This window comes from Lonepinella sp. BR2271 (genome assembly GCF_051851515.1).
Lineage (GTDB): Bacteria > Pseudomonadota > Gammaproteobacteria > Enterobacterales > Pasteurellaceae > Lonepinella.
The window spans coordinates 1-57,284 of sequence record NZ_JBPDVF010000007.1 but is presented as its reverse complement, the minus strand read 5'-3'; the positions used below and the strand labels follow the sequence as shown (position 1 = coordinate 57,284).

The window sequence follows — 57,284 nt, the reverse complement described above, 5'->3', positions numbered from 1 at the left end:
TGCTACGGCGCCGGCATTAATGTATGTCGGTTTATTAATGTTAAGCAATGTGAGCAAATTAGACTTTAACGATTTTGTCGGCGCCATGAGCGGTTTAATTTGTGCGGTCTTTATTGTGTTAACCGCTAATATCGTGACAGGCATTATGCTCGGTTTTGCCGCTTTAGTGATTGGACGTGTAGTGTCTGGTGAATTCAAAAAATTGAATGTCGGCACGGTATTAATCAGCTTGGCTTTAGTGGCATTTTATGCGTGCGGTTGGGCGATTTAATCTGGTGTTAAACGCAAGCCAATAAATGTATAACCAAAAAGTGCGGTGTTTTTTGCGAAGAAATTTCATCAAAAAACACCGCACTTTTTTAACAAAATATTATTTCAGTAAAAAGTCTTTTATTTGCTGTGCTAATCCATCAAACATCTCATAACGTTTGCGATACATAGAGCGTTTTTTACTGGCAATATCTTCTAATGGTTTGCGTTCAATTTGAACAGGTAATTGCCAATAGTGATTTTGATATTGTGCCTGATTTTCTTGCCAAAATTCATCATAATTAAATTGCATATATTTAGAATCATTCCAACGGTATTTGGCCTCATATTTATGTGGAATGCCCTTTAATTCACAGCCTAATTGTTGGGCGACGATTTTAAACACATTCACCAACATAAACATAGGACGTACACCATGTAAGGCTTTTGTGGCATTGCGTACCGCTAATTGCGCTTGTTCATAATTGGGGCCTTGAATGGAGGCAATTAATAATGTATTGGGCGATAAAAAGGTAAATGAGGCGTCGTAAATCCGATTTTTTTGTTGATCAACAATGTTAATAGAGAAAAATCCCTCTAATGGATCGACCCGATTGAGATTGAAATATAAATCTAATTCATCCGTTAATTTGGCCAACAATAGATTTTCTTTTTCTAGCAATAAAGGTATTTTATCCGCAGGCAAAAACTGCTCGGCTAAGGTGAAATTTTGCATAATGGCGTTTAAGCGTGCAGTGCCATTAAAGCGCTTATCACAAAATTTATTTAATAAGGTATTAATTCGATACACATCCTTTTGGAAAATGGGCTGCCATAGTGAATGGGTCTCTAAGTAGTCTGATAAAGATTGGAGCTGTTTTCTATAAATTACCAAGCGCATTTGATAGCGGATATATTCTCTCAAGAGTTTTAACCGGCGTTTCTCAATGGGAAACATTTTTTTGAATGTGATTAATGAGGTTAAATTAAACATAATAAACAGGATGAAATTAATTAAGTGGCAAGATTATAGGGATAATGGCTTGATATAGCAATAAAAAAGACGATTTATTATTTCTTGGATAGCGACTAAAGCGCATAAAATTACTCACAATCCTTTTTAGGATGGTTCGGTTTTTTTCCGTTACAAGCAACGTTCAACATTCCTGTCGGCATTTTGTGCAACGCACTTTTTATGCTCTTTATGCCAATTTTTTATTCTGCAGGTTTTGCATCCTCAACGGGCGCAGGCGCTTCACGAGGGGGAAGATCGGCGGGTTTTACTGAAGATGCACAGAAATTTTGCCCTTTATCCGCCCAAACAGGGATATTACGCACAGGGCTGTAACAGTTCCAACTGCCGTAACTGTTAATGCCGACCCATTGGATATCGTCGATTTTTTTTAATTTCAAAGGAGTGACTTCCGCACGGTGTAAGTAGTTTTTATAAATTTCTAAGGCACCACTGGCGCCGGTTAATCCCGTTTCGCCATTATCATCACGGCCGAGCCAAATAGTCGCCACGTTTTCGCCGTCAATACCCACATACCACGTATCTCGAGCGTCATTGGTGGTCCCTGTTTTACCGGCCAAATGTAAATTGGCGAAATCATTTTGTAAACTACGTGCCGTTCCTCGTTCCACCACTTGTTGCATTGCGTACAGCGTTTGCATAGCGCTTTGTTCGGGCACCACTTGCTCAGGTTCGGTTTGATGTTGATAAATCACTTCACCTTGACGGTCGGTAATGGCGCTAATGGTGCTTAACGGAATTTTTCCGCCGTTATTGGCGATCACTTGATAAGACTTGGTGACGTCATAAGGCGAAATACTGTATGAACCTAATAACATGGCAGGCACTTTCGGAATGCTGACCTTATCCCACCCCATGGCTTGTTGGGTTTCAATCACTTTGCTTAAACCGACTTTCATGCCGATATTCACCGTTGGAATATTTAAAGAACGGGTTAACGCATCCACTAACATCACCGAGCCGCTATATTTGCGGTCATAGTTTTTCGGCTGCCAAGGTTGGCTGCCTTTGATATGAATGGTGATAGGTTGGTTATTAATCGGTGTATTTAATCTGAACTTCTCGGGGTCAGAAAGTGCGGTTAAATAAATCGACGGTTTGACTAACGAGCCAATTTGGCGTTTAGCCATAAAGGCACGGTTAAAGCCAGCGTATTCCGTTTGTAAACCGCCCACCACGGCACGAATTTCGCCTTGTTTATAGTCGGCAACCACCATAGCCGATTGTAAATTCGGATTTTTGGTTTGTAATTGTAATTTACGAGTGGCGTCAACCACCGCTTGCTCGGCGTAGGCTTGTTGTTTGATATCAAGGGTGGTGAAAATGCGGGCGCCCAATAAACTGGCGGATTTGTTTTCCCCTAGATTTTGGCGTAATTCCGCTTGTAAGGTTTGGATAAAGGCCGGATAAGGGCGAGCAATGGAGCCTTTTTCTTGCACTCCTAATGGCCGTTGGCTTAACAGATCAAACAATTCTTTGTCGATCATTTTATGTTCCAACATTAAGCCTAACACTACATTTCGGCGTTCTTTGGCATAAGTTGGGTTGCGCCAAGGATTATAAAGAGAGGGGCCTTTTACCATGCCCACTAACAACGCAATTTGATCTAAACTGATTTCTCGCACAGGGTGGCCAAAAAAGAAATGACTGGCTAACTCAAAACCATGAATTTGCGTATCGCCATTTTGCCCGAGATAAATTTCATTTAGATAGGTCTCTAAAATCCGATTTTTGTCGTAGCGTAAATCTAAAATAATTGCCATTAAGGCTTCGTTAATTTTACGGGTAATCGAGCGTTCGTTACTGAGAAAGAGGTTTTTCACCAACTGTTGGGTTAAGGTGCTACCACCTTGTACAGTTTGTCCCGCTTTGATATTGGTGATCATCGCACGAGCGATACCGATAGGACTCACGCCTTGATGTTCATAAAAACGGCGATCTTCGGTTAAAATGAGGGTATCAATCAAAAAGCGCGGGTAATTTTGTAAAGGAATTGCCAAACGTTCTTCTTTATCCGATTGCAACATGGCAACTAATTTCGGCGCTAAACGAAATTCATCAATGGTGGTACGATTAATCAGATCCTCAATCACGGTTAATTTTTCATCGCTAAAACGTAAGCGGAAAACCCGTTGCGCCTCCATTTTATCAGGGAATGGAAAGGCCCGACGTAATAACACAATGGTATCATTTTCAATTTTGAAATCTCCAGGGGCCGCCACAAAGGTGGTTTGGCGATAATCATTGTTGAGCAATAATTGCGTGACATCATTTAGGGTCAGGTTGTCTTGTAATCGTACACTTTCAATACGACTATAGACCTCAGCCGGTAAACGCCAAATTTGGCCGTCCATTTTGGAGCGGATTTGCCAATCTAAATAGGCTCCATAGAATACCACCAATGCCCCTAAACTTAACGTCGCTTTGGCCAAAAATAAGGCGCATTTATGCCGTTGGCTAAAGGAACGTTTTGCCGGCGTTGGTTCTGTCGCAGGTTTTTTTTCTTGTTCGGTTGACATTATTTACCTAATAAATCCTAAACTTATTTTGCCAATAAACGCATTTTAACATTTATTTGTTTTAATTGTGTTCTTTTTTAAGTAACGATAATAAAAACAGAAAACTGGAGGCAATCACGACAGACGGCCCTGATGCCGTGTTATATAATGCAGAAAGGGTTAACCCCAAACTGACGGCCAGCATACTGATGACCGCCGCAATGATAGCCATACTTTCTGGGGTACGAGCAAAACGTCTGGCGGTGGCGGCGGGAATAATCAATAATGACGTAATAATCAATGCACCAACAAAGGTCATGCTTAACGCAATAGTCATTGCGGTTAAAATCATTAAAATAAACCGCATTTTTTTCACATTAACCCCTTCAACCTGAGCCAGTTCGGGGCTGACCGTGATTGAAATCAGTGGTCGCCAGAAACAGAGTAACAGGCTAAATACCACCAAAACTCCCACACCGATATAAATCAGATCGTCAAGGTTGACCGCCAGTAAATCACCAAATAAATACCCCATTAAATCTACACGCACATTTTGCAATAATTGCACGGTAATCACACCGAGAGAAAGACAACTATGTGCAATAATACCGAGCAACGTATCCACCGAAAATTGGGTGTTATGTTCTAACCAAACCATGGCAATGGCCAAAATTAGCGTCAGAATTAAAATGGCAATGTAGGGGTTAATTTGGAAGAAAATCCCTAATGCCACACCAAGCAGGGCAGAATGCGCAAGGGTATCACCAAAATAGGCCATTTTCCGCCATACCACAAATGCCCCTAAAGGTGCGGTGATAAATGACAACAAAATACCCGCTAGCCAAGCGGGGAAAATAATTTCAAACATAGCTTTCCTTAATTTTTATGTTCTGCACAAGCCTGATTGTCCTGACAACAAACATCACCGTGAATATTGTGTTGGTGGTTGTGATGATGCGTATAAACGGCAATATTTTTAGCAAATTGATCGCCAAAAAAGTGAATAAATTTGGGATCGTTAGACACCACTTCAGGCGTACCCGCACAACAAATATGTTGGTTAACACATAGCACTTCGTTGGTATCCGCCATCACAATATGTAAATCATGAGAAACCATGAGAATAGCACAATTTAATTTTTCACGAGTTTGTTTAATCAACTGATACAGTTCGACTTGGCCGTTAATATCAACACCCTGAGTCGGTTCATCTAGTACTAACAGATTAGGTTTATTCAGAATCGCACGAGCAATCAACACTCGTTGCATTTCGCCGCCAGACAGCTTTTGCATACTATTTTTAATTAAATGCGAAATGGACAGCAAGGCCAAGGCTTGTTGTACTTCATGCTTGCTGATACCTTTTTTCAAGGACAAAAATTTTTCTACCGTCATGGGCAAGCTCGGATCCAAATGGATTTTTTGTGGCACATAGCCAATACGTAAACTCTTGCTATACACCACATTACCACTGGTCGGCGTTAATAATTTCAGTAACACCTTTAATAACGTGGATTTTCCCCCACCGTTTGGCCCGACAATCGTGATCACCGAATTGGGGTAAATCTGTAAATTAATGTTTTGCAACGCCACTTTTTGGTTGAACATCACATTAATGTTGTTTAAGGTGACCAACGGCCGTTGGGGGACATGAATTGATTTAATTTGCATATTACAATCTCGCTTTCCAATAGCCTAACCATTCTTTTAATAATTGCATATTAGCATTGATTGCCCCCGCTTGCGGGATAAAGTGCATATAATTGACTTCATAGCTGTCTGGCGTAATACCATTGCCAACGCTAGCCGGTAACACGGTAAACCCTGCTTTTTCAAATAATAATTTAGCACGTTGCATATGCCATTGATTAGTGACTAAAATAATTTTAGATATATGTTCCCGTTCCAGTATTTCACGGCTATATTGAGCATTTTCAATAGTATTTAATGCCCGTTCTTCTAACCATTTGGGTTGCACGCCAAAAAAAGTAAAAAACTCTTGTGCCATCACTTTGGCTTCCGAATTACCATTTGGACTGGCGCCAGTGACTAAAATCGGCAGTTCGGTTTCTTTATGTAAATAGGTAGCATATCGCATCCGTTCCAACACAAGCCCCGGCACGGTTAAACTATTATACAATTCTTTGCTATCACGTAATCCACCGCCTAACACCACAATGGCTTGGGCTTGGCGATAATCCTCAATGCTGAGATTATCTTCCACCACTAAGCTGTCGCTGAGTTTTTGTGCAGTATAGGTTAAACTAACCGTATAAAGTATCCCAATGGCGAAAAATGCACTGAAAAACGCCATTTTTTTACAACGGCATAACCAACAAATGCTAGCCAACAGGGCAAGCAGAATCACATTGGCAGGGGGGAGTATTAATGCACTAATTAATTTGGTGAGTTCAAACATAATCAAATTCCAATTAAAACTGCGGTTATTATTCCTGAAAATTTCAACAGGCGGACATATTAGTCCGCCTTTTGTATTTACCTATTCGTTTGCTGATTTAGGCTAAAAACGTTTTCAAATCAAGATAGTTTTCTAATTTCTTCCACTGGCAAATTCACTATCTTCGCCACTATTTGCGGATCCATATTGAAAGCCAGCATATTTTTAGCTGTTTCGTAAATGCCTTCTAGTTTTCCTCGTTCTAATCCCTGCTGTAACCCCTCAATTTTCGCAGACTCTAACAAAGAATATTCATCCCATTTGCGTTTTAAGCTGACGTTGTACATATCTCGTTCTCCTTTGCTTAGTTGGACGTATTCGGCGATTTTGAATACTTTTTCAAATACGGGTTTGCTGAGGAATTCGGGGAGTTTGTCTAGTTTGGAAATGTTTCTTAATACAAACAGCCATTTGTCCAAATCGCCCTGTAATTCGGTTTCTGTTTTATTGAAGTTCAATAATTCAATATAAGTAAACCCCAAATCTTCATAAAATACCGTTCCTGTATTTCTATCACATAATGCAATGTCGTGCAAATATTGTTCGGTTTGATGGGTTAATCGGAAACCGTCCATTAGCACAATCACATAGACTTCGCTGATGTTATAGTTCCAAAAACGCCGTTCGCCTTTGGGGGCTTGGTCGGCAATCAGTTTACTGCCATAGTATAACATACGTTTCTTCAAATTCACTTGCGAACTGCATTGCATTTCGATAATAAATTGTTCACCGTTTTCAGCGGTGCAAGTGAGGTCAAAAATCACCGCACCTTGTTCAATGCTGTCGCCTTGGTGTTCGTTTGGGTTGTAGATTAAATCTTGAATCACTTTGCGATCTTTGAAAATTTCGTTTAAAAATGCAATGAGTAAATCTTTGTTGACTTCTGTGCCGAAAATGCGTTTAAAACCGTAGTCGGTGGTGAGATCTATGTAGCGAGTGGGTTTGAGGTTCATTTGGGTTCTCCTGTTGTTTTGGCGGAATATAGAAGAAAAGTAATTTAAACGCCACAATGGCATATCAAATTTGGAATCAAGATCACAAAAGTGGGGTGAAAGAGGTTCCCGACATGAGGTTTTTTCGATAATAAATTTGGGTAGATGTGCAGTTTTTGTCTTTGAACAGTGGAGTGCGGTGGAAAAAATTAAACTTTTCCAATCATTGTATACCCCTTTTCCCAATATGTTATAACTAAGTGTTGATGATTTTAGGATTTGTTTACAAAATATCCTAAAATAACAATAATCCAGCAAAACTAAGATAAAAAATAACCTATGAGCCAGAATTTTAATCTTCAGCAATTTATTGCCCAAATCCCTAAATTAGCCAATGAAACTGATCTTGAACAGGTGTTTAATGTTATGAATGTGGTGGCCAATATGCCTTTGTCTATTGACCTGAAAAAACATTTATTAAGCCAAATGGAAACCAAATTAAAAGACAATCCAAATTTCCAAAAAATAGCAGAAACTCACCAACTCCAATTAAAACAACTTCAGCAAATATTGGCTGGAAATAATGTACAGGTTACAGCAGAAAAAAAAGAAGAAAATAAAAAACAAAAGCAAAAAAATCAAGCCAGTCAGCAATTTAATTTGCAACAGTTGAATATATTGAAAGGATTTGAGTTAGTTCAATATGTGATCAATACCATAGAAACTCAAGCACAATGGGATCAAGTTTCTGTGCCTAAAAAAATTGAAATAGTTAAGGAATTCTTTGATCCAAATAATATTAAAAAAATCACAACAACAGAAAAAGGCACTAATCAGGCTGGATTAATAGCAATACAAGGATTAAAGGATGATTCACAGGAAGTTATCAATCAAACTGTGGAAAGTTTCCAAAATGTACCTAGTGAAATTCAAACTAAAATTATTAATCAAATTGATGGTAGCAATAAAGATTTTATAAGAAGTTATAAGAAATTTTTTGGAAGAGAGCCAAGACCAGAAGAGATTGAAACTTATAAAACTTGCCTCAAGTTTATTGCCAAGCATAAAGAAAATATAGAAAAAGAATTAGGTATAGAAATCCAATTTGATAAAAAAGGCTTGTTTCTTCCTAAGCCTAATACTGAAGAAAATAGAATAAAATTTAAAGCCAGTTTAGATAATTTATCACAAAAAGAACCAGATCCTATCTTAAAAAATGCTTTGGAAAATGCCTCTTCAGGATTAATGATGGAGTCTATTAGAGATACCATCAAAAAAAATCATATTTCTCCAAAACTTTTTGGTCTTGGTGTTTTTAAGCATAGTACAGTGAATGAGGCTTTTACCAAGTTAAAAGATCAAATGGGAGAAATAGCTAAAGTTTATGAAAAATTTAATTCTCACTCCAAATGGGATATAGTCAATTTTGTTAAGTTAAGCCATAAATCTCATATAGTTAAATTAATGCAAGCCCAAGTCAGTTTATATTTATCAGGGGCTAATAAAAATGTGGTGAATAATCCTTTGTTATAAATAATTAATATGGAGTCATTTCAATGTATTTTTGCATAATTTCTAACATTCTATGTTTTTCTGAAGAACCTGTTTTAAACAGATTTTGATTTTCAGGACTTACTTTAAATTTATCAAATAGAGAAATTATATTTTTGTCAATTTCTTCTAAACAAGACAAAATAGTAGGATTATACCATTTTTTATTTAAAATTTTTTCTACATAATCCCCTCTAATTTTTAGTACTTGTTCAAGTTGAGAATAAGTTAAATTATTTAGTTTTTTGTCAAGTTCATCAGTAAAACTAATAAAATTTCTTTCAAATTCATCAATACCAACTAATTCATTATAATTTAAAGGTTTAATAAGATCCTTATATGTATAAGTTTTACCTCTGAAATTTGTCTTAATATTCTTCATTTCTTGAGTAACTTTACCATATTTAAATAACTTATCTCCATCAGGTGTGCAATAAGAATCTTTAGGTATATATAAATCTTGGCAACCATAAGCAAAAACATTTTGAGAAATTAAAAATAAAGAACCTACTAAAATTGTTTTGAGAAGTTTCATAAATTACTCCTTTTTATTATTTATTGTTTTGTATTATTAATAATTTGGATGTTATCGTAGATTAAAATAAATGGAAGATATTTTTTTAATTATTTACAAAAAAATTTGAAAATTAATTTAAAAATACATACCTTGTAAATATAATCAGGGAAAACACCCAAATCATCAACACTAAGTTATAACAGTTTGTTATTTTTCTAGTTTTTGAACCCAAGTATCAGCCCACCAAACATAGATCATACTGATTACAAGATCAAGAAATGTAGTACCGAGAAATATATAATGTGAATTTTGTAAACTATCTTTGAATAGATGATATATCCAATAATTTTCACCGATATAAATAAAAATCATAAATAATATGGTTAAGGTTTTATGCCAAATTTTGTCTTTTGTGTTTATAATGAATTTGGATATACTGCATAAAATTAGCACCGAAAAGAGTTGTAAAAAATGAACAAATAGTAAAATGGCAGCATCACTAGTATCTCCAGTGTATTGCAGATAAAGCAAGTAGGATAGTGGCGGAAGTAACGTTACAAATAATACCCCCCAAAGTTTACAGCGGTTAAGTGTGTTTTTTTCTATTGTCATAAAAATTCCTTTGTTTTTGAAGAAAATTATAGATTTGGTATCTCATAGCCTACAAAAATACTATTCAACCGTGAAATTTTTTGCATTTTATCATTGTTTTTTTTTTGCACAAGTTGCGATTGAAATATATACAAAATGAATTAATGAAGTGATAAGTGGTCGGGGTGAAATGCCCTGCACTCACGTGCAGGGTTAAGCATGGTAACGATGCTCCGCATCTTCTCCTATCTAGCCACAAGAAAATTCCCCACATTAAAACACTGTCAAACAGTTTGAAAAATGCTATGATATGCGTTTGTGAACTGACTTTTCGCTGTGGAATCTGATTGACGAATGAATGAAATCTTACAATCCTTAAAACAACATTTACAACAAATTGACCGTTTAATTATTGATAAAAATGATGTGCTATATTTTGACTATCCGCTACATTTGAATGTGGGAGATTTATTGATTTATGCAGGTACCGAGCAATTTTTCAAAGATTATCATATTCATATTCGTTTAAGACGTTGTTTGCAAGCCTTTGATCTTCATGAAGTGAAAAAATATATTCAACCGAATACCACGATTTTGTGTCATGGCGGTGGAAATTTTGGGGATTTGTATCCGCTCATTCAACAAATGCGAGAAGAAATTGTGCGTGAATTTCCGCATAATCGGATCATTTTATTGCCTCAAACCGCTCATTTTTCCAGCGAGCAAGCCATGTTAACCTCGGCAACCGCATTTTCTGCACATCCTGATTTACATTTATTTGCCCGTGACAGTAAAAGCATGGTATTAATGCAACAGCATTTTTCTCAGCATAGCTATTTATCGCCAGATATGGCGCATCAACTGTACGGAATTTTGCCACAAAAAGACCGCACTTCCGGTGATTTAGCGCCTACAAAAAGTGCGGTGAAAAATACCCTTTATTTTTTGCGTAAAGATATTGAAAAAAGCCATATTGAAACGGACATTCAAGCACAATTAGCGAGTGGTTCGCATATCAAAGATTGGGAAGATCTTCTGTCGGCACAGGATCACCAATTCGAACTTTGGTGTAGCCGTTTGGCGAAAATGGCTAACAAATTTAAATTAACGTTTTTAAAGAATAAACTCAATGTCTTATGGTATCAGCGTACATTGCAGATTATTGCTCGTTGCCAAGACATCTTTTTGAGCTATGATGACGTGATTACCAGCCGATTACATGGACATATTTTTTCTTGTTTATTGGGTATTCCAAATCAAGTGTGTGATAATTCCTATGGTAAAAATTCAGGTTATTATCAGCAATGGACAAAAGACATAGATTACACAACGCTCTATGAAAAATAATCATTTTATTAAGCTCATTGCGATTACTTTATTAAGCATGGGGTTGACTTTAGTCAGCTCTTTTATCTTAGCTCGCTTGTTATCGGTACAAGATCGCGGTTTACATCAGTTATTTGTAACATCAGTTTCCTATGTGACTACGTTTGCCACTGGGGGCGTCGGTTTTGCGTTTGCTTTGAGTATGCGGAATAACCAATATACACATTGGAAAGGTTATTTTCTGTTATTTTTAGCCTTAGCTGTATTGGTCGCCAATATCGCCGTGTTTTTCTTTAATGTGACGGATTATTACGGCTTATTTATGCTGAATGTGCTATTAACTGCCGTGTTAACCATTACGCTAGAAAAAAGTAAAATTGATCCTAAGATGATCGTTTATCGTCGTTTAACCTTACAACAACCGATTTTATTGGTGTTGGTGTATGGCGTGACTTATCTGTTATTTCAGGAGCAACCACTGCAAATTGCCCTGTATTTATTAACCTTATACAGTGCCATTCAGGCTATTTTTTGTCTTATTTATTTATATCAAATTGATAAAGATTTTACCCAACGTAATCAAGTAGTTTCCATTGATCGCAAATTTTTCTTCACCACTTGGTTTAAGCAAAATGTATTGCAAACCTTTGGGGCGACCACTGCCAGTTTAGATAAATTTTTGGTGGTGTATTTTCTTGGCCATTATACGTTAGGTCTTTACACGGTGTGTATTGCCTTTGATAGTTTAATGACCAAATTTATTAATATGTTGGCGGATTATTATTATTCGGGCTTATTAAATAAATTAAATCGAATTAAATCCGTGTTAGTCGTGATTGCGTTAATTAGCGTTGGAGCATTAATTCTGGTGCCGTTGTTAGCTAAACCAGTGATTGCGTTTTTCTTCAGTGCTAAATATATTGAAGTCGCACCGGTGTTAATTTGGTTTATTGTGAATGCGATTATTGCTGGTCTATCTTGGGTGTTATCACAAAATATGTTGCTATTTGGTAAACAGATTTTATTGTTTGTGCGACAATTAATTGCTATTGTGGTATTTGTGGTTTTATTTTATTTATTACGTGATCTTCAATTATATGGTTTGGCTTATGCCCTTATCGGAGCCAGTTTAACTCGTTTATTGATTTCGTTAATTTATTATTTTAAATATCCGATCACCGATATGTCGGTGACTAGCACAACTGAACAAAAAAGTGCGGTGTAAAATGCGAAAATTTTTAATTTCTTTAGAAAAAGACATACAACGTAGGGAATTATTTTTCTCTCAACCAGATACAGCAGATTTTAACGTATTTAATGCCATTAATACCATGAATTTGTCACCATCAGAATTAGAAAGCCGTTTTGATTTTAATGGGTTTAAACAAGCCTACGGACGAGCAGTGACTAAAGGTGAAATTGGTTGTACTTTAAGCCATTTAGCGATTTATCAAAAAATTGTAGATGATGAAACTGTTCAAGCAAATGACTATGCTTTAGTCTGTGAAGATGATGCGTTGTTGGCAGAAAATTTTCAGCAAAATTTGACCGCACTTTTAACTGAAAACTTCACCGCCGATATTATTCTAGTCGGACAATCAAAAATCCCAACCTTTGATGATATTGAGTTGAAGATTAATTATCCAACCACATTGCGTTTTCTGCAAAAGAAGATAGCGACAACGGGTTATCGTTATGCTTATCCTTATAAAAATTATTTTGCAGGCACGGTGGCTTATTTAATAAAAAAATCGGCTTGTCAAAAGTTCTTAGATTACATTGAACAACAGCAAAAGATCTTCTGGTTGGCAGATGATTTTATTTGGTTTGAGAAACAATTAGGCTTAGATATTATCGTGATTCGTCCGTTAATGGTGATTGAAAACCCCAAATTAGCCAGTAATTTAGCCGATTTACGTGCCGCCTTAAAACATAGTTGGTGGCAAAAATGGCTGAAATTTCCAGCCAAAAAGCTATTAGCGATTAAGAGAAATTTATAATGTCAGCATTATTTAATTTATTTTATCTTTATGATCCTTGGGCTTTTCATTTTATCCGAATGAGTCTAGTCGCTGGTGTTATTGCGGTGTTATGGTTGGGTTATAAATGGTATAAAAAACAAATTAACCAAGTGATTATTCCAGCAGACAGTTTATTCGTTTGTGCTGCTTTAGTGCTTGTTTCCGTGATCCCGATTTTGATTAATGGTACAGCAGAGTTTGGTGTACTGAGTATGTATATTAAACTGTTGGTGATATTTATATTGGGGATTGCAATTTATAATTTATTTTATCTGCAACAAGAAAAAAGCCTATTTATTCGAGATATTAAAATAGGAATAGTGGCACAGTCTATTATGGGTGTTTTAGCACTAACGGGTATTCCGTTTTTAGTCAGCATTGCATTAGGTACAAATGCCAGTGCCATTTTACCGCAGTTTACAGGATCGGAGCAGGAATATCGTTTATACAACATAACATCATCCGCCTTTTTCCAATTAAGTGCCTTTTACTTAATGCTTTTGCATTTTTTATTAGCTTATGCCGAGAAGCACGCTAAATTGCAAGGGATTTATGTGTTTTTAATGTTATGTATCGGATTGATTTCAGGCAGAACATTTTTATTACTCTCCGTTTTCAGCTTAGTCCTTTATTTTAAACGAGATTATATTTTGCCGATAATATTGTTCGGTGTATTAATTTTTGTTTTAGCCATAAATTATCAATCAAGCCTTTATATTGAACATGCTTTAGAACCCTTGATTAATTTGATTTATGGGACAGATCGTCCAGCGTCTAAATTTATTGGTATTTCTACTGGGTTATCTTCTTCCACCGATACCTTAATGCAAAAACATTTATTTATGCCAAGTTTAAAACAACTGATGATAGGTGACGGCTTATATTATAATCTGAACGGCAAAGGTTATTACGGCGGATCGGACTCTGGCTTTATTCGTCAGGCATTATATGGTGGTATCGGTTATATTGCAGTTTGTTTTGTGGTGACAGCTTATTTTGTGAAACGGATTGCGGATAACTGGTTTAATGGCAGTTGGAAATTTATTTTATCTAGCTTGTTATTGTTGAGTTTATTAAATGTCAAAGCCGATACCTACGCTTACCCTGGGATTATGTTTATCTTTTTAATGTTTATTTCGTTGTTCGGTGGGCAAGGTAAACAAATTGTGAGAAAAAATCATGTTTAGTATTATCATACCTTCCTATAATCGTAATCTGGAAGTTAATCGTTTATTGGTGAGTTTGGAACAACAAACCGCAAAGAATTTTGAGGTCATTGTGGTTGATGATTGTTCGCCAAATCCGTTAAAAATTGACCGCACTTTTAGCTTTGAGGTTAAACTTATTCGTAATGAACAAAATGCTGGACCCGCTCAAAGTCGTAATAATGGTGCCAAAATGGCAACAGGCGAGTGGTTATTATTTTTAGATGATGATGATCGTTTTGATGAGCGAAAATGTCAAATGATTGCCGAAACCATTGAGCAAAATTCAACGCTGAACTTTATTTATCATCCTGCCAAATGTGAAATGGTGAATGAAAAATTTAGTTATGTTACCAAGCCGATTAATGAACAAGAGATTTCATTAGAAAGAATTTTATTGGTCAATAAAATCGGAGGTATGCCAATGATTGCGATTAAAAAAGACTTCTTTTGGCAGTTAGGTGGATTATCCACGGCGTTAAAATCTTTAGAAGATTATGAATTTGTGTTAAAAGCCGTAAGTTCAGCAGATTTTCGTCCGAAGTATGTTGATCTGCCGTTAAGTATTTGTCAATTTCATACGCAAAGATCCAGTGTATCGACGAATACAGTCAATACCGAGAAAGCCATTGAGATTATCGGACGACAATATGTCAAAACCGAACAGCAAGCGAAAAATTTTGCGATCAATTCGCTATATATGTTGTCTTATCCATATGCCATGAATTTATCCCGTAAAGCCGGTTATTATTATTTTAAAATCTTTGGTTTAAGCCATAACGTGAAACATTTGATGATTGCGATTATCAGTACAATATCGCCTCAATTAGCGATAAATTTAAAACGCTATATTTAAACGGAACAAGCAATGAAATTTTCAGTATTAATGTCCTTATATATTAAGGAAAAACCCGAATATTTACGGGCATGTTTACAAAGTTTAGTGACGCAAACACGTCCGGCGGATGAAATTCTGTTAGTGTTAGACGGTGCCATTACGCCAGCATTGCAAGCGGTGATTGATGAATTTACCGCCATTTTACCGCTTAAATTGCTCCCCTTAGCCCAAAATGTTGGGTTAGGTAAAGCCTTAAATCAAGGGATTCAAGCGGCCAGTCATGATTGGATTTTCCGCATGGATACGGACGATATTTGCTATCCTGACCGCTTTGAAAAACAAGTGGATTTTATTGAACAACATCCTGAAGTGGTGATTTTAGGTGGCCAAATTGCTGAATTCGGTGCAAACATTGAAGATATTGTAAGCTATCGAAAAGTGCCGACCACAGCCTCCGATATTGTGACATTTACCCAAAAACGTTGCCCGTTTAACCACATGACCGTGGCTTACCAACGCCAAGCCGTATTAAAAGCAGGCGGCTATCAAGGATTGCAAGAAGATTATTATTTGTGGATCAATCTGGTAGCACAGAATCCTACGCAAGTGGCTAATTTATCTGATATTTTGGTTTATGCGCGTGTCGGCAATGGTATGGTGGGTCGTCGTCGTGGCTTGTCGCAAGCCAAATTTGAATGGCAACTTTACCGATTGAAATCGCAAGTAAAACTACAACATCCCGTTACTGGATTTGGCGTATTTTTCACCAGAATGTTACCTCGTTTATTACCCAAAGCATTACTTGAAAAGTTATATCAATTTATTCGTAAATAGGAAAGTAAAATTCATGAAAACCTTATTAAAAATCACCGCACTTTGTGCTTGTTTAGCTGTTGCAAGCTGTTCCTCCAATAAGACGGGCAACACGTCGGTGTCTGCTTTAGGGAATGATGCCACTTACAGCAAAGCACGTACATTAGATAATTTTAATGATTACGTGCAATTTCTCAAACAAAAAGCAGCAGGACAAGGCGTATCTGCGAAAACCTTGAATGCACAAAATAATATTCGTTATATTGAAAGTGCGGTGCGTTTAGATCAAAAACAAGCAGGCAATGCGGCACGTCGTAAAAATCAGCCACCAGCTCCACCGAATCCAAATGGCGCGACAAATTATATTAACAAACACCTTACGCAAGCCAAAGTAAATAAAGCCGAAAATAATTATTGGGATGTGCGTACATCCCTGCAAAAAGCCAGCCAAAAATATGGCGTACAGCAAGAATTTATTTTAGCCTTATGGGGCATGGAAAGTAGTTTTGGTTACTATCAAGGTAATTTTGATGTACTTTCCGTATTAGCGACCTTAGCGTTTGATGGCCGCCGTGAAAAATTATTTAGCCAAGAATTTATCAATGCGATGAAAATGCTGGATCAAGGGCATTTAAATCGAGCTCAAATGCTTGGTTCATGGGCTGGAGCAATGGGACAAACCCAATTTATGCCGACCTCTTATTTAAACTATGCTGCAGACGGTGACAGCGATGGGCGTAAAGATATTTGGAAAAATGAATATGATGTGTTTGCCTCTATTGCCAACTATTTGCACACCGTAGGGTGGAATGACCGCTTACCTTGGGGCGTGGAAGTACAGCTTACTCAACCGGTTGATTTAGCCTTATCGGGAACAGAAAAAGGTAAAGCACGCTCGCTGAAAGATTGGCAAGCCCGAGGTATTATGCTAAAAAACAGTGCAGAGGCACAAAAACTCAACGCTTTATCTTCTGCGAATTTGTGGTTAGTGCAACCCGATAAACAAGTGGGACGTGCATTCTTAGTGTCGAATAATTTCCGCACGATTTTAGATTGGAACCGATCTAATTATTATGCTTTGAGTGTGGGAATGTTTGCGGACAGAATTAAAGCTACCGTAGGTTTGTAATGTAGGTTTGTCACAATTTATTTTAATCAAAAGAGGAAACAAAAATGGCTGCAGAAAATGCAACGGAAACTGCACAGTTAGATGTGATTGGCGAAACAGGAAAAATCCTGAAAGAAGTGTCGAATATGGATTTAGGCACTTTATTAAACGACTGGATTATTCCTTATGGTACCAAAATTTTATTGGCGATTGTCATCTTTTATGTGGGGAAAATCATCACACGAGTGGTGAGTAATTTATTAGGACGAGCCGCCTTAGCCTCGACCAAAGATGAAATGTTACAAAGTTTTGTGCGTTCCATCAGTTATTTCTTATTGCTTTTAATCACGGTGATTGCCTCACTTTCCCAGTTAGGCATTAATACTAGCTCGCTAGTGGCATTAATTGGTGCGGCGGGTTTAGCCATTGGTTTATCCTTACAAAATTCCTTGCAGAATTTTGCAGCGGGCGTGATGTTGCTGATCTTCAAACCTTTTAATAAAGGTGATTTTATTGAAACGTCTGGCACCACGGGAACGGTTCATCAAATGGGTTTATTAATGTTGGAGCTTAGAACAGGTGACAATAAAACCGTATTAGTGCCAAACGGCAAAGTGTTTGCCGATAGCATTACTAACTATTCTTTGAATGAGACTCGCCGTGTGGATTTAACCTTTGATATTTCTTATGAGTCCAATATTAAACAAGCGAAAGATATTGTGGCTGCCATTTTTGCGAAAAATGACATGGTGTTAAAAACCCCTGAACCCGTGATTGCTGTGGGTTCCTTAGAGGCGAGTAGTGTACAATTAATTGCACGTGGTTGGGTGAAAAATTCAGATTATTGGAAAGTCTATTGGGCCATGTTAGAGGACGTGAAAGTGGCTTATGACGAGGCGGGCATTTCCATTCCTTATGATCAAATGGATTTGCATATTGTGAATAATAGTGCCAACGAAACTGAAAAATAAGTTGTTAAAATGATAGACATAGCCCCAATGCGTCGAGCGTATTGGGGCGTTTTTATAGATTAATAGCGATGAATCTTATCAAAAACTGCGGTCAATTTCTCCGCACTTTTTATGCCTTTGGCACTTTCTACGCCTGAATTTAAATCTAGCCCTAAACAGCCTTGTTGTAAGGCAAGATCGATATTTTCTGGACTAATTCCACCTGCTAGCATAATACGATTTTTCAATTCAGCAGGAATTTTTGACCAGTCAAAGGGTTTGCCTGTACCGCCTTGTTGATTGCCTATTTGACTATCAAGAACATAGCGATTGACCGCTGAAATTTCATCAATTTGCACCGCAGTTTGGTTTTCAATATCTACCGAAACCGCTTGCCAGATTTGAATATTTTCAGGTAATTGTTGACGAAGTGCGGTGATAAATTCGGCATTTTCTGAACCGTGTAATTGCACCGCAAAAAGTTGTAGTTGGCTGGCAATTTTCACGATAAAATCAATTTCTTGATTTTGGAAAACACCGACAAAACGCAATGGGGCAGTGGTGACTAATTCTTGTGCTTGTCTAAGACTGACTTGGCGTGGCGACTTTTCCGCAAAGATTAAACCGCCGTATAAGGCACCTTGGCTATAAACTGCTTGCACATCTTGCGGACGGGTTAAACCGCAGACTTTATTTTCGCCGAAAATCACCGAACGTACGGCGTTATTTAAATCGTGACTTCCCATTAAACTGCTGCCAATCAAAAAGCCGTGAGATACGGATTTTAGCTGTTGCACTTGAGCGTGCGTGTAAATTCCTGATTCACTGATAATGCGAGTATCGGCTGGAATCTGATGTTGATATTTTTCCACCAAGTATTTTACCCGATTTAAATCCACCGTGAGATCGTGCAAATTACGGTTATTTACCCCGATAATTTTTGCTCCTAAGCTCAACGCTCGTTCAAATTCCACTTCGTTACTGGTTTCGGTTAATACACCCATGCTAAGCTGATGAGCAAGGTGAGATAATTTTTGGTAGGTTTCATCATCTACCACGGAAAGCATCAATAAAATCGCATCCGCTTGATGGAATCGGGCGAGATAAACTTGATATTCATCGACCATAAAATCTTTGCATAATACAGGCTGGCTGACGATATTTCGCACTTGCTGAATATAAGCAAAATCCCCTTGGAAATATTTTTCATCTGTCAGTACGGAAACAGCGGTCGCATAATGTTTATACACATGAGCAATCTCTGCCAAATTAAATTCGGCACGAATTAAGCCTTTAGACGGCGAGGCTTTTTTACATTCTAAAATAAAAGCAGGTTGTTGATAATTGCCTTGTGTCTTTGATGACATTAGGGCCTGATAAAAACTGCGGTCAGAATGGGTGATTTTTTGTTGAAATTCACTTAGCGGAAATTCGGTTTTTTTCTGTTTTACCCAGTCCAATTTATCGAGTACGATTTTTTGGAGAATGGTTGGGGCGGTTGGGTTGATATTCATTTTGTTTACTCGTGGTTTTACCCTCACCCTAGCCCTCTCCCAAGGGGAGAGGGGATGTTCAGAGGGATAATTCAAAATTTAATTTATTGCATTTCAATACCCTATATAATTCCCTCTCCCTCTGGGAGAGGGCTAGGGTGAGGGTAAAATAATCTTAATATTTCGTCAATGTCAGTAATGTTTCATAAGGTTTACCGCTAGTTATCACGCCAAGCACCTGTTCCGCATTGGCTTTTAAATCTTGATGACCAAACACTTTCATTAACATTGCTACGTTCATTACCACGGCTTGAACGTGTTCGGCTTTGCCTTTGCCTTGTAAAAGTGCGGTGAGAAATTGTGCATTTTCTGCGGGTTCACCCCCACGTAAACTGTCTAATGGTTGTGGTTCAAAACCGAAATCATAAGGGGTTACGCTGTAATAAGTAATCTCGCCGTGACGTACTTCTGCCACATCGGTTTTGCCGTGAATCGCCACTTCATCTAAACCAGAACCATGTACCACAATGGTATTTTTACCGCCTAAACGGACTACCGTTTCCGCATAAGGTTGAATTAAATCTGGCGAATACACCCCTAATAATTGATGCGTTGGGCGAGCAGGGTTGCACAGTGGACCAAGAATGTTAAACAATGTGCGAGTTTTCAAGGCTTGGCGAACTGGAGCGGCATATTTAAAACCTTGATGATATTGTTGCGCCCATAAAAAGCAGATATTGGTTTCATCTAACGCCTTGCGTGCGGTTTCAGCACGCATTCCGATATTTACCCCTAATGCACTCAGTACATCACTCGCCCCCGTTTTGCTCGATACACTACGATTGCCGTGTTTGGCAACTTTAAAGCCAAGACTGGCAGCCACAATGGCAGAGGCAGTGGAAATATTAATGGTGTTGGCACCATCTCCACCTGTTCCAACAATATCGGCAAAATCATAATGTGGGGTAGGGAAATGTTGAGCATTTGCCACCACAGCATTGACCGCACCACTGATTTCTTCTGGTGTTTCACCACGTAATTTTAAGGCAATTAATGCCCCTGCTAATTGTTCATTGGCTAATTCGCCGTGCATAACAGCGTTAAATAGTTGTTCTGCTTGTTTTTGGTTTAATGGTTGTTTTTCAAAGAGTTGGGATAATAGTTGTTCAATTTGCATAATACTTTCCTTAACGATAAATACTGTAAGCTAAGTCGTTGGCTTCATCGCCTGTCATACCACGGAAACCCCAGCAATGTGGCGGTTGTTCTTTAATGGTGATTTCCACATCAATGGCATTAATATCCGCCCGTTGTTCCAATTCACAGAACAGCATTTTTATTAGCCGTTTTTTGGTATCTTCGGAACGCCCTTGCATTAGATTAATTTCAACCACAATAAAATCGTCTGTTCGCCCCTCGGGACAGAAAAAATCTTCTCGTTCTAAGCCGATAAAACGTAAAGTATGTTTACGTGGGGGAATATCCAGTTGCATATTTAAGCAATCGTAAATTGCCTGCATAATCTGCTGTTTTCGTGGTGCAAGCGTGTGTTTTAAACCATAAACAATAATCATAATTTCCTCTTATCGGTTAACTAACCAATGAATTGAATTTTCTAATAATTTTCCACCTTGAACAGTTAAAATACTTTCAGGGTGAAATTGAAAGGCACAAATTGGCAAGGTGCGGTGACGAATTGCCATAATAATATGGTTATATTCTGCATTGACGATTAATTCATCGGGTAATTCGGTTCCCATTAGGGAATGATAGCGAGCCACGGGCATCGGATTAGGTAAATCCTTAAACATGGCTTGTTCATCATGGTTGATTTTTGACACTTTGCCGTGTAACACTTCGCCTGCATGAACCACCTTGCCACCGAAAGATTCAATTAAGGCTTGATGTCCTAAACAAATCCCAATAATCGGCACTTGATTTTTGACTTTCTCAATTAAGGCAAGCATATTACCTGCCTCAGCAGGTGTACCAGGTCCGGGAGAGAGTGCCAAAATACTGTCAGGTTCAAGGCAGATTTTGGTTAAAAAATCCAGCTCGCAGTCGTTGCGATAGACTTTTACGTTATGCCCCAGCGTGCGGAATTGATCCACCAGATTGTAAGTAAAGGAATCAAAATTGTCTAAAAATACGATAGTTGCCATAATTTGTTCCTTATGCGAGTTGGTTAGTTTGAATAATGGTATTTAACACCGCACGAGCTTTATGACGAGTTTCGTCCGCTTCCATTTGTGGATCGGAGTCCAATACTTCGCCACAGCCTGCTTGCACGTGTGCTATGCCATTTTGTACAAAGGCGGAACGAATCACAATGCAAGTGTCGAAATTTCCGTCTGAACCTAAATAGCCCACTGCACCGCCATAGCTATGGCGTTTTTCTTGCTCAAATTGATAAATTAACTGCATGGCTTTAATTTTCGGTGCACCTGTTAGCGTTCCCATATTCATACATGCTTGATAAGCGTGTAAGGCATCTAATTCAGAGCGAAGTTTACCCACTACACGAGAAACCAAGTGCATAATATGTGAATAGCGATCGACCTGCATTAAATCACACACTTGACGTGTACCGCTTTCGCAGACTCGAGCAATATCGTTACGGGCTAAATCTACCAACATCAAATGTTCGGCTAATTCTTTATGATCTAATCGCATTTCTAATTCTAAACGAGCATCAAGTTCAGGATCGATCTGACCATTGGCATCAAATCCCCGTGGGCGAGATCCTGCAATCGGGTAAATTTCCAACTGGCGATTTTCCGCTGAATATTTTAATGCACTTTCAGGTGATGCACCGAATAGGGTAAATTCATCATCTTGCATAAAGAACATATAGGGGCTTGGATTGTTCAATTTTAACTGACGATAGGTTGCCAGCGTATTGGGACAAGGCAAAGAAAAACGGCGAGATGGCACGATTTGGAATACATCACCGTCATAAATATGTTGTTTAAGTGCGGTGATAATTTGTTTAAATTTGTCATCATCGTGATTAATTTGTACCTGCGTATCCGCTTTTTGAATGGCGGGTAACGGTTTCAAATTCTGTAAATCTTGCGAAATTTTCACCGCACTTTGTTGCAAATCCACTAATGCTTTGGAATTAAAACAGAAAGTTTGTAATGTCGCCTGTTGAGTTGGGTGATCAAAACGCAGTAAATTTTCTGCTAGATAAAAGACATAATCGGGGCAAGTTAAACCATCATCTTGTAATTGAATACCGTCCATCGGAATAAAATTTGCCACTAAATCATAGGCAAATAATCCGCCTAAAAAAATAGGCGTTTGACTATGAGAATACAGCGTAGCAATTTGACGAAGTCCGTCAAACACGGTGGCAGATTGTAATTTACTGTCTTCATCAAGATTTTGATCGAGTGCCGCAAATTCTGCTTGCAGGGTAGTTTGATTAAGTTTTGTGAGTGTAGCTAAACCCTGTAACTTTTCTTCAAGGTGAATTAAAACGGTGTTTCCATTATCCGTTAATGCTTTAAATGTGACAATTTGTCCTGTGCAAGAAATTTTTACTGCCGCATTGATCAGTAACAAACTTTTTAAACTATTTTTGCTCGAAATCTCCGCACTTTCAAGCAGTAAACTATTCGTATTGGGTGGACAAAGGGTGGTTAGCACTTGGGTGAGATCAAGATGATAATCTACTTGTTTATTCAATACCTGAATATAAGGTTGAAACATAAAATATCCTTATTAAAATTCTTTTGTACTATTAAACTAGTACAAAAGAATTTTGTCAAGGGGAATTATTATTTTTTCTTGAATAACCCGAAAATAGGGCGGAAAAAGTGCGGTGTTTTTTGCCTGATTTTGTAAAAAACGTTATCATAGTCGGCTTGAAATAAGAAGAATAACAAAAAAGGTAAACGCAAATGTTTGCATTAGAAATAAAAGGCTTAACCAAGGCGTATAAAAATGGCGTGAAAGCGTTACAGGGGATTGACTTAACCGTTGAACGTGGTGATTTTTATGCGTTGCTTGGACATAATGGGGCAGGGAAATCGACCACTATCGGCATTATTAGCTCGTTGGTGAATAAAACCAGTGGCACGGTCAAGGTGTTTGGCTATGATTTAGATCAACAGCTGAATCAAGTGAAACAATGTATTGGGTTAGTGCCACAGGAATTTAATTTTAACCAGTTTGAGAACGTGATTGATATTTTAATTAATCAAGCGGGTTATTATGGGATTACTCGTGCAGATGCCTTACAACGTGCGGAAATCTGGTTAAAACGCTTGGATTTATGGGATAAGCGTCATCAGCAGGCGAGAAGATTATCAGGGGGGATGAAACGCCGCTTGATGATTGCTCGAGCTTTAATGCACCAACCTAAATTATTGATTTTAGATGAACCCACCGCAGGCGTGGATATTGAATTACGCCGTAGTCTATGGACGTTTTTGGCAGAAATTAATCAGCAAGGTACCACCATTATTTTAACCACCCATTATTTAGAAGAAGCGGAAATGTTATGTCGCCATATTGGGATTATTCAGCAAGGGCGATTAGTGCAAAATATGGCAATGAAAGATTTGTTGGCGAAACTGGAAACCGAAACCTTTATTCTGGATTTAGATAAAAATGCGACGTTGTCACAAATTAAAGATTATAAAATAACCGCCTTAGAACAATGTTCTATTGAAGTCGAAGTTCACCGAGAACAGGGGCTAAATTCCCTGTTTATTCAACTGGCCGATCAACAAGTACAGGTACTCAGTATGCGAAATAAAACTAACCGCTTGGAAGAATTATTTGTTCGAATGGCGTTAAATAAACCCGTGACAGAGGAGAAATAACATGCAATTAACTTGGGTCGCATTTTATACCATTTTACGCAAAGAAATTCGCCGTTTTATGCGAATTTGGGTACAAACATTGGTGCCACCGGTGATCACCATGACCTTATATTTTGTGATTTTCGGGCAGTTAATTGGTAGCCGAATCGGCGAAATGGGCGGTTTTAGTTATATGCAATTTATAGTCCCCGGTTTGATTATGATGTCGTCCTTAACTAATTCTTTTGCCAATGTGGCGTCGTCTTTTTATAGTACAAAGTTTGCCCATAATGTAGAAGAATTATTGATTGCGCCGGTGTCACCGCACATTATTATTTTAGGTTATATGGCTGGCGGTATGGCTCGTGGGTTGTTGGTGGGGATATTAGTCACCATGGTGTCGTTATTTTTTGTGTCCTTTGATATTCATTCTTGGGGCGTGATTGCTTTAACTCTGTTATTTACTACCGCGACGTTTTCCTTAGGGGGCTTGATAAATGCGGTTTTTGCCCAATCTTTTGATGATATTAGTATTATTCCAACCTTTGTGTTAACACCATTAACTTATTTGGGTGGGGTATTTTATTCGATTTCCCTGTTACCGCCTTTTTGGCAAGGGGTATCGAAACTCAATCCGATTGTGTATATGATCAATGGCTTTCGTTATGGTTTTTTAGGGATTAGTGATGTGCCGTTGGTTTATACTTTTACGGTGTTGATTTTGTTTATTTCCGTGTTATACAGCATAGCGTATTATTTAATTAATCGTGGTATTGGGTTGCGTAGTTAGTGCGGTGTATTTTTAGGTATTTTTTATAGGAGAAACAACAAAAATGTGGTCTGAAATTGCAATTGGTTATGGGATTTTTATTTTAGAAATTCTCACCATTTTATTAGTGATTGCGGGGATTGTCGCCGTGATTATGGCGTTAAAAGAGAAATCTGCTCATTCCCATGGGGAATTGGAGATTACTGATTTATCGGAACAATATGAGGATAACAGCAAAAAATTGCGTGATTTTCATTTAACGGAAGATGAATTAAAAGAACAAGAAAAAGCTGAGAAAAAGGCAGAAAAAGCTAAGGCGAAAGCCTTGAAAGCCAAACGTAAAAAAGGTGACGTTGTCGAACAAGAGGCGAAACCGACTTTGTATGTGTTGAATTTTAAAGGCGATATTCAGGCATCTGAAACCACTGCATTACGTGAAGAAATTAGTGCCATTTTGCAAGTCGCCGATCCTGCAAAAGATGAAGTATTATTACGCTTAGAAAGCCCTGGTGGCGTAGTGCATGGCTACGGTTTAGCGGCTTCACAGCTTGCTCGTTTAAAACAAAAAGGGATTAAACTCACGGTGGCGGTGGATAAAGTGGCAGCCAGTGGGGGCTATATGATGGCTTGTGTGGCAGATCGTATTATTTCTGCTCCCTTTGCGATTATTGGTTCTGTTGGGGTGGTGGCACAGATTCCGAATATTCATCGTTTATTGAAGAAACATGATGTCGATGTCGATGTGATGACGGCGGGCGAATATAAACGCACGGTTACCGTGTTGGGAGAAAATACCGAAAAAGGCAAACAAAAATTCCAACAAGAATTGGAAGAAACCCACGAACTCTTTAAGCAATTTGTGGCTAAAAATCGACCTCAGTTAGATGTGGCAAAAATTGCCACCGGTGAACATTGGTTTGGTCAGCAAGCCTTGGATTTAGGGTTGGTGGATGACATTGCTACCAGTGATGATGTGATTTTGCAAGCGATCAATGAGAAATCTGTACTTGGCGTGCAATATAAGCAGAAAAAATCTTTGTTACAGAAGTTTGGTAAGCAAACCGAAGAAAGTGCGAATAATCTTTTGTTGCGTTGGTTAAAGCATGATGAACGGACATTTTTGTAGAAGAATTGACTTTTCTTTACAAAAAAGTCTGATGGAAAAGAGAAATCTGATTTACTTTCCGTGTATTTAATATTATCATGCGTCGCGATTATAGTTAGGCTCATGTAGGGTGATTTTGATTATAACGATTCAATTAGGATTATAGAAATATTTATTAAGGTAAAACGAATGAAATTATCACATTTTTTCTTATCAGCCGTTGCTGCTACTACATTAGCTGCTTGTGGAAACTCAAGTAATATTACTGATGAAGGTCAGCCTGCTGGTGAGTCAGCAGAACAAGCCGTAGCAAATCTTGTGTGGCCTGAAATTGACCAAACAAAATCTGAACAAGTTGGTTCATGGCCAAACTGGGACAATGTTCGCATGGTTGAACGTGGCATGAATAAAGAGCAATTATATGGCTTGTTAGGTACACCACATTTTGCTGAAGGTTTATTCGGCGTACGTGAATGGGATTACGCATTTAACTATCGTGAAAACGGTGAACACAAAATTTGTCAATACAAAATCTTATTTGACAAAAACATGAACGCACAGAGTTTCTTCTGGTACCCGAATGGTTGTAATGGTATTACATCATTCAGCTTGAGCGGTGACTTCTTATTCGATTTCAATAAAGAGGAATTAACGGCGAAAGGGAAAGAAATTGTTGATAATATCGCCTCACAATTAAAAACCTCTGGCGCAAAAGAAGTATCTATCGACGGTTATACTGACCGTTTAGGTTCAGACGCGTATAACTTGAATTTATCACAACGTCGTGCTGATCGTGTAAAAGCACGTTTAATTGAACAAGGCGTTCAAGCTAACTTTGTTGCCACTGGTCATGGTAAAGCAGACCAAGTTAAGGCTTGTGATGATGAACACGGTCAAGCATTAATCGCGTGTTTACGCCCTAACCGTCGTGTAGAGATTAAAGCCTCAGGTACGGTTTTAGAACAACCTGAATCAAGTAAAGTCGGTGGTCCTAAAGGCCCAACACCTTACTATCAAAAATAATTTTAGATTTTGATTGATTGCAAGGCTAAACTGAGGTTTAGCCTTTTCTTTTGCTTGTTTGTCAGATATATTATGGCTAAGGATTGTTACTCGCAAAAGGAAACGGAATGAAGCAAGTCAAGATTATTCAAGCTGAATTTTTATTACAACAAAAAAATCGTTTAAAAATACCGCACTTTCAAATTCGACAAGGGGATTTCTGGGTAGTTGTGGGGAGTAATGGCAGTGGTAAAACGGCATTTTCTCTGGCTATTGAGGGAAAAATACCGGTTTACAGCGGAGAATATGAAAATAGTTTTCAGCATATTCAGCAATTTTCTTTTGAAAAACAGCAAAAAATCTTAGAACAAACCTTTCGTGAACGCAATAATGACAGCGTCAGTCCGGATGATTTTGGCAAAACGGCCCGTGAAACCATTCTCAATGGGTCGAAAAATGAGGCCTTGTGTCAGCAATATGCCGAACTATTGGGGATAACCTCATTATTAGATCGTCCTTTTATGCACCTTTCCACCGGCGAAAGCCGCAAAATCTTATTGGCACAAACCTTAGTACAACAGCCAGATTTATTAATTTTAGATGAACCTTTTGAGGGACTAGATCAAAAATCCGTGCAAGATTGGCAACAATTACTGGAAAGATTAGCCCAACAAACCAGTTTGTTACTGATCGTCAATCGTTTTAATGATATTCCTACTGCCGCCAAACAGATTGCCTTATTGGATCATTGTGAAGTGATTTTACAGGGAAATCGGGCCGAAATAGAACAGCAGAGTATTTTCCAACAGCTACAATATGCCGAAAATGCGATGGATGTGCCACTCCCTGAATGTACCGAACCGGTGCAAAAACTTGATCCAAATACACCGCACTTTGAATTAGAAAAGGTGACTATTCAATATGCAGATAAAGTCATTTTAGATCAATTAACGTGGCGAGTATTACCGCAACAACATTGGTGGATCAAAGGGCCGAACGGTGCAGGAAAATCCACCTTGTTGTCTATTCTGACGGGCGACCATCCGCAATCTTACAGCAACATTGTTCGTCTCTTTGGACGCCAACGAGGTTCGGGGGAAACCATTTGGGAAATTAAATCTAAAATGGGTTATATTAGCAGTCAACTGCACATGGATTATCGGGTAAATTGCTCGGTATTAGATGTGATTATTTCTGGTTTTTTTGACAGCATTGGTGTGTATCAACGTGTTCCCGACGCATTACGCGTGAAAGCCATGCAATGGTTGGAACGCATTAATTTAGCCCCATTGGCGAAAAAGCCCTTTCGTTCGCTGTCTTGGGGACAACAACGCTTATTGTTAATCACCCGTGCCATGGTGAAATATCCCCCTGTCTTAATTTTGGATGAACCTTTGCAAGGTCTGGATGGCTTAAATCGTCGCTTGGTGAAATCCTTTATTGATCAGCTCGTGAAACACAGTGGCACACAGTTATTATTTGTATCCCACCAAGATCAAGACGCCCCGCAATGTATTACCCATATTTTTGAATTTGTGCCAAAAGAAAATGGCTATCAATATGTACAAACTGCGGTGTAAAATGGTATGGTTTTTTATTAACTATATGTTTTTAAATGGTTTATTTTGTTTGTATTGACATTTTGAGCAAAATATGCTAGGATTTCCAAACAATTCTTATCCTATCTCTATAAGGAATATCAAAATGGAAAATCAACAAAATTTTTCTCAGAAAGCACTTTCAGAAAATTCAATCACTATTACAGAGGCTCATATTAATTGGTGGGAAAATTTAGATGATATTTGGAAAAGAATATTTGTCCTAAATTTCATACATCAAGACAAATTAAGCGAAATGTATGATTATAATAACCTTGCTTTAAAATACCGTAATATTTCAGACCCAATTGATGAAATCTCATCAGAAAAGATCAATTTAATAATATCAGGGGAAACGATAACTACATTTTTAGCTCGTTTATTTAAATTATCCTCCCTTGAATTTGTCGATATTGTAGAAATTTACACCTCACATATTAAAAATGATCCCGAACTACACGAGGCAACAATTGATTATTCCTTTGATTATCGTGATGACCTTGAATTATACAAAGAGTATTGTAAAATATTTGAAGAACAATTATCAGATAAAAAATCACCGCTATTAATTTTGCCTGATTTTAGATATTTCAAAAAACTAACAACCATTAGATTAGCCTATTGTCATATCCAATCCTTGACTTATTTAGAGGGTTTATCACAATTGAAACATTTAAACCTTGAATATTGTGTGATTGATAATCAAGGATTTAATTTAACGAATTTAACAAATCTTAATGAATTAAATGTATCTCATAGCAATATCTCCTTGCTTAGTTCGGATGTTCCATTAGAATCTCTGAGAAAAGTCGATTTAGCGTATAGTAAGGTTGAACATATTTCATTTTTAAGAAATACAATCAATTTGTCAGAACTGATCTTAAATATAGATGCAGCACAAGACCTTAAAAGTCTATATGGGTCGAGAAGTTTAGAAAAATTATTTATCGATATCAAAAATGAACATTATAAATCCGAATATAAACAATCTGTTTTCAAAGACAAACATGAAGATTCATTTGCTGACTATATTGTAAAATTAGATGAAGAATTAAAGTCATTAAATAGACAGCTACCACATTGTGAAATTTATTGTCATATTTATGAGTCAATGCCGGAAATTATATCAAATTCGAATGATGATTATCCAGATGTTAAAGAGCATAACTATGGCATTATTTTAACAACCGATTGGAGATGGATATTAGATATATTAGAGATAGATGGTTTCATTGAGGATCCTTATGTTTATAAAAAAATATCTCTCTATGGAAGTGGAAGATGGTTCAAATATAATCATTATTTATCCGCTTTTGAAGGCCTTACTGAACTTTCCTTGACAAATTTTGAAGGATTGGATATTAAAGTATTATCTGAGTTTGAAGAGTTAATGAAAGTAGATTTGAGCTATTCTAAAATTGATGATTTATCGCCCTTAGAACATGCCTATATAGGTAATTTAGATTTAAGCCATTGTAATATTAAAGATTTGTCCCCATTAAAAAAATCAGGAATAAGTGATCTTTATTTAGCAGGCATTAAAATAAATCGTTTTGATTTCTTATCTCAATCAAATATAACTACAGTTTATCTTGATGAAGAAAAAATATCTGATGAGGTGATTGATGCTGATAACGTCGAAGATTTGAAAGATTTACCTGATATTTATGATATAAAGTCAGGGGAATATATGGATGGTGATTCCATCCAGTCTAAATTTTATCAGCCTACTTTTGATGAATAATATTTCACAGTCAGTATTTACCTCGAATTTATGATTAATCTAGGGGTGTTTTATGCCCCTTTTAATTTTTTAGCTGTATTTTTATTTCTTAATAAGGAAAATATTATGGATTTTTATGATGGTTTACCTGTCGCAACGATTGTGTTTATTGCTTTAGTGGCGTTTATTTTATATTCAACTTTAAAAACCGTACCACAAGGTTATCACTGGACCATTGAGCGTTTTGGGCGTTATACCCGAACCCTTTCACCCGGTTTGAACTTTGTGATTCCTTTTGTGGATCGGGTTGGGCGTAAAATTAATATGATGGAACAGGTGTTAGACATTCCATCACAAGAAGTGATTTCCAAAGATAACGCCAATGTGTCCATTGATGCGGTGTGCTTTGTGCAAGTGATTGATGCCCGTAGTGCGGCGTATGAAGTGAATCATTTAGAACAGGCGATTGTCAATTTGGTGATGACTAATATTCGTACCGTGTTAGGGAGTATGGAACTGGATGAAATGTTGTCACAACGTGATAGCATTAACGGGCGTTTGCTTGCGATCGTGGATGAGGCGACCAATCCTTGGGGAGTGAAAGTCACTCGTATTGAAATTCGAGATGTGCGTCCGCCACGTGAATTAAGCGAGGCCATGAATGCGCAAATGAAAGCGGAACGGAATAAACGGGCGGAAGTGTTAGAAGCGGAAGGGGTTCGTCAAGCGCAGATTTTACGTGCCGAGGGGGAGAAACAATCTCGTATTTTGCGTGCGGAAGGGGAAAAACAAGAGGCGATTTTACAAGCGGAAGCTCGAGAACGTGCGGCGGAGGCGGAGGCCAAAGCGACCCAAATGGTCTCCGAGGCGATTACCAACGGTGATACCAAAGCGATTAATTATTTTATTGCGCAAAAATACACTGAGGCCTTAAAACATATTGGCGGTTCAAACAACAGCAAAGTGGTATTAATGCCGTTAGAGGCGGGCAATTTGATAGGTTCAGTAGCCGGCATTGCGGAATTGTTAAAGGGCGATAAAAAATAAGGATAATTCATGGAATGGTTTGAAACGTGGACAGTGTGGCATTGGTTAATTCTGGGTTTTGCCTTGTTAATTGCAGAGTTGGCGTTACCCGGTATTTTCCTCCTTTGGTGGGGACTGGCCGCCATTGCCGTGGCGGGCGTAATGAAATGTTTTCCTGATTTTTCGTTGGCCAGTTTAGGCATTATTTACGCCATTTTGGCCACGTTATTAAGTCTAGGTTGGTGGAAATATCAACATAAAAAAGATCTGTCTGATGAAAAACGCAGTCACTTAAATCAACGAGATCATGCCATGCTTGGCACGGTTGGATTTGTTCAAGAAATCCATGATAATGGTATTGGGCGAGGCCATTTTGGTGATACCACTTGGCGGATTCAATCGGCACAGCATGACAAGCTACGTGTCGGCGATAGCATTCAAGTATTGAGTGTACAAGGGATCACATTAATCGTTCAAAAGGTGAATCAATGAAACAACATGTCATTATTTTTGCTCACCCAAATAACAACAGTTTCACCAAAGCCCTTGTGGATGAAGTGGTGAAAAGCAGTGAGCAATTTGGCGCAAATACGGTGGTGAGAAACCTTTACGCCATGAATTTTAACCCTGTCTTATCGCAAGAAGAAATGCAAGGGGCGTGGCAAGGCATTATTCCCGAAGAAGTGCTGTATGAGCAGAAATTAATTCAACAAGCGGATTTAATCACCTTGGTTTATCCCGTATGGTGGATGGGTTTTCCCGCCATGTTAAAAGGCTATTTAGATCGGGTGTTTACCCATGGATTTGCTTATCAAAGCAGTGAACAAGGTTCGGTTGGTTTGTTGCAAGGTAAAAAAATACAACAGTTTATTAATATCGGCAATAACGTAGAGGCTTATCAAGCCAAAGGCTTTGCACAAGCATTGGATGTGTGTTTGGTCAATGGTTTGTTTAATTATTGTGGGATTACCGATATTGATCATCAATTATTTGGTGATTTATATGTGATTAGCGATCAAGAGCGTAAGAATATGTTGACACAAGTGGGGGAGAAAACGTTACAGAATTTGACCGCACTTTAAGCTGAATAAACCCCAAAAATAAGGCGTATCTAAAATGCGCCTTATTTTTTTATAAAAATGGGTTGCTATTTTTTAATTTATCGTGTAATTTTATTTTTACATTAACTGTAATTATAAATTTACAAAAGGAAATAAAAATGAACAAAGATAGCATTCATAATGTCCATATCGTTGACGAAAAAGTGTTAATTACCCCACGTGAATTAAAGCAAAAATTGCCTTTATCTCCTCATTTACGTCATCAAATTGAGCAACACCGCCAAGATATTTCCAATATTATTCATAAAAAAGATCCCCGTTTATTGGTGGTGATAGGTCCTTGTTCTATTCATGATCCGGTGGCCGCATTGGATTATGCCAAACGTTTAAAAGCATTGGCTGATGATGTGCAAGATCAGCTCTATGTTGTCATGCGAGTCTATTTTGAGAAACCTCGTACCACCGTGGGTTGGAAAGGGTTGATCAACGATCCTAACATTGATGGTACCTTTGATGTGGAAAATGGCTTGCATATCGCTCGTCAATTATTACTGGACTTAGCCGAAATGGGATTACCGCTAGCCACCGAGGCATTGGATCCGATTACGCCACAATACTTGGCGGATTTATTCAGTTGGTCAGCCATTGGCGCCAGAACCACCGAGTCACAAACGCACCGTGAATTAGCCTCGGGCTTGTCCATGCCCGTTGGCTTTAAAAATGGCACAGACGGCAGTTTAGCAACGGCCATTAATGCCATGAAAGCGGCCGCAATGCAACATAGTTTTATTGGGATTAACCAAAAAGGACAGGTGAATTTATTGCATACAGAGGGCAATCCTGATGGCCATGTGATTTTACGTGGTGGCAAAGCCCCGAATTACCAAGCCGAATTTGTTCAACAATGTGAACTGGCATTAGAAAAAGCGGGCTTAGCAACCGCCATTATGATCGATTGCAGCCATGCCAATTCCAATAAAGATTATCGTTTACAACCCGCTGTGGCAGAAAATGCGTTACAACAGTTAATCAATGGCAATCGTTCGATTATTGGTTTGATGTTGGAAAGCAACATTCACGCAGGCAATCAATCCGCAGAACAGCCCGTCAGTGAAATGCAATACGGCGTGTCAATTACGGACGCGTGTATTGATTGGGACACCACCGAACGCTTATTACATAACATTGCAGATGGCTTAAAAAATCAAGTAAAATAGACCGCACTTGAATCTTGACGGAAGATAAAATGGACGTATTAAAAGAGATTAGAACTGAAATTGATAGCGTAGATGGCGAATTGATCAAGCTGTTTGCTAAACGTTTGGCGTTGGTGAAAAAAGTCGGTGAAGTGAAACATCAACATGGTTTGCCCATTTATGTGCCTGAACGGGAGGCAGATATGTTAGCCGCTCGCCGTCAAGAGGCGGAAAAAATCGGGGTGCCAGCGGATTTAATTGAAGATGTGTTACGCCGTTTTATGCGGGAGTCTTACACCAGTGAAAATCATTTTGGTTTTAAAACCGTTAACCCTGACATCAAAAAAATTGTGGTGGTCGGGGGGAATGGTAAACTCGGCGGATTATTTGTGCGTTTCTTAGGTTTATCTGGTTATACCGTGGAGATATTAGGTCGTCAAGATTGGCAACGTGCGGATCAAATTTTAGCCAATGCGGATGTGGTCATTGTTTGTGTACCGATTGCCAATACCTTAGACACCATTGAACGCCTCCAACCTTATTTAACCCCAAATATGTTATTAACGGATTTGACCTCGGTTAAACGTCAGCCATTACAAAAAATGTTGGAAGTCCATCAAGGGGCAGTTGTGGGGTTACATCCTATGTTCGGCCCTGATGTCGCCAGTATGGCAAAACAGGTTATTGTGCGTTGTGATGGGCGTTATCCTGAACGTTATCAATGGTTGCTTGAGCAAATGGCGATTTGGGGGGCGAAAATTTATCAGGTAGAGGCAGCGGAACATGATCACAGCATGACCTATATTCAGGCCTTACGCCATTTTTCCACTTTTGCCAACGGCTTACATTTATCCAAGCAACCGGTGAAATTAGCCAATTTATTAGCCTTGTCATCACCGATTTATCGCTTAGAATTGGCTATGATCGGGCGTTTATTTGCCCAAGATGGTGGCTTATATGCGGATATTATTTTGGATAAACCCGAAAATTTAGCCGTGATTGAAAGTTTAAAAGACAGCTATGTGGAAAGCCTGAAATTCTTTGAAACAGGCGATAAACAAGGCTTTATTGATACCTTTAATCAAGTGAGCCAATGGTTTGGTGAATATTCGGATTTATTTATGAAAGAGAGCCGTCAATTATTACAACAAGCCAATGATCATCGCCAACATGATTGATAAATAGGGCAAATCAACAGGGCAAATTAACAGGTAAAGTGCGGTGAAATCACCGCACTTTTTTGTATTATTCATCATCCACAATATCCACAAATTCTGCGCCCAATACTTGCGCTAAATCCTGTGGTGCCAGTTCCACACTTAATCCCCGTTTTCCCCCTGATACAAAAATGTGCTCAAAATTCACCGCACTTTGGTGAATCACAGTTTTGAGCCGTTTCTTTTGTCCTAACGGGCTGATTCCCCCGACCAAATAACCGCTACTTTTCTGCGCAAATTCTTTGTCTGCCATATCGACTTTTTTCACACCAATAGCTTTGGCGGCTTTTTTCAGGTTAAGCATATTGGCGGTGGGCAACACAAAACAGGCTAATTTTTTCTGGTCCCCATTTTCTGCCACCAGTAAGGTTTTAAAAGATTGATTCGGATTTAAGCCTAATTTTTCCGCTGCCTCGTCGCCAAAATGGGTATTATTTGGATCGTGATCGTAGGTGTGTAACGTAAAGACAATTTTTTGTTTTTTTAGTAAATCTATGGCGGGTGTCATTTTCTTTTCTCCCTGAAAAAGTATAGAATGTAGCGTTATTTTATTACGATGAGAGCAAAAAATGAATAAATTAAATCTCGCCATTGCGGCGGAATTTGAGCTTTGTGAAAGAATTACCGAATTTTTACAGCAAAGTCGCCTTGAAATTAGCCAATTAACGGTGGTGGAAATTTACCCCTTTAATGAAGAACAAGGCGTACGTTTTAACAATAAATCGGTGGCACAAATTCCTGTCGCTGAAGTGGACTGGTCTGCATTTGATTATGTATTGTTTGCCGGTAAAACAGAGCAAGCACCGCATATTGCCAATGCCGCAGAACAGGGTTGTGTGGTGATCGATATGTTGGGCCTGTGTGCCAGTATTTCGGCGGTTCCCGTGATTGTGCCGACGGTCAATGATGAACTACTCACGGAGTTGCGACAACGTAACGCCTTGCATAACATTATCGCCTTACCAAATCCACAAATCACCCAAACTGTGTTGGCCTTGTCGGCATTCATGGCACAATATCCTATTAACCAAGTAATGATCAGTTCGCTTGTGCCGGCCTCTTATCACAACGGTGAAACCGTGAGCAAACTGGTCGGACAAACCGCTCGATTACTGAATGGCATTCCATTAGATGAAAATGAACCACGTTTTGCCTTTGATGTGGCACCATTAGAAAGCAGTTACGCCACCCAAATCAACAAAATTTTTCCGACCTTATCGGTGGTTTATCATAGCATTCAAGTGCCTGTTTTTTATGGTTTAGCCCAAAAAATCACCGCACTTTCGGATTATCAAATCGACCTTGAGCAAATCCAATCCACATGGCAACAACAGGATTTGATTCAACTTGAGGAAAAAATCACGCCGGTTCTCAACGGTGAACAAGAAAATAATGAAGAAACCGTAAAATTACATATTAGTGATTTAAAAATAAGCGAAAATGGCGTAGAATTTTGGACGGTCGCAGATGAGCAACGTTTTAATTTAGCGTGCTTGGCGGTTCAATTATTGGAAAGACTTTTTAATCAACAACCTTAACTTAGGAAATCAATATGCTAGAAAAACTTTTTCAGCTAAAACAAAAGGGCAGTAACACCAAAACGGAAATCGTGGCGGGTATCACTACCTTTTTCACCATGGTCTATATCGTGTTTGTTAACCCTGCGGTATTGGGCGCAGCCGGCATGGACACACAAGTGGTGTTCGTCACCACCTGTTTAATTGCTGCCTTTGGTACCATTGCCATGGGCTTGTTTAGTAACTTGCCGATTGCATTGGCGCCAGCAATGGGATTAAACGCCTTTTTTGCTTATGGCGTGGTGATTAAAATGGGCTATTCTTGGCAAGTGGGCATGGGGGCTATTTTCTTAGGTTCCGTTGGCTTATTTTTGCTTACCGTGTTACAAATTCGCTACTGGTTTATGTCCGCCATTCCAAAAGGGTTGCGAGTAGGGATTGGGGCAGGGATTGGCTTGTTAATTGCCTTAATTGGCTTTAAAAACATGGGCTTAATTATCCCGAACGAGGCCACATTGGTGGCGTTAGGTGACTTGCACGATCCGAAAATCCTGATGGGTATTTTAGGCTTTTTCATTATCGTGGTGTTGTCAGCGAAAGGCGTGCATTCTGGCGTATTGGCCTCTATCGTGGTGATTACCGCCTTAGCGTTAATTTTCGATCCGGCGGTACAATTCCATGGCATTATGTCTATGCCGCCGAGTTTAGATGCGGTAGTGGGCCAAGTGGATATTGCGGGAGCCTTTGATTTAGGCCTATTGGGCATTATTTTCTCATTCCTGTTGGTTAACTTATTTGATTCATCAGGCACCTTAATTGCGGTGACCACCAAAGCGGGTTTTGCTGATGAACAAGGTCGTTTCCCGAAAATGAAACAAGCCTTATTAGTTGACAGTACTTCAGCTATGGTTGGCTCATTTATGGGAACGTCTGCCATCAGCACTTACATTGAAAGTGGTTCAGGTGTTTCGGTAGGCGGTCGTACGGGATTAACCGCCGTTGTAGTCGGTATCTTATTCTTATTGACCATTTTCTTCTCTCCATTAGCCGGTTTAGTGCCAGCCTATGCCACTGCGGGGGCGTTAGTTTTCGTTGGAATTTTAATGGCATCTAGCTTAATTGAAGTGGAATGGAGCGATTTAACCGAGGCCACCCCTGCCTTTATTACCACCGCATTAATGCCATTCACGTATTCCATTACCGAGGGGATTGCCTTTGGTTTTATCACCTACTGCGTGATGAAAGCCTGTACTGGTCGTTGGAAAGAAATTAATGCGTCCGTTTGGGTGGTATCGATTTTATTCTTAATTAAATTTATTTGGATTGGCTAACAACAAGGACATGTTATGCAAAAATTATTATTTATTTTTAATGAATCGCCTTACGGCACCGAGAAAACCTTTAACGGCTTGCGTTTTGCGGTGAATTTATTGGAAGAAAACGGCAAAGAGGTTGAAATCAAAGCCTTTTTCTTCTCTGATTCGGTGTTGTCTGGTTTAGCCGGTCAAAATCCAAATGATGGCTACAATGTACAACAGACCCTTGAAGTCTTAACGGGTTTAGGTGCTGAGGCCAAACTTTGCACCAGTTGCACCAAAGCTCGTGGTATTACACACTTGCCGTTAGTGCAAGGGGTGAGTGTCGGGACATTAGATGATGTTTCCGCTTGGACCTTGTGGGCGGATAAGGTGATTAATTTCTAATTTAATCAGATTTTGCTCGAAATGCGGTGAAAAATTTTGTTGTTTTTCACCGCATTTTTATTTCGCTATCTCGCCCGAAAATTTTTACCCAATGACTCACTTAATCCGTGATAGTGGCGAAAATTATAAATCAACGGTTGCCAAGATTCTGGGCGAATATGCCCTTGTTCATTCACTAAATACTGTTGTGCGTGCAGTTGAACAATTTTAAATTCTATAATGGCATAACCATCTCGCTGACTAATTTGTTGCAACCGCATTTCGGCTTGAATGGGGCATTCCGCAATACGAGTCGGGCGAACTTGTATTGATGTTTGAGCGGTTAATTTTTCCTGAGCAAATTTATCCGAACAATAAGCATAAATACCTTGTTTATGTTTAGGAATCTCAGCTTTACCCGTGAAAGGTGCTATGCTTTCGACTCGTTGAAACATTGTGTTATCAGGTAAATTCAAAACAGCTTCAGGGCAAACTTGTAGATTTTCAAAGGCTTTGCCGCAAGTCCCTAAACCAATCACGATATTATCACCTAAACACCAACTGGATGAAATTGGTGAAATATTGCTATGTCCTTGTTCATCGCAAGTGGTCAGTAGAACCACGGGAAAACCATAATAAAAAGTTTGCATTGGAATGGTCTGGTGCATAGTGTTTATCCTTAATGATGGAGTTTGCTGTTCTTTGATATTTTGATTGTAGCCATTTTAGAGGGAGAGATCAAAAATCAGCTATTTCTTACCGCACTTTTTAAATCTATTTACATAAATAAGTTTTGCATTACTACATTCACCACAAATCCCCCAATAACCAACCATAAAAACACCAAAAAACCTAAAATCAACGGCTTAATGCCAGCTTGTTTAATAGCGCTGATATGGGTGGTTAAACCAAGTGCAGTCATTGCCATCATTAATAAAATGCCGTCTAGTTGAATTAAAAATTGGACAAGTTGAGCTGGTAATAATTGGAAAGAATTAAACACCGCTACCAAAATAAAATACAAGGCAAACCACGGCATATTAAATGGGCTTTTCTCACCCGTTTGAGCTTGTTGTTTGTGTAAATAATAAGACAACACAATTAAAAACGGAGCGAGCATCATGACTCGGAGCATTTTGGTGATGACGGCAATATTGGCAACTTCGGGGGTGATATTTTTCCCGGCCGCATAAACCTGTGCGACTTCATGTACTGATGAGCCGATATAAATGCCGAATTGATTGTCACTTAATCCCTGAATATATTGGTAGAGAATCGGGTAGAGAAACATGGAAATGGTGCCGAAAATCACGATTAAAGCAACGGCAACGGATACTTTATGTGAATCCGCTTTCACCACAGGCTCCGTGGCTAAAATAGCGGCAGCACCGCAAATGCTACAACCGGACGCTGTGAGATAAACAATTTGTTTATCAATTTTTAATAAATAAATACCGATAGCACAGGTGATAAAAAAGGTGCAAATAAGCATGATGGTATCACTGATAATGGCATTGGTACCCACTTGCGCAATGTCTTGAAAGGTGATTTGGAAACCGTATAACACGATCCCTATGCGTAATAACCGCCCTTTAGCAAAGGTGACACCCGCATGGGCTTGTTGTTGCCATTTGGGATATAGCGTGTTACCGACGAGTAACCCCAATAAAATAGCAAGGGTTAAGGCGCCAAGATGTAATTGGCTGGCGAGCGTTGAGAAAGATAAGGCTTTAGCGATTAACGTTATTACCCCGACAATAGCTAAGCCCAACAATGATTTTTTCATTGCTGTACCCCTAAATAGTTGTTAAAAATAAAAAAGTAGATAAACGATTTATTCAAAAAAAGGGAATAAATACGCTGTATTACAACATTAACAAGGTAATTTCAATTCACGAAAGGTCATGGAAAATCCATCAATCATGAGTAATCGCCCTGCTAAAATATTGCCGATTTTTAACCGCACTTTGATCGCCTCCATGGCTTGAATTGAACCGACAATCCCCACAATCGGGGAGAGAACGCCAGCCTCTACGCAACTTAACGCATTGTCACCGAATAATTGGCTTAAATGGTGATAAGTTGGCGTATTGGGTTCATAGCTAAACACCGAAACTTGCCCTTCCATGCGAATCGCGGAACCTGAAACTAATGGCACAAATGCCGATTGACAAGCCCGATCAAGTTGGTTACGGCTTTCTACATTATCGGTACAATCTAACACCACGTCAAATTGCTGTATCAGTTCAGCTAATTTTTTTTCGTCCAGTTTTTCATGGATCGTGTGAATCTCAATGTGTGGATTAAGGGCTTGCAAGGCGATTTTGGCGGATGTGACCTTCGGCATATCAATGCGTTCATCTGTATGCAAGACTTGGCGTTGTAAATTGGAAAGGGAAACCGTATCAAAATCCAACAAGGTCAAATGTCCCACACCCGCAGCAGCCAAATATTGGCTTGCTGCACAGCCCAAACCGCCTAATCCAACAATCAACATGCGACTGTCTTTGAGTTTTTCTTGCCCCTCAAAATCCACCGATTTTAAAATAATTTGGCGGTTGTAACGGAGTTCTTCTGCGTAGTTCAATTCAGACATGGTTTATCTCAATAAATCACTAAAAGGTTCAATGGTGACAGTTTCCCCCACAGCCACATTACCACGTTCTTTCTCAATACGAATAAAGCAGTTACTTTTCACAAAGGCACTGAATAAATGGGAGCCTTGAAAGCCTACGGATTGCACTTCAATTTGTCCTTGTGGATTGACTTGATAAAAGCCACGTTGAAAATCCATACGTCCGACGGCTTTTTTCATTGGGGCAATGGCTATCGCTTGAAGTAGTGTAGCTGGTTGATAATCGGCGCCTGATAAGCGAGCAATCACCGGTTGAACAAGCTGATAAAACGTGACTAACGCCGAAACAGGATTACCCGGTAAACCACAGAACCAGGCATTCGGCAATTTACCAAAGGCAAACGGCTTACCTGGTTTCATGGCAATTTTCCAGAAATTGACTTCCCCCACTTTTTCTAATACGGTTTTAGTGAAATCCGCCTCGCCAACCGATACACCGCCACTGGTAATGACCAAATCTGCTTGAGCCTGAGCGTTCAAAAAGGCTTGTTCAAATTGTTGTTCATTATCTGGCAAAATGCCAAAATCTAGCACCTCACAGCCGAGTTTTTCTAACATCAGTTTTACCGTAAAACGATTGGTATCGTAAATTTGTCCCGCTTGCAACGGTTGTCCAACAGGCACCAGTTCATCTCCGGTGGAAAGTACGGCGACTTTTAAACGTGGATAAACGTCAACCGTTGAAATTCCTAAAGAGGCCAATAATGGCAAAGAAACTGCGGTGAGTTTTTGGCCTTTTTTTAACACCACATCACCAATTTTTACATCTTCGCCAATACGACGAATATTTTGGTTATTTTTTGGTACAGTGGAAAGGGTAATGGTGCCGTCATCATTGACGATAACCTCTTCTTGGATCACCACGGTATCCGCCCCCGCTGGCAACATGGCTCCGGTCATAATTCGCACCGCACTTTGAGCTGGCCATTCGCCTGTAAATGGACTGCCGGCGAAAGATTTTCCTGCAACGGAAAGGGTTAACGATTTTTCCATATCCGCTAAACGAACCGCATAGCCGTCCATGGCCGAATTATCAAAAGACGGCACATTAATCGGCGAAATCACATCTTCCGCACAGACTAAATTGACCGCTTGATCAAGGGAAACTTGCTGATGTTTAGTGGGCGTGGGTAAGGTATTGAGAATGTTATCTAGGGCTTGTTGTAGTGTGAGCATGGTAATCCTTTTGGTAAAGATGAATCTTCTGATTATTTTATACCAAAACTTTTCATCTGGTTAATGATATTCTCATTTTATTCTTCGCTGAATGTTTGTTAGAATAGCCCATTATTTTATTGGAGTTGTAAATGAGCAATATTTCAGCAGAAGCCATTAAGGTGCGTGATGCCTTAGTGGCAAAAGGGATTGAAACCCCAATGGTTAATTTGACCAAGAGTAAAGATCAACGCCGTGATGAAATTGAAAATAAAATGCGTGATGTGTTGGCGTTGATCGGCTTAGATTTAACGGACGATAGTATTGAAGAAACGCCGCACCGTTTGGCAAAAATGTTTGTGGATGAAATTTTTAGCGGACTGGATTATGCCAATTTCCCGAAAATCACCAATATTGAAAATCGCATGAAAGTGAGCGAAATGGTGTTGGTCAATGACGTGACGTTGACCAGTACTTGCGAACATCATTTTGTTACCATTGATGGCACCGTGTCTGTGGCCTATTACCCGAAAAAATGGGTGATTGGGCTATCTAAAATTAATCGAGTCGTCGCCTTTTTTGCTCAACGTCCGCAAGTACAAGAGCGTTTGACTGAGCAAGTGTTATTGGCGTTTCAAACTATTTTGGAAACCGAAGATGTGGCGGTTTATGTAAAAGCCACGCATTTTTGTGTAAAATGCCGAGGGATTAAAGACAGTAATAGTTACACTGTCACATCAGCTTTTGGTGGTGTTTTCTTAGAAGATCGGGAAACCCGAAAAGAGTTTTTGAGTTTGATTAATAAGTAATAATTTTTCACGAGGGCGTCTTATGACGCCTTTTGTTTTATGGCATTGTTCTTAATATTTCTACCTGGTTAGTGTCTGGGTTTCTGGTGGTGAGCGAACAGTGTACACAAGATTTGCCATTTAAAAAACGTACATCACCGATTTGAATTTCTTGCCATTGATGTTCTTCGTTCGGGCATTTGCCGTCAATGACGACATTGGGACGAAATTGGCTAATTTGAATTGGACTGAGGCAATGTTGTTATTGGATAAATAAAAAGCTGAGTAACTTGCATTGTTTCCTTGTTGACAAAAAAGTGCGGTAAAAATTCTTTCAATATTTTTACCGCACTTCCGTTACGTTGTACAGATTATTGAACTAATAAATAGAAATTATTATGTCCACGTTTAACGTTTAATGCTACGGCAGATGGTTTTTCATCAATGGCATCACGTAATTCTTTTAGCGTTTTGACCGGTTGACGGTTAACCCCGACAATGACATCACCGACTTTCAAGCCAACTTGTGCCGCTGGTGAATTTTTCTCGATTTTTTCAATCTCAATACCGTCTTTACCATTGGTTAATGCGGCGCCCTCAAGTGCTGGAAGAATGCCGTCAGTGCTGGTTTCGCCAGATTTCGCAAAATCATCTGCTTGTAATGTCACTTCGGCTTTTTCTGTTTTTCCGTCACGTAAGTAAGTTAATTCAAATTTCTTACCAGCACCAGAGGTGGCAATTTTGGCTCGTAATTCAGCAAAACTTTTGATTTTTTGACCGTTTAATTCGGTGATCACATCACCTGCTTTTAAGCCGGCTTTAGCAGCAGCTGAATTTGGCAAGACTTCACTCACAAATGCACCTTGTTGTGCATCAATATTAAAGGCTTTGGCTAAATCCGCATTGAGTTCACCGCCTTTGATGCCTAATACGCCACGGCGAACTTCACCAAATTCGATAATTTGTTGCACTAAATTATTCGCCATATTGGACGGAATGGCAAAGGCAATTCCTGCATTGCCACCGCTTGGAGAAATAATGGCCGTGTTGATCCCAATTAATTCCCCTTTTAAGTTGATTAATGGGCCTCCTGAATTACCACGGTTTACCGCCGCATCAGTTTGAATATAGTTTTCATAGGTGCCACTGTCGGATCCAGTAGAACGACCCAAGGCAGAAACAATACCAGAAGTCACGGTTTGACCTAAACCAAATGGATTACCGATCGCCACGGTAAAATCACCGACACGTAATTTATCACTGTCGGCAATGCTAATTTGGGTGAGGTTTTTCGGTTTTTCTAATTGCACTAATGCGACGTCAGATTGTTTGTCAGCTCCTAACACTTTACCTTTAAATTCACGTCCATCTTGTAAGGTGATGGTGATTTTATCGGCTTTGTCGATCACATGATTATTGGTTAAGACATAGCCTTTTTCAGCGTTAATAATGACGCCTGACCCCAGTCCTTTAAATTGGCGAGGCGTGCGACTGCCACGATTACCAAAGAAATCATCCCCAAAGAAAAAACGAAATTCTTCAGGAATTTGTTGATCGTTTACCGTACTTTTTTCTTTGCCCTCGACATCAATGGAGACCACCGCAGGCAATACTTTTTCTAACATCGGTGCAAGGCTTGGCACGGCAACGCCTGCGACATCACTTGGCAATTCAGCCATACTGGTCATTGGGGTGCTTAATACGCTTAATCCTAATGCGATAGCCGTTAAAGCCAAACTGGTTTTTTTCATTTTCATAACATTTCCTTTTTAAAAATTAAATGAATAGCTTGTGTATGAATATGACAAGAAAATGGGGTAAATGTTCAGAAATTCAAGGGGGAATTACAATGAAAATATTTATAGTGGATTTATAAACAGTTTGTTATAATGCTATTTCTGGCGTTCGCTAGAAACAAGAAACCCCACCTTGTAGAACGTGGGGCTTCTAAAAAAGGAGTTAGGATATGGTTCTCAAAATTCTTATCCTAGTTATCCTATTACTGATTAGCTTTTATGCTTATTAAGTAATTCGATAATTCCAAAGGGGGAATGGCAGTTCCCCCGATGGCTCCAATCTTAATCATTAACAGGATTAAAATCAAGTGATTTTTATTCTACCTTAACAACCCAACCGTCAGGTGCGGGTTTATCGCCAAATTGAATTCCCACTAATTCTTCATACAGCGCACGTGTTTTTGGTCCCACTTCGGTTTCAGAATAGAAAACATGGAAATCGTCGCCATTTAAAATGCCACCGATTGGCGTAATCACGGCGGCTGTGCCACAAGCGCCGGCTTCAGCAAATTGATCCAGTTCGTTAATATAAATATCACCCTCAATCGCCTCCATGCCAAAGCGTTCTTTGGCTAAATAGAGTAGCGAGTATTTGGTGATACTAGGCAAAATGGACGGTGAAATTGGGGTGATAAATTTATTATCTTTGGTGATCCCAAAGAAATTGGCCGATCCCACTTCTTCAATTTTGGTGTGTGTGGTGGGGTCTAAATAGATACAGTCAGCATAACCCAAGGCTTTCGCTTTTTTACCTGGATAAAGGCTCGCTGCATAATTGCCACCGACTTTAGCAGCACCTGTGCCTTGTGGGGCCGCACGGTCATAATCTGATACCATAAAATTGGTCGGTTTTAATCCGCCTTTAAAATAAGCACCCACCGGGCAAACAAAGATCGAGAAAATATATTCTGGTGCAGGGCTAACGCCAACATTATCCCCAACACCGATTAAAAATGGACGCAAATATAATGTGGCACCTGAACCGTAAGGGCCGACCCATTCTTCATTGGCTTTTACGACCTGCTTACATGCGTCAACAAACATGTCAACAGGCACTTCTGGCATTAACAAACGTTGGCAACTACGTTGCATACGTTTAGCGTTTTCATCAGGGCGGAATAGATTAATTGAACCGTCTTTACAGCGGTAGGCTTTTAAGCCTTCAAAACATTGTTGTCCGTAGTGCAGAGCCGTGGAACCTTCGCTAATATGTAGCACATTATCTGTCACTAATTCGCCTTTTTGCCATTCGCCATTTTTCCAGTAGGCAATGTAACGATAGTCTGTTTTGATATAACTAAATCCGAGATTATTCCAGTCAAGATCTTTCATAATTTATCCTTAATTGAATTTGAAAAAGAGAGTTTTCTAAATCTACATCATAATACGAGGATTGAAAACTATTATTTGAGATTTTCGGCGGGCTAGTGGTAAAATTGTACGATAAAAAAACACCGCACTTGCAAAGTACGGTGTCATCACCCCAAATTTAGGGCAAAATATACAGGAAGTTATGTTCGGTTTCCCGAACAATATGCAAACACAACATAATTAATGAAAGAATTACTCATCATTAAGTATGAGTGTAGTATAATGTCACTGGCTCGACCAGACAACCAAGAAAAATTTATCTGTCGAATAAAAAAAACTAATCCTACAACATAACATTAGGAAAATATTATGGGGAAACGTTTACCGCCCTTAAATTCGTTGAAAGCCTTTGAAAGTTCTGCCAAGCATTTGAGTTTTACCAAAGCGGCAGAAGAACTTTTTGTTACGCAAGCAGCGGTGAGCCATCAAATTAAATTATTGGAAGATTTTTTGGGGCTGGAGCTTTTTGTGCGTAAAAATCGGCTATTAGAATTAACGGAAAAGGGAAAATGGTATTATGGTGAAATTTCACCAATCTTACAAAAACTGGCCAGTGTAACAGAAAAAATTTGCTCACAAAATAAATCGACCTTGACAATTAGTGTGCCACAAACCTTTGCTATTCAATGGCTTGTACCTAGATTAATCCATTTTAATCAACGCTATCCAGATATTGACGTACGGATTCGTGCGGCTGAACAAGATGAGGGCATTTTAAATAAAGACATTGATGTGGCCATTTATTATGGTTACGGAAATTGGGAAAATTTACAAGTGGCATTATTGGCGAAAGCCGATTTAGTGATGTTGGCCTCGCCTAAATTGTTGCAAGAAAAGCCGATTCATTCTGCCGTCGATTTACAGCAACATAAACTGATTCACATTCATCACCATGAAAACTGGCAAATGATGGCCCATGCTTTGGGCGTGGAATTGCCGAATGTGCAAGATGGCGTGGTGTTTAGTCATACCTTAATGGCGTTGCAAACGGCTTTATATGGTCAGGGCTTGATTTTAGCCAATCAGATGTTGGCGCAACAGGAAATTAATCAGGGCAATTTGCAAATTGTGTTGCCAATGAAATTACCTGATCCCAAATCTTTTTATGTGGTGAATAATCTGGTTAGAAATAATGAAAAAACCATCCAAGCCTTTCGAGATTGGATCATACAAGAAATTAATCAACCCGATATTAATAAGGAAAAATAATGGGAAATCGTTTTTTATCTTTAGCCGCTTTCAGCGGATTACTTTGTGTTGCTCTCGGGGCTTTTGTTTCGCATGCCTTACAAGCCAATTTTTCTGAACAACAAATAAGTTGGTTTGATACAGCGTGGAAATACCATGTTTTTCATACGCTTGTTTTGTTGGCGTTAGGCTTTTTTATTTCTGCGACAACGTCACAAAATACGCCTAAATGCCGCCAAACTGCGGTGAATATCATGGGATTTTCATGGGTAGCCGGCATACTGTTATTTAGCGGTTCCCTTTATACCATGGCTATTTGTAACACAAGAGTGATCGTTATGCTTGTTCCTGTTGGCGGTGTCGCCTTTTTGCTCGGTTGGATCACTTTATTTGTGGTATCCGTTCGTTCAAATTTAGCCAAAAAATAGGGGAATATTTTGAATAAACTCGCCCTATATTGCCGCATTGGCTTTGAAAAAGAAGTCGCCGCTGAAATTACCGATAAAGCCACCGCACTTGGCGTGTTCGGTTTTGCTCGAGTACAGGAAAACAGCGGTTATGTGATTTTTGAATGTTATCAAACTGGTGAGGCGGATCGCCTTGCTCGAGAAATGCCGTTTAATCAACTGATTTTCGCTCGACAAATGCTGGTGGTGTCGGATTTATTGAGCGATCTCGATCTTGCCGATCGCATTAGCCCGATTGTGGAAAAATTCGTTGAATTTTCACCGCAGTTTAATTTAAAACAAAGTACCGAAATTCGGGTGGAAACCGCCGATACCAATGAGGCCAAAGAACTATCAGGCTTTTGTAAAAAATTCACCGTGCCACTACGCCAAGCCTTGAAAAAACAGGGTGGATTAGGCTTTAAAGAAATTAAAAAAAGCGGCGTAACTTTGCATTGTTTGTTTGTCGCCAATAATGCTTGTTATGTGGGCTATTCTTATAACAACAACCATTCCGCCCATTTTATGGGAATTCCACGGCTAAAATTCCCTGCGGACGCCCCAAGTCGTTCTACCCTAAAATTAGAGGATGCGATTTTAACGTTTATCCCTAAAGAAGATGAACCGAAACGCCTAAATGACAACATGATTGGCGTGGATCTCGGGGCTTGCCCCGGTGGTTGGACATACCAATTAGTCCGCCGTGGCTTGTTTGTGTATGCGGTGGATCACGGTAAGATGGCCGCTAGTCTGCACGACACAGGACGAATTGAACATTGCCCCGAAGATGGCTTTAAATTTCAACCACCGAAACGTAAAAAAATTGATTGGTTGGTGTGTGATATGGTGGAAAAACCGAGTCGCATTGCCGATTTAATCGCTAAATGGTTGCTGAACGGTTGGTGTCGGGAAACCATTTTTAACTTGAAATTACCCATGAAAAAACGTTATCAAGAAGTGCAACAATGTCTGCAACAGTTGGCAGATAAACTGGATAGCCACGGTATCAAATTTCGCCTGCAAGCCAAACATTTATATCACGACCGAGAAGAAATCACGGTGCATATTCAAGTGAAAAGTGCGGTGTAAAAAGGAGACGTTTTGATGAAAATTGCCTTAGGCATTGAATATAACGGCAAAAATTATTTCGGTTGGCAACGACAACAAGGCGTGGCGAGCGTGCAAGCCGAATTAGAAAAAGCCTTGTCTTTTGTCGCCAACGTTCCTATTGATATATTTTGTGCAGGTCGCACTGACAGCGGCGTGCATGGCACAGGGCAAGTGGTGCATTTTGAAACTGATGTGATTCGTCCTGAAAAAGCCTGGGCGTTTGGTACCAATGCCAATTTGCCTGATGATATTGCGGTGAAATGGGCGAAAATCGTGCCTGATGATTTTCATGCTCGTTTTTCCGCTACGGCACGGCGTTATCGTTATATTTTATACAGCAACAAACTACGTCCTGCCATATTGCCTTATGGCGTAACCCATACCCATTTAGACTTAGATACGGAAAAAATGCAACGAGCAGGGCAGGCATTACTCGGCGAAAATGATTTTACCAGTTTCCGTGCCGCCCAATGCCAATCAAAAACCCCGTGGCGAAATGTCCATCATTTGAAAGTTGAGCGTTTAGGCGATTATATTGTGGTGGATATTCAAGCCAATGCTTTTGTCCATCATATGGTGCGTAACATTGTGGGCAGTTTAATGGAAGTGGGTTGTGGACGACAACCGATAGAATGGATCGCCGAAATTTTAGCTAAAAAAGACCGCAGTTTAGCCGCACCGACCGCCAAACCCGATGGGCTGTATTTAGTGAATGTGCAATATCCTGAGCGATTTGACTTGCCGAAAACGCCGTTAGGACCGTTGTTTTTACCCGAGAAAATAGATGTTGTTTTGTAAATAGGTGGGGGAAAAATCTATTTTTGTGATCTTGATTCCAAAATCAAACACAAAATCTTGCGATTTTTATACCGCACTTAATAATGGTTTCATTTATCTCAACAATGGAGCAACATCATGAAACAACCTTCTCGATATATCGATCTCACCACAGATTATGGTTTTAAACGTGTTTTTGGTACCGAAGTCAATAAAGATTTACTGATTGAATTTCTGAATCAACTTTTTCGTGGTAGAAAAATCATCAAGGATCTCACCTACAACAAGAACGAATATCAAGGCGATATTATCGAATTGGGTACGGTGATTTTTGATTTAACCTGCACGGCGGATAACGGCGAACAATTTATTATTGAAATGCAACGTAGTGCTAAAAAACGATTTAAGGAACGAACTATTTACTATGGCGCCAAACTGCTCAGTGATCAAGCGCCAAAAGGCGACAGAAAAAATTGGAGCTATAATATTAGCGAAGTCTATGTCATAGTCATAATGGATGACTTTACTTTAACAGACAAAAATGATCAATATTTGCACGACATTTGTTTATGTGACAGAGATACAGGTCATGTATTTTATGATAGACTAGGTTTTATTTATGTTGAATTGATGAATTTTGACAAACAAGAAAATGAACTGGATACTGACTTAGAAAAATGGCTATTTGTGCTCAAAAATATGGCAAAATTAGACAAGCTACCCACATTTTTAAGAAAGCCGATTTTCGAAAAATTGTTTAATATTGCCGAATACAGCAATTTATCCAAGGGAGAAAAGAATATGTATGATGTGAGTTTAAAACGCAAATGGGATGCCTGTTACATACGAGAGGGAATTCAAATGGAATTGCAAGAGGCGAAAGTTCAAGGGTTGGAGCAAGGCATACAGCAAGGTCGGTTAGAAAATATGCAAGAAACGGCTAGAAAAATGTTGGCAAAGGGGTTTGATACACAGACCATTTCGGCAATTATTGATTTACCTGTTGATGAAATAAAAAAATTAATGCAGTAAAGATTGATTTTCGTTGTTTTAATGCCGTGCTATTTCGGCAAAGAATAACGGAAATTTATTACAGAAAAACCTACAAAAAAAGCAAATTTTGTGGTTAAATAGCAAAAATTTCCGTTTAACAAAACTAAGGTTAAATAATGAGCTGGATTGATAAAATTTTTAGTAAATCACCATCATCTTCATCAAGCAAAAAAGCGAATGTGCCAGAGGGCGTATGGACAAAATGTACCTCGTGCGAACAGGTGCTGTATCGTGATGAGTTAAAACGTCATTTAGAGGTGTGTCCAAAATGTGGTCATCATATGCGAATTGATGCCCGTGAACGCTTGGCAGCCTTGTTGGATAAAGACAGCATTGTGGAAATTGCGGCAGAACTTGAACCGCAAGATGTGCTAAAATTCAAAGATTTGAAAAAATATAAAGATCGTATTACTGCCGCACAAAAAGAAACCGGCGAAAAAGATGCCTTAATTACGGTTTCAGGCACCCTTTATGGCATGCCGATTGTGGCTGCAGCCTCCAATTTTAGCTTTATGGGCGGTTCAATGGGATCGGTGGTCGGCGCAAAATTCGTGAAAGCAGCGGAACAAGCGCTTGAGAAAAATTGTCCGTTTGTCTGTTTCTCTGCCAGTGGCGGAGCGCGTATGCAAGAGGCCTTGTTATCCCTAATGCAAATGTCAAAAACCAGTGCAGTATTGGCAAAAATGAAAGAAAAAGGTGTGCCGTTTATTTCGGTATTGACTGACCCCACTTTAGGTGGTGTATCGGCCAGTTTTGCCATGTTAGGTGATTTAAATATTGCCGAACCAAAAGCCTTAATTGGTTTTGCGGGTCCTCGAGTCATTGAGCAAACCGTGCGTGAAAAATTGCCAGAGGGATTCCAACGTGCGGAATTTTTATTAGAGCATGGTGCCATTGATATGATCGTCAAACGTTCAGAAATGCGTGAAAAATTGGCGAATATTTTAAGCCAATTAATGGGCTTGCCATCACCATTTATTGAGCCTGAATTACTTGAACATAACGAAGAAACAGTTGAAACAGATATCAAATAGGACCATTTGATTTATGTCAGATAATTTAAAAGCCACGTCGCCAACGCTACAATCTAGCCTTGACGAGTGGCTTTATTATTTAGAAAACAGCCATTTTAAAGCCATTGATCTTGGCTTGGAACGCATAAAATCCGTGGCGGAAACATTGAATTTATTACGCCCAGCACCTTATGTGATCACGGTCGGTGGTACCAATGGAAAAGGCACAACTTGCCGTTTATTGGAAACCATCTTGCTGAATGCGGGTTATAAGGTTGGCGTGTATTCTTCGCCACATTTAATTTGTTATAATGAACGGGTACGCATTAATAATCAAGATGTGGCGGATCAAAAGCATATTCAATCCTTTGATTTTATTAATCAAAATAAAACCCAATCGCTGACCTATTTTGAATTTAGCACCCTGTCGGCCTTGCATTTATTTAAGCAAGCCAACCTTGATGTGGTGATTTTAGAAGTGGGTTTAGGTGGTCGATTAGATGCCACCAATATTGTGGACGCCGATATGGCGGTGATTACCAGTATTGATATTGATCACGTGGATTTTTTAGGCGATACCAGAGAAAAGATTGCCTTTGAAAAGGCGGGCATTTTTCGAGCTAATCACCCCGTGATTATTGGCGAACCTCATATTCCTGATACGATGACCGATCATGCAAAATCACTGCATTGTTCACTTTTTTGTCGTGATCAAGATTGGCAATTTGAGCAAACAGGGCAGAGTTGGATGTGGTTCACTTCCACATTGCGCCTAGAAAATTTACCACTATGCCAAATTCCATTGCCTAATGCAGCGACGGCTTTGGCGGCAGTGCAAGCCTTGCCGTTTGCGATTTCTGAAAACATTATTCGTCAATCTTTAGCGGAAGTAGAATTAGTTGGGCGTTTTCAAACCATTCAACCTGAAAATTTAACCGCCGTGGCACAATTTTGTCAGAAAAAGATTGCTGATTTACCGCAGATTATCATTGATGTCGGACATAACCCCCATGCGGCTCGTTATTTAGCCGAAAAATTAGCTCAACTTAAACAAAAAATTCATGGAAAAATCACCGCAGTTTGCGGGATCTTACAGGATAAAGATGCGGAAAATGTGCTTTCTCCGTTGCTCTCTGTTATTGATAATTGGCATTGTGTGACGCTATCAGGTTACCGTGGGCAAACGGGCGAACAGTTAGCTGAAAAATTGCAATCCGTGGCAGAGAAGAAAGGAATTTCAGTGAGCGTTCAAACTGAAAATTCAGTTGCCCTCGGGGTAAAAAGTGCGGTGCAAAAATCAGCTAAAAATGATGTGGTTTTAGTGTTTGGCTCTTTCCATACTGTTGGAGAATTTTTGCAAATTTAAACCGCAGACATAACGGATAAAAGTGCAGTGGAAGTGCTGCACTTCATATCGTTATTTATGCCAAATGCCCCACATCATTCACTTTTTCCACAATAAATCGCCCTTGCGCATTTTCCTCTTGCACATAACGAACCACGCTAATTGAGGTATTGGCTAGCGTTTCACTTTTCCCATTTTCACGGTGATTTTGCCACGTGGCACCGTTTAATAAGGCGATCAATAAACGTAGTGTATGGCCGTGCGAAACAATTAGAATATTGCCTTTATCATGAATTTTAATGATGTCATGAATGGCTTTGGTGGCACGTTCCGCTAACTGTTGCCATGTTTCACCGTTATTACAGCGGGCTTGATAATTCGCAGGATCATTGAGCATTTGTTGAAATTCGGGATGTTGACGAATATTGTCCACTAAGGTTCCCTCCCAACTGCCAAAATGATGTTCATTTAACCCATTATGCTGAAAAAGAGGCACATCACGCTCACCTAAAATATGTTGAGCGGTGTCAATAGTCCGTTGTAAACAGCTAGCATAGGCAGCGACAAAAGGAATAGTTTGCAAAACCTCCCCCGTTTTCACCGCACCTTGCACGCCTTGTTCGGTGAGATTAGAGTTGCCTGAGCCTTGCATTAAACCTTGTTCATTCCAAATAGTGCGACCGTGACGGACGAAATAAAAGCGGAGATCTTTATTCATGCTGTATTTTCCTTTAAGATAGGGTAATGAGGTTATTATGCTAGAAATTATATATCAACATCAAGATTTTATCATCATCAATAAACCTTGCGGATTAAGTGTTCACAAAGATGATAATGAGAGAGGCTTAACGCAAATCGTGGCAAATCAACTTGGCGTGGCGCAAGTTTGGTTGGTTCATCGTTTAGATAAAGTCACTTCGGGCTTGTTGATGTTAGCCTTAAACCAACCGGCGGCCGTTCGCTTGTCGGGTTTGTTTGCGGCACATCAAATTCAGAAAACCTATTTAGCCTTGTCAGCGCATAAACCGAAAAAGAAACAAGGCCTGATTGTGGGAGATATGAAAAAGGCACGGCGTGGTGCGTGGAAATTGCTGAAAAGTAAAGAAAATCCAGCAATTACTCGTTTTTATTCCATCAGTTGTGAGCCAAATTTACGCTTATTTGTATTAACACCGCAAACAGGCAAAACCCATCAGTTGCGAGTTACCATGAAAAGTTTAGGTAGCCCGATTTTAGGGGACGAACTGTATGGCGATAAAACGGAAAATATTGACCGCACTTATTTGCATGCCTACGGTTTAGATTTTGTTTACCAAAATCAGCCCATTCATGTGAAATACTTGCCAAACTGCGGTGAATTTTTTCAGCGAAATTCTGTATTAAACCAACTGAATTTAGTTAACTAAATTTTGTAAAAAAGAGTTGAAAAAATCAGCAAATAGCCTATGATTGATCTTGAACATTATTTCTATTAACAAGGAGTTTACTATGGCATTAGGTTGGTATGAATTAAAATTAGCGAGCGATGGACAGTTTATGTTCAATTTAAAAGCGGCAAATAGTCAGGTTATTTTAACCAGTGAATTATATAAAACCCGAGCAGCAGCTGAAAATGGTATTGCGTCTGTACAAAAAAATGGGGCAGATGAAAGTCTATTTGAATATCGAGTAGCGAAAAACGACAAGCCTTATTTTGTGTTAAAAGCTAAAAATCATCAAGAAATTGGCCGTAGTCAATATTATTCCTCACAAGAATCAGCCAAAAATGGTGTGAAATCCGTAATGAATAATGCGGCAACCACCACGGTTAAGGATTTAACCAAAGCCTAATCACAACATAAGCCATTCAATAGAATGGCTTTTTTATCTTAACGCCACGAGCATATCGTTAATCGCTGAACAAAGCAGATCACGGTCATGACGATAGGTGACATCGTCTGCGTTTAGTTTACTGACTAACAGCTTAATATTTAATGCCGTTTCATCAATCGGCACAGGCGTAATGGCACCGTCCACAATATTTTCGCCTACGGTTTGATTAATCCACTGAATACGGTCAGGTAAGGATAAATGGGCTGCGGGGCTGTGTTCTACACCAAGATTATCAATAAAAATAATATGCGCAGAGGTTTGTTTGAGCGCTTGGATAATTTCGGGTAATAAAAGGGTTGGCATAATACTGGTGAGAAAACTGCCTGGGCCGAGTAAAATGACATCAGCTTGTAAAATCGCTTGAATCGCCTCGGGGGAGGCGTTGACATTGGGGTAGAGAAAAAGTTGCGCTGGGAGCTGTTGTAGATTGTCTACGGCCACTTCGCCGAGAATATTTTCGCCCGAGGGCAACGTGGCACCCAGATGGACGGGGTCATCTGACATGGGTAAAAGAAAGGATTTTACTCTCAAGAAGTTACGAATTAAATTAATCGCATCCGTAGGCCGAATTTGCATATCTTCAAGGGCTTTTAAAATCAAATTACCGAGATTATGCCCCGCCAATTCCCCCGTGCCAGAAAAACGATATTCAAACACGGCCGAGGCGGTGGTGGGGGTGGCAATAATTTGGGTTAAGCAGTTGCGTAAATCGCCCCATGCAATACCGCCGTGATCGTGGCGAATGCGTCCTGTAGACCCGCCATTATCGGTGGTCGCCACAATGCCAGTGAGCTGTTCTTTTAAGAAACTTAAGGCCGACATCACACGCCCTAAACCATGACCACCCCCGATGGCGACGAGGTGTTTAACTTGTTTGAGCGAGCTGTTGTTCGGCATAATTTATTTTTCCTGTGATAAAAGTGCGGTGTTAATTTACCATTTTTCCCTATATTTAGAAAGGTTATTTTACGCTATATAAACTAAGCTATAATTGAAGAAAAGGAATTCCAATATATTTCTACCTAAATAGTGTTAATCCTCAGCTTTTAAGTTGTACTTTGGGACTATCTCTTTTAAAATAAAGATAATTTCATATACCGAGCTTGTGTGCCTACGTCAATATAGATAGGGTAGCAATGCCAGTGATCGCCAAATGGGTTGGCGGTTGCTCGGGGATACGCTGGAAACGGTTTGTCCTATTCTTTTTATAAAGGTATTTAATGCACAATATTCCTATCCGAAACTTGTCGGCGCGGTTAGTTGATCCGTTCCAACGAGAATACTACTATTTGCGGCTGTCCATTACGGATGTCTGCAATTTTCGTTGTAACTATTGTTTACCCAATGGTTATCAGCCCCATCCTGAACGGGATAAATTCCTCAATGTCGACGAAATTCGCCGTGTGGTGCGTGCTTTTGCTGCCATGGGAACAGAAAAAGTGCGACTCACAGGCGGTGAGCCGACCTTACGCAAAGATTTTGTTGAAATCGTGGAAAATATTGCTGATATGGAGAATATTCACACCTTGGCATTAACCACCAATGGCTATCGGATGGCAAAAGACGTGGCAGCGTGGCGAAAAGCAGGGATTACGTCCATTAATGTCAGCGTAGATAGCCTAAACTCCCGCCAGTTTCACCGCATTACGGGAGAAGATAAATTTGATGATGTGATGCGAGGCATTGAGCGAGCCTTTGATGTAGGTTATCAGAAAATTAAGATTAATTCCGTACTGATGAAAGACTACAATGACGGCGAACTTGCGCAGTTTTTGGCGTGGATTAAACACCGCCCGATTCAAATGCGGTTTATTGAATTAATGCAAACAGGGGAGATGGATCATTTTTTCCAACGTCATCATCTTTCAGGGCAGCTTTTAGCGGATAAATTAGTGCAACAAGGTTGGCAATTACAACCAAAAGGGCGAACAGATGGTCCTGCGAAAGTATTTTCTCACCCCGATTATCAAGGGGAAATTGGCTTGATTATGCCTTATGAGAAACATTTTTGCACCAGTTGCAACCGCTTGCGCGTGTCAGCGAAAGGCAAATTACATTTATGTTTATTTGGTGAAGAAGGGACGGATATTCGAGATTTGTTACAATCGGATAATCAGCAACTATTGTTACAAGCAAGGCTTTTTGCTGCGTTACAGGGTAAGCGTGAGCATCATTATTTACATCAAGGCGATAGTGGTGTAAGAACCAATTTAGCCAGTATTGGTGGGTAAAGAATAGTCAATATTTGTTTTTTTGTGTTGATTATATTTAATTTAGGAGATGATTGTAGGGGCGTATTGCATACGCCCTCATCTCGAATTTGCAAATTTGCCCTAAAAAAATTGGGGCAAGCATTAAAAGGGCGTATGCAATACGCCCCTTGTATACAAAAAACAAAGTATAATAGGCACCGAAACCCAATAAGTTATCCACAGCTTGAACGCC

58 protein-coding genes and 1 riboswitch (1 of these 59 running past the window's edge) are annotated in these 57,284 nt (G+C 39.3%); of the genes, 35 read left to right on the top strand and 23 right to left on the bottom strand.

Features of this window, described 5'->3' with window-relative positions; genetic code table 11:
- On the top strand, window positions 1–271 hold the end of the coding sequence (locus ACTG7X_RS07065; protein WP_439257811.1) for an NCS2 family permease. 1,043 nt of this gene lie to the left of the window's left edge; the window shows 271 of its 1,314 coding nt (coding positions 1,044–1,314); the start codon falls outside the window, past its left edge; it ends in the stop codon at window positions 269–271.
- A gap of 99 nt (window positions 272–370) precedes the next feature.
- On the opposite strand, the gene ACTG7X_RS07060 is transcribed toward ACTG7X_RS07065, so the two are convergent.
- The 6 genes from ACTG7X_RS07060 to ACTG7X_RS07035 all read right to left on the bottom strand — a co-directional run bounded on the left by ACTG7X_RS07060 (window position 371) and on the right by ACTG7X_RS07035 (window position 7,191).
- On the bottom strand, window positions 371–1,243 hold the full coding sequence (locus ACTG7X_RS07060) for a VirK/YbjX family protein (RefSeq protein ID WP_439257810.1): 873 nt from the start codon (window positions 1,241–1,243) through the stop codon (window positions 371–373).
- A 221-nt stretch (window positions 1,244–1,464) separates the two neighbouring features.
- Window positions 1,465–3,801: a penicillin-binding protein 1B gene (gene mrcB, locus ACTG7X_RS07055; RefSeq protein ID WP_439257809.1), complete on the bottom strand. Its 2,337-nt coding sequence runs from the start codon at window positions 3,799–3,801 to the stop codon at window positions 1,465–1,467.
- 61 nt (window positions 3,802–3,862) lie between these two features.
- Window positions 3,863–4,648, bottom strand: coding sequence for a zinc ABC transporter permease subunit ZnuB (znuB, locus tag ACTG7X_RS07050; RefSeq protein ID WP_439257808.1), 786 nt, complete (start codon window positions 4,646–4,648; stop codon window positions 3,863–3,865).
- Between the two features lie 8 nt (window positions 4,649–4,656).
- Window positions 4,657–5,451 (bottom strand): zinc ABC transporter ATP-binding protein ZnuC, encoded by a 795-nt coding sequence (znuC, locus tag ACTG7X_RS07045; RefSeq protein ID WP_439257807.1) that lies wholly within the window; start codon window positions 5,449–5,451, stop codon window positions 4,657–4,659.
- A 1-nt stretch (window position 5,452) separates the two neighbouring features.
- Window positions 5,453–6,199 (bottom strand): YdcF family protein, encoded by a 747-nt coding sequence (locus tag ACTG7X_RS07040; RefSeq protein ID WP_439257806.1) that lies wholly within the window; start codon window positions 6,197–6,199, stop codon window positions 5,453–5,455.
- A 119-nt stretch (window positions 6,200–6,318) separates the two neighbouring features.
- The gene (locus ACTG7X_RS07035; RefSeq protein WP_439257805.1) at window positions 6,319–7,191 is read right to left on the bottom strand and encodes an Rpn family recombination-promoting nuclease/putative transposase; all 873 of its coding nucleotides are present in this window, start codon (window positions 7,189–7,191) and stop codon (window positions 6,319–6,321) included.
- A 318-nt stretch (window positions 7,192–7,509) separates the two neighbouring features.
- Here ACTG7X_RS07035 and ACTG7X_RS07030 point away from each other — a divergent pair, with 318 nt between their 5' ends.
- Window positions 7,510–8,703: a hypothetical protein gene (locus ACTG7X_RS07030; RefSeq protein ID WP_439257804.1), complete on the top strand. Its 1,194-nt coding sequence runs from the start codon at window positions 7,510–7,512 to the stop codon at window positions 8,701–8,703.
- A gap of 4 nt (window positions 8,704–8,707) precedes the next feature.
- On the opposite strand, the gene ACTG7X_RS07025 is transcribed toward ACTG7X_RS07030, so the two are convergent.
- Both ACTG7X_RS07025 and ACTG7X_RS07020 read right to left on the bottom strand, forming a co-directional pair.
- Window positions 8,708–9,256, bottom strand: a complete 549-nt coding sequence (locus ACTG7X_RS07025; protein WP_439257803.1) for a hypothetical protein — start codon at window positions 9,254–9,256, stop codon at window positions 8,708–8,710.
- A 189-nt stretch (window positions 9,257–9,445) separates the two neighbouring features.
- Window positions 9,446–9,850: a hypothetical protein gene (locus tag ACTG7X_RS07020; protein ID WP_439257802.1), complete on the bottom strand. Its 405-nt coding sequence runs from the start codon at window positions 9,848–9,850 to the stop codon at window positions 9,446–9,448.
- A 333-nt stretch (window positions 9,851–10,183) separates the two neighbouring features.
- Here ACTG7X_RS07020 and ACTG7X_RS07015 point away from each other — a divergent pair, with 333 nt between their 5' ends.
- From ACTG7X_RS07015 to ACTG7X_RS06980, 8 genes are read left to right on the top strand one after another with little or no spacing between them, the layout of a single operon-like run.
- Entirely contained in the window at window positions 10,184–11,176 is a 993-nt protein-coding gene (locus tag ACTG7X_RS07015; RefSeq protein ID WP_439257801.1) for a polysaccharide pyruvyl transferase family protein, read from the top strand.
- Complete coding sequence (locus tag ACTG7X_RS07010; RefSeq protein ID WP_439257800.1) at window positions 11,166–12,380, top strand: lipopolysaccharide biosynthesis protein; 1,215 nt, start codon at window positions 11,166–11,168, stop codon at window positions 12,378–12,380. Before ACTG7X_RS07015 ends, ACTG7X_RS07010 begins: the two co-directional genes overlap by 11 nt.
- A 1-nt stretch (window position 12,381) precedes the next feature.
- Window positions 12,382–13,155 (top strand): glycosyltransferase family 25 protein, encoded by a 774-nt coding sequence (locus ACTG7X_RS07005; protein ID WP_439257799.1) that lies wholly within the window; start codon window positions 12,382–12,384, stop codon window positions 13,153–13,155.
- A complete protein-coding gene (locus ACTG7X_RS07000) occupies window positions 13,155–14,363 on the top strand; it encodes a hypothetical protein (RefSeq protein WP_439257798.1) in 1,209 nt (402 codons plus the stop codon). Before ACTG7X_RS07005 ends, ACTG7X_RS07000 begins: the two co-directional genes overlap by 1 nt.
- Window positions 14,356–15,237: a glycosyltransferase family 2 protein gene (locus ACTG7X_RS06995; RefSeq protein ID WP_439257797.1), complete on the top strand. Its 882-nt coding sequence runs from the start codon at window positions 14,356–14,358 to the stop codon at window positions 15,235–15,237. Before ACTG7X_RS07000 ends, ACTG7X_RS06995 begins: the two co-directional genes overlap by 8 nt.
- 12 nt (window positions 15,238–15,249) lie before the next feature.
- Window positions 15,250–16,053 (top strand): glycosyltransferase family 2 protein, encoded by an 804-nt coding sequence (locus ACTG7X_RS06990; RefSeq protein ID WP_439257796.1) that lies wholly within the window; start codon window positions 15,250–15,252, stop codon window positions 16,051–16,053.
- Window positions 16,054–16,066: 13 nt separating this feature from the next.
- On the top strand, window positions 16,067–17,161 hold the full coding sequence (locus ACTG7X_RS06985) for a lytic murein transglycosylase (RefSeq protein WP_439257795.1): 1,095 nt from the start codon (window positions 16,067–16,069) through the stop codon (window positions 17,159–17,161).
- A gap of 44 nt (window positions 17,162–17,205) precedes the next feature.
- A complete protein-coding gene (locus ACTG7X_RS06980; protein WP_439241711.1) occupies window positions 17,206–18,111 on the top strand; it encodes a mechanosensitive ion channel family protein in 906 nt (301 codons plus the stop codon).
- 59 nt (window positions 18,112–18,170) lie between these two features.
- Here the strand turns inward: ACTG7X_RS06980 and trpCF are convergent, their stop codons facing one another.
- The 5 genes from trpCF to trpE all read right to left on the bottom strand — a co-directional run bounded on the left by trpCF (window position 18,171) and on the right by trpE (window position 23,297).
- Complete coding sequence (gene trpCF, locus ACTG7X_RS06975) at window positions 18,171–19,604, bottom strand: bifunctional indole-3-glycerol-phosphate synthase TrpC/phosphoribosylanthranilate isomerase TrpF (RefSeq protein ID WP_439257794.1); 1,434 nt, start codon at window positions 19,602–19,604, stop codon at window positions 18,171–18,173.
- A 154-nt stretch (window positions 19,605–19,758) separates the two neighbouring features.
- On the bottom strand, window positions 19,759–20,760 hold the full coding sequence (gene trpD / locus ACTG7X_RS06970) for an anthranilate phosphoribosyltransferase (protein WP_439257793.1): 1,002 nt from the start codon (window positions 20,758–20,760) through the stop codon (window positions 19,759–19,761).
- A gap of 10 nt (window positions 20,761–20,770) precedes the next feature.
- Window positions 20,771–21,157 carry a tautomerase family protein gene (locus ACTG7X_RS06965; protein WP_132302453.1) on the bottom strand — a complete coding sequence of 129 codons (387 nt, stop codon included), beginning with the start codon at window positions 21,155–21,157 and terminating at the stop codon, window positions 20,771–20,773.
- A 9-nt stretch (window positions 21,158–21,166) separates the two neighbouring features.
- Window positions 21,167–21,745 carry an aminodeoxychorismate/anthranilate synthase component II gene (locus ACTG7X_RS06960; protein WP_439257792.1) on the bottom strand — a complete coding sequence of 193 codons (579 nt, stop codon included), beginning with the start codon at window positions 21,743–21,745 and terminating at the stop codon, window positions 21,167–21,169.
- Between the two features lie 10 nt (window positions 21,746–21,755).
- On the bottom strand, window positions 21,756–23,297 hold the full coding sequence (trpE, locus tag ACTG7X_RS06955; RefSeq protein ID WP_439257791.1) for an anthranilate synthase component I: 1,542 nt from the start codon (window positions 23,295–23,297) through the stop codon (window positions 21,756–21,758).
- 191 nt (window positions 23,298–23,488) lie between these two features.
- Here trpE and ACTG7X_RS06950 point away from each other — a divergent pair, with 191 nt between their 5' ends.
- From ACTG7X_RS06950 to tyrA, 11 genes are all read left to right on the top strand, one after another.
- Window positions 23,489–24,415 (top strand): ABC transporter ATP-binding protein, encoded by a 927-nt coding sequence (locus ACTG7X_RS06950; RefSeq protein ID WP_439257790.1) that lies wholly within the window; start codon window positions 23,489–23,491, stop codon window positions 24,413–24,415.
- A gap of 1 nt (window position 24,416) precedes the next feature.
- On the top strand, window positions 24,417–25,184 hold the full coding sequence (locus ACTG7X_RS06945; protein ID WP_439257789.1) for an ABC transporter permease: 768 nt from the start codon (window positions 24,417–24,419) through the stop codon (window positions 25,182–25,184).
- A 43-nt stretch (window positions 25,185–25,227) separates the two neighbouring features.
- Window positions 25,228–26,289, top strand: coding sequence for a protease SohB (sohB, locus tag ACTG7X_RS06940; protein ID WP_439257788.1), 1,062 nt, complete (start codon window positions 25,228–25,230; stop codon window positions 26,287–26,289).
- Between the two features lie 168 nt (window positions 26,290–26,457).
- Complete coding sequence (locus ACTG7X_RS06935; protein WP_439257787.1) at window positions 26,458–27,291, top strand: OmpA family protein; 834 nt, start codon at window positions 26,458–26,460, stop codon at window positions 27,289–27,291.
- A 107-nt stretch (window positions 27,292–27,398) separates the two neighbouring features.
- Window positions 27,399–28,850, top strand: a complete 1,452-nt coding sequence (gene modF, locus ACTG7X_RS06930; protein WP_439257786.1) for a molybdate ABC transporter ATP-binding protein ModF — start codon at window positions 27,399–27,401, stop codon at window positions 28,848–28,850.
- A 124-nt stretch (window positions 28,851–28,974) separates the two neighbouring features.
- Window positions 28,975–30,612, top strand: a complete 1,638-nt coding sequence (locus tag ACTG7X_RS06925) for a hypothetical protein (protein WP_439257785.1) — start codon at window positions 28,975–28,977, stop codon at window positions 30,610–30,612.
- Window positions 30,613–30,717: 105 nt separating this feature from the next.
- Window positions 30,718–31,638, top strand: coding sequence for an SPFH domain-containing protein (locus tag ACTG7X_RS06920; RefSeq protein ID WP_439241692.1), 921 nt, complete (start codon window positions 30,718–30,720; stop codon window positions 31,636–31,638).
- Between the two features lie 9 nt (window positions 31,639–31,647).
- The gene (locus ACTG7X_RS06915) at window positions 31,648–32,109 is read left to right on the top strand and encodes an NfeD family protein (RefSeq protein ID WP_439257784.1); all 462 of its coding nucleotides are present in this window, start codon (window positions 31,648–31,650) and stop codon (window positions 32,107–32,109) included.
- Window positions 32,106–32,699: an NAD(P)H-dependent oxidoreductase gene (locus tag ACTG7X_RS06910; protein WP_439257783.1), complete on the top strand. Its 594-nt coding sequence runs from the start codon at window positions 32,106–32,108 to the stop codon at window positions 32,697–32,699. The genes ACTG7X_RS06915 and ACTG7X_RS06910 overlap by 4 nt, the downstream gene beginning before the upstream one ends.
- Before the next feature lie 137 nt (window positions 32,700–32,836).
- On the top strand, window positions 32,837–33,895 hold the full coding sequence (locus ACTG7X_RS06905) for a 3-deoxy-7-phosphoheptulonate synthase (RefSeq protein ID WP_439257782.1): 1,059 nt from the start codon (window positions 32,837–32,839) through the stop codon (window positions 33,893–33,895).
- Window positions 33,896–33,924: 29 nt separating this feature from the next.
- Window positions 33,925–35,052, top strand: a complete 1,128-nt coding sequence (gene tyrA, locus ACTG7X_RS06900) for a bifunctional chorismate mutase/prephenate dehydrogenase (RefSeq protein WP_439257781.1) — start codon at window positions 33,925–33,927, stop codon at window positions 35,050–35,052.
- Between the two features lie 67 nt (window positions 35,053–35,119).
- On the opposite strand, the gene ybaK is transcribed toward tyrA, so the two are convergent.
- Complete coding sequence (gene ybaK, locus ACTG7X_RS06895; RefSeq protein WP_439257780.1) at window positions 35,120–35,599, bottom strand: Cys-tRNA(Pro) deacylase; 480 nt, start codon at window positions 35,597–35,599, stop codon at window positions 35,120–35,122.
- A 61-nt stretch (window positions 35,600–35,660) separates the two neighbouring features.
- Between ybaK and ACTG7X_RS06890 the strand changes: the two genes are divergently transcribed.
- From ACTG7X_RS06890 to ACTG7X_RS06880, 3 genes are read left to right on the top strand one after another with little or no spacing between them, the layout of a single operon-like run.
- Window positions 35,661–36,629, top strand: a complete 969-nt coding sequence (locus tag ACTG7X_RS06890; RefSeq protein ID WP_439257779.1) for an oxidoreductase — start codon at window positions 35,661–35,663, stop codon at window positions 36,627–36,629.
- A 14-nt stretch (window positions 36,630–36,643) separates the two neighbouring features.
- Complete coding sequence (locus ACTG7X_RS06885) at window positions 36,644–37,939, top strand: NCS2 family permease (protein ID WP_439241678.1); 1,296 nt, start codon at window positions 36,644–36,646, stop codon at window positions 37,937–37,939.
- Window positions 37,940–37,954: 15 nt separating this feature from the next.
- Window positions 37,955–38,311, top strand: a complete 357-nt coding sequence (locus ACTG7X_RS06880; RefSeq protein WP_439257778.1) for a DsrE/DsrF/TusD sulfur relay family protein — start codon at window positions 37,955–37,957, stop codon at window positions 38,309–38,311.
- 65 nt (window positions 38,312–38,376) lie between these two features.
- Here ACTG7X_RS06880 and ACTG7X_RS06875 read toward each other — a convergent pair whose 3' ends face one another.
- The 4 genes from ACTG7X_RS06875 to moeA all read right to left on the bottom strand — a co-directional run bounded on the left by ACTG7X_RS06875 (window position 38,377) and on the right by moeA (window position 42,101).
- Window positions 38,377–38,958 (bottom strand): flavin reductase family protein, encoded by a 582-nt coding sequence (locus tag ACTG7X_RS06875; RefSeq protein ID WP_439257777.1) that lies wholly within the window; start codon window positions 38,956–38,958, stop codon window positions 38,377–38,379.
- Window positions 38,959–39,068: 110 nt separating this feature from the next.
- A complete protein-coding gene (locus ACTG7X_RS06870) occupies window positions 39,069–40,076 on the bottom strand; it encodes a YeiH family putative sulfate export transporter (RefSeq protein ID WP_439257776.1) in 1,008 nt (335 codons plus the stop codon).
- An 87-nt stretch (window positions 40,077–40,163) separates the two neighbouring features.
- Window positions 40,164–40,886 (bottom strand): molybdopterin-synthase adenylyltransferase MoeB, encoded by a 723-nt coding sequence (moeB, locus tag ACTG7X_RS06865; RefSeq protein ID WP_439257775.1) that lies wholly within the window; start codon window positions 40,884–40,886, stop codon window positions 40,164–40,166.
- Window positions 40,887–40,889: 3 nt separating this feature from the next.
- On the bottom strand, window positions 40,890–42,101 hold the full coding sequence (moeA, locus tag ACTG7X_RS06860; protein ID WP_439257774.1) for a molybdopterin molybdotransferase MoeA: 1,212 nt from the start codon (window positions 42,099–42,101) through the stop codon (window positions 40,890–40,892).
- Between the two features lie 131 nt (window positions 42,102–42,232).
- On the opposite strand from moeA, the gene folE reads away from it, so the two are divergent.
- Window positions 42,233–42,889, top strand: a complete 657-nt coding sequence (gene folE, locus ACTG7X_RS06855; RefSeq protein ID WP_439257773.1) for a GTP cyclohydrolase I FolE — start codon at window positions 42,233–42,235, stop codon at window positions 42,887–42,889.
- A gap of 37 nt (window positions 42,890–42,926) precedes the next feature.
- On the opposite strand, the gene ACTG7X_RS06850 is transcribed toward folE, so the two are convergent.
- From ACTG7X_RS06850 to ACTG7X_RS06840, 3 genes are all read right to left on the bottom strand, one after another.
- The gene (locus tag ACTG7X_RS06850) at window positions 42,927–43,106 is read right to left on the bottom strand and encodes an MOSC domain-containing protein (RefSeq protein ID WP_439257854.1); all 180 of its coding nucleotides are present in this window, start codon (window positions 43,104–43,106) and stop codon (window positions 42,927–42,929) included.
- 133 nt (window positions 43,107–43,239) lie between these two features.
- The gene (locus ACTG7X_RS06845; RefSeq protein ID WP_439257853.1) at window positions 43,240–44,619 is read right to left on the bottom strand and encodes a Do family serine endopeptidase; all 1,380 of its coding nucleotides are present in this window, start codon (window positions 44,617–44,619) and stop codon (window positions 43,240–43,242) included.
- A gap of 360 nt (window positions 44,620–44,979) precedes the next feature.
- Window positions 44,980–45,999 (bottom strand): branched-chain amino acid aminotransferase, encoded by a 1,020-nt coding sequence (locus tag ACTG7X_RS06840; protein WP_439257852.1) that lies wholly within the window; start codon window positions 45,997–45,999, stop codon window positions 44,980–44,982.
- A gap of 345 nt (window positions 46,000–46,344) precedes the next feature.
- Between ACTG7X_RS06840 and ACTG7X_RS06835 the strand changes: the two genes are divergently transcribed.
- From ACTG7X_RS06835 to folC, 7 genes are all read left to right on the top strand, one after another.
- A complete protein-coding gene (locus ACTG7X_RS06835) occupies window positions 46,345–47,244 on the top strand; it encodes a transcriptional regulator GcvA (RefSeq protein WP_439257772.1) in 900 nt (299 codons plus the stop codon).
- The gene (locus ACTG7X_RS06830) at window positions 47,244–47,651 is read left to right on the top strand and encodes a DUF423 domain-containing protein (protein WP_439241662.1); all 408 of its coding nucleotides are present in this window, start codon (window positions 47,244–47,246) and stop codon (window positions 47,649–47,651) included. Before ACTG7X_RS06835 ends, ACTG7X_RS06830 begins: the two co-directional genes overlap by 1 nt.
- A 9-nt stretch (window positions 47,652–47,660) precedes the next feature.
- On the top strand, window positions 47,661–48,758 hold the full coding sequence (gene rlmM / locus ACTG7X_RS06825) for a 23S rRNA (cytidine(2498)-2'-O)-methyltransferase RlmM (protein ID WP_439257771.1): 1,098 nt from the start codon (window positions 47,661–47,663) through the stop codon (window positions 48,756–48,758).
- A gap of 15 nt (window positions 48,759–48,773) precedes the next feature.
- Entirely contained in the window at window positions 48,774–49,577 is an 804-nt protein-coding gene (gene truA, locus ACTG7X_RS06820; RefSeq protein WP_439257770.1) for a tRNA pseudouridine(38-40) synthase TruA, read from the top strand.
- 117 nt (window positions 49,578–49,694) lie between these two features.
- Window positions 49,695–50,588 (top strand): Rpn family recombination-promoting nuclease/putative transposase, encoded by an 894-nt coding sequence (locus ACTG7X_RS06815; protein ID WP_439257769.1) that lies wholly within the window; start codon window positions 49,695–49,697, stop codon window positions 50,586–50,588.
- 137 nt (window positions 50,589–50,725) lie between these two features.
- Entirely contained in the window at window positions 50,726–51,643 is a 918-nt protein-coding gene (gene accD, locus ACTG7X_RS06810) for an acetyl-CoA carboxylase, carboxyltransferase subunit beta (protein WP_439257768.1), read from the top strand.
- 13 nt (window positions 51,644–51,656) lie between these two features.
- The gene (gene folC, locus ACTG7X_RS06805) at window positions 51,657–52,988 is read left to right on the top strand and encodes a bifunctional tetrahydrofolate synthase/dihydrofolate synthase (protein ID WP_439257767.1); all 1,332 of its coding nucleotides are present in this window, start codon (window positions 51,657–51,659) and stop codon (window positions 52,986–52,988) included.
- Between the two features lie 55 nt (window positions 52,989–53,043).
- Here folC and ACTG7X_RS06800 read toward each other — a convergent pair whose 3' ends face one another.
- Window positions 53,044–53,685, bottom strand: a complete 642-nt coding sequence (locus tag ACTG7X_RS06800) for a histidine phosphatase family protein (protein ID WP_439257766.1) — start codon at window positions 53,683–53,685, stop codon at window positions 53,044–53,046.
- Window positions 53,686–53,722: 37 nt separating this feature from the next.
- On the opposite strand from ACTG7X_RS06800, the gene ACTG7X_RS06795 reads away from it, so the two are divergent.
- Both ACTG7X_RS06795 and ACTG7X_RS06790 read left to right on the top strand, forming a co-directional pair.
- Window positions 53,723–54,373: a TIGR01621 family pseudouridine synthase gene (locus tag ACTG7X_RS06795; protein WP_439257765.1), complete on the top strand. Its 651-nt coding sequence runs from the start codon at window positions 53,723–53,725 to the stop codon at window positions 54,371–54,373.
- A gap of 82 nt (window positions 54,374–54,455) precedes the next feature.
- The gene (locus ACTG7X_RS06790) at window positions 54,456–54,797 is read left to right on the top strand and encodes a YegP family protein (RefSeq protein ID WP_439257764.1); all 342 of its coding nucleotides are present in this window, start codon (window positions 54,456–54,458) and stop codon (window positions 54,795–54,797) included.
- 33 nt (window positions 54,798–54,830) lie between these two features.
- On the opposite strand, the gene ACTG7X_RS06785 is transcribed toward ACTG7X_RS06790, so the two are convergent.
- Window positions 54,831–55,736, bottom strand: coding sequence for a gluconeogenesis factor YvcK family protein (locus ACTG7X_RS06785; protein ID WP_439257763.1), 906 nt, complete (start codon window positions 55,734–55,736; stop codon window positions 54,831–54,833).
- A gap of 186 nt (window positions 55,737–55,922) precedes the next feature.
- Window positions 55,923–56,071: riboswitch (molybdenum cofactor riboswitch) on the top strand.
- Between ACTG7X_RS06785 and moaA the strand changes: the two genes are divergently transcribed.
- Window positions 56,060–57,070: a GTP 3',8-cyclase MoaA gene (gene moaA, locus ACTG7X_RS06780; RefSeq protein WP_439257762.1), complete on the top strand. Its 1,011-nt coding sequence runs from the start codon at window positions 56,060–56,062 to the stop codon at window positions 57,068–57,070. Its footprint overlaps the riboswitch before it by 12 nt.
- Window positions 57,071–57,284 lie beyond the last annotated feature (214 nt).

Excerpts from the sequence above, each read along its gene's own strand:
- ACTG7X_RS07060 (WP_439257810.1), bottom strand. The coding sequence starts at position 1,243 with ATGTTTAATTTAACCTCATTAATCACATTCAAAAAAATGTTTCCCATT.
- mrcB (WP_439257809.1), bottom strand. The coding sequence starts at position 3,801 with ATGTCAACCGAACAAGAAAAAAAACCTGCGACAGAACCAACGCCGGCA.
- znuB (WP_439257808.1), bottom strand. The coding sequence starts at position 4,648 with ATGTTTGAAATTATTTTCCCCGCTTGGCTAGCGGGTATTTTGTTGTCA.
- znuC (WP_439257807.1), bottom strand. The coding sequence starts at position 5,451 with ATGCAAATTAAATCAATTCATGTCCCCCAACGGCCGTTGGTCACCTTA.
- ACTG7X_RS07040 (WP_439257806.1), bottom strand. The coding sequence starts at position 6,199 with ATGTTTGAACTCACCAAATTAATTAGTGCATTAATACTCCCCCCTGCC.
- ACTG7X_RS07035 (WP_439257805.1), bottom strand. The coding sequence starts at position 7,191 with ATGAACCTCAAACCCACTCGCTACATAGATCTCACCACCGACTACGGT.
- ACTG7X_RS07030 (WP_439257804.1), top strand. The coding sequence starts at position 7,510 with ATGAGCCAGAATTTTAATCTTCAGCAATTTATTGCCCAAATCCCTAAA.
- ACTG7X_RS07025 (WP_439257803.1), bottom strand. The coding sequence starts at position 9,256 with ATGAAACTTCTCAAAACAATTTTAGTAGGTTCTTTATTTTTAATTTCT.
- ACTG7X_RS07020 (WP_439257802.1), bottom strand. The coding sequence starts at position 9,850 with ATGACAATAGAAAAAAACACACTTAACCGCTGTAAACTTTGGGGGGTA.
- ACTG7X_RS07015 (WP_439257801.1), top strand. The coding sequence starts at position 10,184 with ATGAATGAAATCTTACAATCCTTAAAACAACATTTACAACAAATTGAC.
- ACTG7X_RS07010 (WP_439257800.1), top strand. The coding sequence starts at position 11,166 with ATGAAAAATAATCATTTTATTAAGCTCATTGCGATTACTTTATTAAGC.
- ACTG7X_RS07005 (WP_439257799.1), top strand. The coding sequence starts at position 12,382 with ATGCGAAAATTTTTAATTTCTTTAGAAAAAGACATACAACGTAGGGAA.
- ACTG7X_RS07000 (WP_439257798.1), top strand. The coding sequence starts at position 13,155 with ATGTCAGCATTATTTAATTTATTTTATCTTTATGATCCTTGGGCTTTT.
- ACTG7X_RS06995 (WP_439257797.1), top strand. The coding sequence starts at position 14,356 with ATGTTTAGTATTATCATACCTTCCTATAATCGTAATCTGGAAGTTAAT.
- ACTG7X_RS06990 (WP_439257796.1), top strand. The coding sequence starts at position 15,250 with ATGAAATTTTCAGTATTAATGTCCTTATATATTAAGGAAAAACCCGAA.
- ACTG7X_RS06985 (WP_439257795.1), top strand. The coding sequence starts at position 16,067 with ATGAAAACCTTATTAAAAATCACCGCACTTTGTGCTTGTTTAGCTGTT.
- ACTG7X_RS06980 (WP_439241711.1), top strand. The coding sequence starts at position 17,206 with ATGGCTGCAGAAAATGCAACGGAAACTGCACAGTTAGATGTGATTGGC.
- trpCF (WP_439257794.1), bottom strand. The coding sequence starts at position 19,604 with ATGAATATCAACCCAACCGCCCCAACCATTCTCCAAAAAATCGTACTC.
- trpD (WP_439257793.1), bottom strand. The coding sequence starts at position 20,760 with ATGCAAATTGAACAACTATTATCCCAACTCTTTGAAAAACAACCATTA.
- ACTG7X_RS06965 (WP_132302453.1), bottom strand. The coding sequence starts at position 21,157 with ATGATTATTGTTTATGGTTTAAAACACACGCTTGCACCACGAAAACAG.
- ACTG7X_RS06960 (WP_439257792.1), bottom strand. The coding sequence starts at position 21,745 with ATGGCAACTATCGTATTTTTAGACAATTTTGATTCCTTTACTTACAAT.
- trpE (WP_439257791.1), bottom strand. The coding sequence starts at position 23,297 with ATGTTTCAACCTTATATTCAGGTATTGAATAAACAAGTAGATTATCAT.
- ACTG7X_RS06950 (WP_439257790.1), top strand. The coding sequence starts at position 23,489 with ATGTTTGCATTAGAAATAAAAGGCTTAACCAAGGCGTATAAAAATGGC.
- ACTG7X_RS06945 (WP_439257789.1), top strand. The coding sequence starts at position 24,417 with ATGCAATTAACTTGGGTCGCATTTTATACCATTTTACGCAAAGAAATT.
- sohB (WP_439257788.1), top strand. The coding sequence starts at position 25,228 with ATGTGGTCTGAAATTGCAATTGGTTATGGGATTTTTATTTTAGAAATT.
- ACTG7X_RS06935 (WP_439257787.1), top strand. The coding sequence starts at position 26,458 with ATGAAATTATCACATTTTTTCTTATCAGCCGTTGCTGCTACTACATTA.
- modF (WP_439257786.1), top strand. The coding sequence starts at position 27,399 with ATGAAGCAAGTCAAGATTATTCAAGCTGAATTTTTATTACAACAAAAA.
- ACTG7X_RS06925 (WP_439257785.1), top strand. The coding sequence starts at position 28,975 with ATGGAAAATCAACAAAATTTTTCTCAGAAAGCACTTTCAGAAAATTCA.
- ACTG7X_RS06920 (WP_439241692.1), top strand. The coding sequence starts at position 30,718 with ATGGATTTTTATGATGGTTTACCTGTCGCAACGATTGTGTTTATTGCT.
- ACTG7X_RS06915 (WP_439257784.1), top strand. The coding sequence starts at position 31,648 with ATGGAATGGTTTGAAACGTGGACAGTGTGGCATTGGTTAATTCTGGGT.
- ACTG7X_RS06910 (WP_439257783.1), top strand. The coding sequence starts at position 32,106 with ATGAAACAACATGTCATTATTTTTGCTCACCCAAATAACAACAGTTTC.
- ACTG7X_RS06905 (WP_439257782.1), top strand. The coding sequence starts at position 32,837 with ATGAACAAAGATAGCATTCATAATGTCCATATCGTTGACGAAAAAGTG.
- tyrA (WP_439257781.1), top strand. The coding sequence starts at position 33,925 with ATGGACGTATTAAAAGAGATTAGAACTGAAATTGATAGCGTAGATGGC.
- ybaK (WP_439257780.1), bottom strand. The coding sequence starts at position 35,599 with ATGACACCCGCCATAGATTTACTAAAAAAACAAAAAATTGTCTTTACG.
- ACTG7X_RS06890 (WP_439257779.1), top strand. The coding sequence starts at position 35,661 with ATGAATAAATTAAATCTCGCCATTGCGGCGGAATTTGAGCTTTGTGAA.
- ACTG7X_RS06885 (WP_439241678.1), top strand. The coding sequence starts at position 36,644 with ATGCTAGAAAAACTTTTTCAGCTAAAACAAAAGGGCAGTAACACCAAA.
- ACTG7X_RS06880 (WP_439257778.1), top strand. The coding sequence starts at position 37,955 with ATGCAAAAATTATTATTTATTTTTAATGAATCGCCTTACGGCACCGAG.
- ACTG7X_RS06875 (WP_439257777.1), bottom strand. The coding sequence starts at position 38,958 with ATGCACCAGACCATTCCAATGCAAACTTTTTATTATGGTTTTCCCGTG.
- ACTG7X_RS06870 (WP_439257776.1), bottom strand. The coding sequence starts at position 40,076 with ATGAAAAAATCATTGTTGGGCTTAGCTATTGTCGGGGTAATAACGTTA.
- moeB (WP_439257775.1), bottom strand. The coding sequence starts at position 40,886 with ATGTCTGAATTGAACTACGCAGAAGAACTCCGTTACAACCGCCAAATT.
- moeA (WP_439257774.1), bottom strand. The coding sequence starts at position 42,101 with ATGCTCACACTACAACAAGCCCTAGATAACATTCTCAATACCTTACCC.
- folE (WP_439257773.1), top strand. The coding sequence starts at position 42,233 with ATGAGCAATATTTCAGCAGAAGCCATTAAGGTGCGTGATGCCTTAGTG.
- ACTG7X_RS06845 (WP_439257853.1), bottom strand. The coding sequence starts at position 44,619 with ATGAAAAAAACCAGTTTGGCTTTAACGGCTATCGCATTAGGATTAAGC.
- ACTG7X_RS06835 (WP_439257772.1), top strand. The coding sequence starts at position 46,345 with ATGGGGAAACGTTTACCGCCCTTAAATTCGTTGAAAGCCTTTGAAAGT.
- ACTG7X_RS06830 (WP_439241662.1), top strand. The coding sequence starts at position 47,244 with ATGGGAAATCGTTTTTTATCTTTAGCCGCTTTCAGCGGATTACTTTGT.
- truA (WP_439257770.1), top strand. The coding sequence starts at position 48,774 with ATGAAAATTGCCTTAGGCATTGAATATAACGGCAAAAATTATTTCGGT.
- ACTG7X_RS06815 (WP_439257769.1), top strand. The coding sequence starts at position 49,695 with ATGAAACAACCTTCTCGATATATCGATCTCACCACAGATTATGGTTTT.
- accD (WP_439257768.1), top strand. The coding sequence starts at position 50,726 with ATGAGCTGGATTGATAAAATTTTTAGTAAATCACCATCATCTTCATCA.
- folC (WP_439257767.1), top strand. The coding sequence starts at position 51,657 with ATGTCAGATAATTTAAAAGCCACGTCGCCAACGCTACAATCTAGCCTT.
- ACTG7X_RS06800 (WP_439257766.1), bottom strand. The coding sequence starts at position 53,685 with ATGAATAAAGATCTCCGCTTTTATTTCGTCCGTCACGGTCGCACTATT.
- ACTG7X_RS06795 (WP_439257765.1), top strand. The coding sequence starts at position 53,723 with ATGCTAGAAATTATATATCAACATCAAGATTTTATCATCATCAATAAA.
- ACTG7X_RS06790 (WP_439257764.1), top strand. The coding sequence starts at position 54,456 with ATGGCATTAGGTTGGTATGAATTAAAATTAGCGAGCGATGGACAGTTT.
- ACTG7X_RS06785 (WP_439257763.1), bottom strand. The coding sequence starts at position 55,736 with ATGCCGAACAACAGCTCGCTCAAACAAGTTAAACACCTCGTCGCCATC.
- moaA (WP_439257762.1), top strand. The coding sequence starts at position 56,060 with ATGCACAATATTCCTATCCGAAACTTGTCGGCGCGGTTAGTTGATCCG.